Source organism: Pseudomonas sp. G5001 (genome assembly GCF_013385475.1).
Taxonomy (GTDB): Bacteria; Pseudomonadota; Gammaproteobacteria; order Pseudomonadales; family Pseudomonadaceae; genus Aquipseudomonas.
The window spans coordinates 115,141-156,159 of record NZ_JACAPZ010000022.1 but is presented as its reverse complement, the minus strand read 5'-3'; the positions used below and the strand labels follow the sequence as shown (position 1 = coordinate 156,159).

Sequence of the window (41,019 nt, the reverse complement as noted above, 5' to 3'; positions counted from 1 at the left end):
CTTGAGGACCGTGTCAGCGCTTGAGTTTGCGCTTGTTGCGATATTGGTCGATCACCACCGCCACCACGATGATCAGGCCCTTGATGATGTCTTGGATGTACGCATCCACGCCGACGAAGGTAAACCCGCTGGCCATCACGCCGAGAATCAACGCGCCGATCACGGTGCCGGTGATGCGCCCTACCCCGCCCGCCAGGCTGGTACCGCCGATCACCGCAGCGGCAATCGCGTCCAGCTCATAGGACATGCCCATGCCCGCCTGCCCGGTGGCCGCCCGTGCCGACGCCACTACACCGGCCAGGCCTGCCAGCAGGCCGGCGATGCTGTAGACGATGATCAGGTGGCGCTTGACGTTGATGCCCGAGGTGCGCGCCGCCTGCATGTTGCCGCCGATGGCGTAGGTGTACTTGCCGTACTTGGTGTAGCGCAGGGCGATATGGAAGATCACCGCCACCACCAGGAAGATCACCACCGGCATCGCGCCGTGGCCGATGGCCGTGTAGGAGTCCGAGAGCATGCTCACCGGCTGGCCTTCGGTGTAGTAACGCGCCAGGCCACGGGCCGAGACCATCATGCCGAGGGTCGCAATAAACGGTGGAATCCCGGTGACCGCAATGATACTGCCGTTGATCGCCCCCGCCAGCAGCCCCACGCCCAGGCCCATCGCCACCGGTATCCACACCGGCAGGTCAGTCAATGACGGAAACACCGCACGGGAAAAGTCGGAAGTCTGCGCCAGGCTGGCGGCGATCATCGCCGACAACGCCAGCACCGAGCCCGAGGACAAATCGATACCGGTAGTGATGATCACCTGGGTCACGCCAATCGCCAGCAGGCCGATGATCGACACCTGCAGGATCATCAATACAAGGCGCTGGGAGTTCATCAGGAAGCTCTGGTCGCGCACGATCCAGCCGAACAACTCAAACACCAGGCCGATGCCAATCAGCACCAGCAGGATGCTCAGCTCGGTGGGCATGCGTCGACGGTGCTTGACCGGCGCCGCAGCGGGCTTCTTTTCCTCGGGTTTGCTTTCCAGTATCGCGTTCATAACCACTCACCTTTTTTATCGCGTTGCGCCGGCCACAACGGGCCGGCGCCGTCTGTTCGTTAGTGGACCGCCGTCATACCGGAAGCCAGTTGCATGACTTTTTCCTGGGTCGCATCCGCGCGGTCCAGGGTGCCCATCAGGTCGCCTTCGTGCATCACCATCACCCGGTCGCTCATGCCCAGCACCTCGGGCAGCTCCGAGGAAATCATGATCACCGCCATGCCTTCGCTGGCCAGGTAGGAAATCAGCCGGTAGATCTCGGCCTTGGCGCCCACGTCGATACCGCGAGTGGGTTCGTCGAGGATCAGCAGCCGTGGGTTGGTCATCAGCCAGCGGGCCAACAGGGCTTTTTGCTGGTTGCCACCGGACAAGGTGTCGATGCATTGCTCCAGCGACGGGGTTTTCACCCGCAGCTTGGTGCACATGTCTTCACACAAGGCACGCAGGGCTTTTTGCTGGATAAAGCCATTGCCGGAGTAATGCGGCAGCACAGCCATCTCCATGTTCTCGAGCACCGACAGGCAGGGGAACAGGCCGCTGAGCTTGCGGTCTTCGGTCAGCAGCGCGAAGCCCTTCTCGATGGCCATGTGCGGGTCGGTGATGCGCACGGTCTTGCCGTCCAGCTGGATCTCGCCGCCGGAGCTTGGGGTGATGCCGAAAATGGTTTCGGCCACATTGGTCCGCCCGGAGCCCATCAGCCCGGCGATACCGAGAATCTCCCCGGCGTGCAGGTCGAACGACACGCCCTGGAATACCCCATCCAGGCGCAGGTCGCGCACCGACAGCAGCAGATCGCCGATGGGCTTGTCGCGCACTGGGAACAGCTGGCTCAGCTCACGCCCCACCATCATCGAGATCAGGCTGTCGCTGTCCATGCTGTCGGCCCGCTGCAGGCCGATATAGGCGCCATCGCGGAACACCGCCACTTCATCGGCGATGGCGAATACTTCGTTCATTTTATGGGTGATGTAGATGATGCCTTTGCCCTGGGACTTGAGGTCGGCAATGATCGAAAACAGGTGGGCCACTTCCTTGTCGGTAATGGCGGAGGTCGGTTCATCCATGATCAGGATGTCGGAGTCATAGGACACCGCCTTGGCAATCTCGACCATCTGCCGCTCGGCAATGCTCAGGTTGCCGACGTGTTCCTCCGGGTCGAGGTTGATCCGCAGCCGCTCCAGCAGTTCGGCGGTGCAGCGGTGCATTTCCCGGTGGTTGACCATGTGCAGGCCGTTGAGCTGTTCGCGGCCGATCCAGATGTTCTCGGCGATGCTCATGTGCGGCATCAGGTTGAGTTCCTGGTGGATCATCGCGATCCCGGCTTTCTGCGCCGCCAACGGCGTTTCGAATTTGATCGGCTTGCCACGCAAGCGGATTTCACCGGCGTCGGGCTGATAGATGCCGGCGATGATCTTCATCAGCGTCGACTTGCCCGCACCGTTCTCGCCCATCAGCGCCAGCACCGAGCCGGGGCGCACCCGCAGCTGCACATCGGCCAGGGCCACGACGCCGGGAAAGCCTTTGCTGATGTTGGAGATCTCCAGCAGATAGGGTTCTTCCAGTACCAAGGGCTGGATACCGGGAGGCTGGGAAGCAGTCGCTTGAGCAAACATATCGGGTACTCCGTCAGCAGGGCCGCCGTGGCTGCCCTGCCGGTTTATTGTTGTTATTAAGGGCTACTTGAAGTCTTTGACGTTGTCCGGGGTGATCAGCTTGAACGGGATCACCACGTTCTGCTCGACCGGCTCGTGCCTGGCCATCTTGCGCGCCGCTTCCACCGAACCCACGGCCTGGCCATTGGCGTCCTGGAACGCCGACGCGGCCATGTCGCCCTTGGTAATCGCGTTCAAACCGTCCGGTGTGCCATCCACCCCGGCGATCAACACGGTGCCCGGCTTGGTGCCCGCCGACTTCAACGCCATGGACGCACCGATGGCCATCTCGTCGTTGTTGGCCAGCACCGCGTTGAATTCACGGCCTTGGGTCAGCCAGTCGTTGACCAGGGTCATGCCCTTGTCACGCAGCCAGATGCCGGTCTGTTCCTGCTCGATGGTGATGCCTGGGTATTTGGCCAGGACTTCCTTCACCCCCTTGGTGCGGTTGGTGGTGGAGTTGTTCGCCAGGTCACCCAGCAGGATCACGATCTTGCCCTTGCCGCCGAGCTTTTCGGCGATGTACTGCATTTGCAGACGGCCCGCCTCGACGTCATTGGAGGTCACGGCCACGATGCCTTTGGGCAGATCCGTCTGGTCGGGACGACGGTTGACGTACACCAGCGGAATGCCCGCTGCGAGGGCCGCTTTACTGATATTGGCGGTAGACGCCGTGTCGACCGGGTTGACGATGATGGCGTCGACTTTCTGGCTGATAAAGTTCTCGACCTGGCTCAGTTGCTTGACCACATCGGCGCGGGCGTCTTCGAACTGCAGCTGCACGCCGTCACCCTTGGGGTAGGACTTGGCTTGCTTGTCCATGTCCTCGCGCAGGTAAGTCAGGAAGGTGTCATCGAACGCCGACATGCTCACGCCCACCTTGATATCGGCCGCCGTGGCGAAACCACTGGCGAGCATCATGGACAGGGCCAGCGCGGTAAAACGGATCGGGGTCTTCATGAACGGTCTGTCTCCAATTTCTTGTTGGTTTTGTGGACGTTGCGTTTTTCAGAGCGAAGCGGTCGGCAGTCGAACGATCGGCGCCCCCGGAATGCAGCACACCAGGGAACCCTTGCTTTCGACGCACAGCACATTCAGGAGGGAGAAGTAAAACGGCCGGGCGCGGGGCAGACCGCGAGGCTTGAGGGCAGGACGTAAAACTCGCAGTACAGCGTTGAAGATTTTCATCTGACGGTACCTGGTTGTTTTGATCTTGTTTTTGTCGAGTCGCCCGAATCGAGTCCGAACGTACTTTATGCAACCTGGAATGACTTTATTGGAAAATAATTTCCATATCAACCTGTTTTAGAATTTTATTCTATTTTTCATCCATGAGGCTCCATAGCCGCCATTTCCACTACCTGCTGGCGCTCTGAACTCAGGCGCGCGGCGTCCAGTACGCGGGTGGTTGCCAGCGCATCCAGGACGTTCACCGGCAACTCGCCGTGGCCTTCCACCGCGCTTTGCAGCTGACTGTAGAACTGATTCCAACGGCCCTTTTCCGACGGCACCCGCTCACGATCCGGCCCCTGCTCGAACCAGCCCCAGCGTCGATGTTCTTCAGCGCCCCAGTGCTCGCCTTCGGTTTTCGGGGTCTTGCCGGCCAGCAGCGCCTCTTCCTGGCCGTCCAGCCCTTCGATGGTGTAGCAACCGGCCGTGCCATTCACCCGAAACCGCGGGGCCTGGCTGTTTTGCAGGGCGCTGCCCCACAGGTGTGAAATCACCCCGTTGGCGTGGGTCAGCGATACAAAGAAGCCGTGGTCCACGCTCCGCTCATCGGCGGTGTAGTGCAACTGCGCGAACACCCGGTCCACCGGGCCGAACAGTTGCATGGCCTGGTCCACCAGATGGCTGCCCAGGTCCCGCAGGAAGCCGCCGCCGCTGGCATTGCCCACCGAGCCCGGGTTGTAGCGCTCCACTCGGGATTCAAAGCGGGTGACGGAGCCCAGGGCTCCGGCGTCGATCAGCTTGCGCAGGGTCAGGAAGTCCGAATCCCAGCGCCGGTTCTGGTAGACGCTGAGCAGCACGCCCTGGCGCTCGGCGGCGGTGATCAAGGCCTGGGCCTGTTCGGCATTGCTGGCAAAGGGTTTGTCGCTGACCACCGCCACACCGTGTTCGATGGCCTCCAGCACCAGGGCCGGACGGCCCTTGAGGGTGGTGGAGATCACCAGCACGTCGACACCGGCCTCGGTGATCTGCCCGATACTGTCGAAGGCCTTCACTCCGGGGTGATCCGTCGCCAGTTGCTGGCGACGTTCGGGTGACCGCGTCACCACGCCGACGAAGGTCGCCCCCGGCAGGCTGGCTATCAGGGGTGCATGAAATACACGGCCGCCTTTGCCGTATCCAACCAGTCCGATTCGCATACAAATACTCCTTGGTTAATTGTGGCGAGGGAGCTTGCTCCCGCTCGACTGCGTAGCAGTCGCAAGCTTTTGGGGGCGCTTCGCACCCCAGCGGGAGCAAGCTCCCTCGCCACAGGGCAAGCCACAACGGTCTAACAGCGCAACTCGCGGGTCACCCGCTCCAGCATCATCCGGTTGGACTCATCCGGCCGGTCTTCCCAGGCAAACACCGACACCGTGGCAATGCCGTCGAACTTGATTTCCCGCAGGGTGCCGAAAAACGCCTCCCAGTTGACCTCGCCCTGACCGATGTCCAGGTGCTGGTGCACGGTGGCGGTGACGCCCGGCGGGTTGACGATGTAGCGCAGGTTGGACGAAGCGCGGTGGTTGTAGGTGTCGGCGATGATCAAGTGGCTGAGTTTGGAGCCTGCGTACTTGAGCATCGAGGCGATATCGCCCTTGCCGTCGTCATAGAAGAACGTGTGCGGCGCGGCGTAGAGGTAGTTGATCCAGTCGCGGTCGAGGCCGCGAATGATGTCCACCGACTCGTTGTTACGCTCGCAGAAGTCGTACGGGTGCGCCTGGATATCCAGCTTGACGCCTTCGCGTTCGAACTCCGGCATCAGCTCGTCCATGGAGCGCATGAACTGGTTTTCGCACACCAACGGGTTGTCGGACTGGCCGGTGAATTCGGTGTTGACCAGCTCGCAGCCCATTTCCACGGCGATCTGGATCGCGCGCTTCCAGTTGCGCACGGCGGCAACCCGCAGGCCTTCGTCGGCGGCGGCCCAGTGGTACATGGGCAGCAGGGATGAGAGTTGCACGCCGGCGTCGCTCAGGGCCTTGCGAAATTCCTTGATGCGCGCGCGGTCGACCCGGGGGGCCTTGTAGAACGGCAGGAAGTCTTCCCGGGGCGAGAGTTCGATGTGCTGGTAGCCGAGTTCGGCGGCCTTGTCGACCATTTGGCCGAGGGGCAGGTGGCGGTACATGTAGGGGTCTAATGCGATGCGCATGCTTGAGATCTCCCGAATCTGAGGTAGGAACTCGGTCAAATGTGGGAGCGGGCTTGCTCGCGAATGCGGTGGGTCAGTCGATGCAAATGTTGACTGAAAGGCCGCATTCGCGAGCAAGCCCGCTCCCACACTGACTGCGTTACATCAGTGAGGGTTGTGATTAGCCGTAGAAATGCGGACGGGGTGGCAGGCCCACTTTCACAATCTGCCCACTGTTCTGCGCCTCAATGCACGCATCCGCCGCCACCGCCGCGGCAAAACCATCCCACGCCGACGGCCCCCCCACTTGCCCTGCCCTCACACCGTCGATAAACGCCTGCAGCTCAACGTCATACGCCGCGATGAACCGGTCTTTCCAATCCATAAGGATCGCGTTCGACAGCTTGGCCCCGCTGCGCATCTGCACCTGGGACGGCTCCGGCAATTTCGCAATGCCAGTCTCCCCCACCACTTCGCACTGGATGTCGTAGCCGTACTGGCAGTTCACAAACACTTCCACATCGATGCGCGTGCCCTTGGCGGTTTCCAGCAGCACGATCTGCGGGTCACGCAGATGGGCCAGCGCCTTGCTCGATTTACGCGGGAACACCACCTGCACCGACACGTAGTCATCGGCCAGCAACCAGCGCAACACATCCAGCTCGTGGATCAGGGTGTCGGTGATCGCCATGTCGGTCTTGTAGTTCTCACCCACCCTCGGGTTGCGGTGGGCACAGTGCAGCATCAGCGGCTCGCCGATCTGGCCGCTGTCGATCACGGCTTTCAAGGCGCGATAGCCTTGGTCATACGGACGCATGAAACCCACCTGCACCAGGCGCTTGCCGTGGGCCACTTCGGCCTCGACGATCTTGCGGCAGCCTTCGGCAGTCACCGCCAGCGGCTTCTCGCAGAACACGGGTTTGCCGGCCGCAATCGCCGCCAACACAAATTCTTCGTGGCTCGGGCCCCATGAGGTCACCAGGATCGCCTCGACCTGCGGCGAATTGATCAGCGCGTGGCCGTCCGGGTACACCTCGGCGGTGAGTTTCAGGTCAGCGACGACCTTGGCCGCCTGCTCAACGTTGATGTCGGTCACGGCCACCACCTGGCTGTTGAGCAAGGTCTGGCTGCAGCGACGAATGTGATCCTGGCCGATGGCGCCAGTACCGATAACACCCAACTTCAAAGACATGAAAACACTCCTCTTGTTATTAGTACTGCCGGGCCTTGGCCAGGCGTTCATTGAGTTGTTTGGCCACCGCATCGGTGCGCGCGCTGGTGGACACCTGCGCCACACCGACGCGCCACCACGACAGGTATTTGTGGATCATGGTTTTCGGCAGGACCTTGACATCAATCAGCGTCGACACGGTTTGCGTGCGCGCATCGGCCAGCGCCGCCTGCAACTGCTCCACGTTGTTGACCTTGTAGGTCTTGCAACCATAGGCCGCCGCACTCATAGCGAAGTCCACCGGCACAAAACCGCCGTCGAGCTTGCCGGTCTCGGGATTGCGGAAGCGGAACTCGGTGCCGAAGCTGTCCATGCCGTGTTCCATCTGCAAATTGTTGATGCAGCCGAAGGTCATGTTGTCCAGCAGCACCACGTTGATCTTGCGCCGCTCCTGGATCGAGGTGGCCAGCTCCGAGTGCAGCATCATGTACGAGCCGTCGCCCACCAGTGCGTACACCTCGCGCTCGGGCTCGGCCAGCTTCACGCCCAATGCGGCGTTGACCTCGTAGCCCATGCACGAATAACCGTATTCGACGTGGTAGGTGTTGACGCCCTTGCTGCGCCAGCTGCGCTGCAAGTCACCCGGCAGGCTGCCGGCAGCGGCGACGATGATTGCGTCGTCGGCCAGGGCTTCGTTGAGCACACCGAGTACGCGGCTTTGGGTCAGGCAGGAACCGGTCAGCTCGATAAACTCACGCAGCACCGCCGGGTCCATGTGGTCGTTGATTTCAGGGACGAAGTTTTCAGTCTGGTATTCCGCCTGGTAGATCCGGTCGACTTCGACGTCCAATTGCGCCTTGGCATCCCGTGGCTGATCCCCCCAGCTGGAACGGTAGTCGCCCAAGGCTTCAGCCAGTGCTTCCAGGCCAACCTTGGCATCCGCCAGCAACTGCACGCCATCGAGTTTCAGTGCGTCGCACGGGCTGATATTCAGGTTGAGAAACTGCACCTCAGGATGCTTGAACAGTGACTTCGACGACGTGGTGAAATCGGTATAGCGCGTACCGATACCAATGATCAGATCCGCCTCGGGTGCCAGCAGGTTCGCCGCCAGGCAGCCGGTTTCACCAAGACCGCCGAGGTTCAGTGGATGGCTTGAAACCACCGCGCTCTTGCCCGCCTGGGTTTCCGCGAACGGAATGTCGAAGCGTTCGGTAAAGGCTTGCAGCGCGGCATTCGCCCCGGAGTATTTGACCCCGCCGCCACACACGATCAGCGGTTTGCGCTTGCCCTTGAACGCCGCCACGGCATCCCCCAGCATCGCTTCGGTCGCCGGGCGACGGTCGATACGGTGCACGCGTTTTTGCAGGAAGTAATCCGGGTAATCCCAGGCTTCGCCCTGTACATCCTGCGGCAGGGCCAGGGTCACGGCGCCGGTTTCCGCCGGGTCGGTGAGCACGCGCATAGCGTGAATCGCCGCCGTCATCAGCTGTTCCGGGCGGTTGATGCGGTCCCAGTATTTGCTGACCGCACGAAACGCGTCGTTGGTGCTGATGCTCAAGTCGTGGAACTGTTCGATTTGTTGCAGTACCGGATCGGGCTGGCGACTGGCGTAGACATCACCGGGCAACAGCAGCAACGGAATCCGGTTGGCGGTCGCGGTCGCCGCGGCGGTCAACATATTCGCCGCACCCGGCCCCACCGAGGAGGAGCACGCGTAGATCTTGCGGCGCAAATGCTGCTTGGCAAAACCAATCGCCGCGTGGGCCATGCCCTGTTCGTTGCGGCCCTGATGCACCACCAGGTCGCCGCTGTCCTGCTCCAGGGCCTGGCCCAGGCCCAGCACATTGCCGTGGCCGAAAATCGTGAAGATGCCGGCGACAAACTTGCTCTGCACACCATCGACTTCGATGTACTGGTTATCCAGAAACTTCACCAGGGCCTGGGCCATGGTCAATCGGGTTGTGGTCATGAGGTGCCCCTTATCGTTTCTGCAGGTGGGCGATACTCGCCCCCAACGCCTGCTTGATATCTGCCAGGCCGTGCACGCTTTCGGCGAACGGTTCGAATGACAGGTGGCCGCTGTAGCCGGTGCTGAGCAGCGTGTCGATCTGCGCGGCATTGCCGAGGATGTCAGCCTCGCCCACCAGCACGCGGTGGCCGTCGCGGATCGAGCTCAGCGGTGCGTCGGCATCTTCCACGCCGGAGATATGCACCAGCCCGGTCAGCTCGGGGAAGAACTCATGTTCACTGGCCAAATGGTGGTGGAAGGTGTCATGCACCACGCGGAACACATCCAGGCCGCCGACAGACTTGATCGCATCCACGGCCACGCGTTTGCGGCGCAGCGAGCATTCTTCAAACCCCAGGGGTTCGACAAAACCGAGAATCCCGTATTCCCGCAGGATCGGCGCCAGTTCACTCAAGGCGGTGCGCAAACCGGCCGAGCGATGGGCTTCGTTGCGCGAGTCGGCGCGGTCGTTCAACGGGCACATCACCAACGCCTGCGCGCCGCATTCGCGGGCATAGGCCGCCAGCTTGATGGCCTGGGCGCGGCGTTCGTCATTCCACACATCGAAGGGGTACAGCGCGTTGATCGACAGCACCGTGATGCCGTGCACCGCGCACAGTTCGCGCACGCGGCTGGCGGGAGTGCCGTCTTCAATCTCGATGCCCTTGAGGTCGTTACGGATCTCGATGGCGTCGCATTTCAGGGTCACCGCCAGCTGGATAAAATCGGGCAGGGAAAGGCTGGGGGCGACCATGCGGTTCAGGGCAAAACGTAGAGGCGACTTCATTATTGTTGTGCTCCACACTCGAAAACGTTACTTGGCAGTTGGCATGCTGAATTCAGGGCCCTTGGCGATGCTGTCGGGCCAGCGTTGCATGACGCTCTTGTAGCGGCTGTAGAAACGAATGCCTTCTTCGCCATAGGCGTGGTGGTCGCCGAACAGCGAGCGCTTCCAGCCACCGAACGAATGCCAGGCCATCGGCACCGGAATCGGCACGTTGATGCCGACCATCCCGACCTTGATGGTGCGGGCAAAGGCACGGGCAATGCCGCCGTCGCTGGTAAAGCACGACACGCCGTTGCCGAACTCATGGGCGTTGATCAAAGCCACGGCGCTGGCAAAATCCGCCACCCGCACGATGCCCAGCACCGGCCCGAAAATCTCTTGCTGGTAGATGCTCATTTCGGTGGTGACGTTATCGAACAAGGTCGCACCGACGAAGAAACCACCCTCCGCGCCCGGCACCTTGAAGCCACGACCGTCGACGATCAGCTTCGCGCCCTGGGCCACGCCCTGGTCGATAAACCCTTCGACCTTGGCCTTGTGTTCGGCGGTAACCAGCGGGCCCATCTCGCTGTCTTTTTGCATACCGTTGCCGACCTTCAACTGGTCGATACGCGGCAGCAGTTTTTCGATCAGCCTGTCGCCGACATCGCCCACCACCACGGCAATCGAGATCGCCATGCAGCGCTCGCCGGCCGAGCCGTACGCTGCGCCGATCAAGGCGTCAGCCGCCTGATCCAGGTCGGCGTCGGGCATCACGATCATATGGTTCTTCGCCCCGCCCAATGCCTGCACACGCTTGCCGCGCTGGGTGGCCTGCTGGTGGATGTACTCGGCAATCGGGGTGGAACCGACGAACGAAATCGCCTCGATATCCGGGTGCTGCAACAGGCCATCTACCGCGCTCTTGTCACCCTGCACCACGTTGAACACACCGTCGGGCAGCCCGGCTTCGGTCAGCAGGCGGGCCATCAGCAAACTGGCGGACGGGTCGCGCTCCGACGGCTTGAGGATGAAGCAGTTACCGGTGGCCAGCGCCAGCGGGATCATCCACAGCGGCACCATCACCGGGAAGTTGAACGGGGTGATGCCGGCGCACACGCCCAGTGGCTGACGCAGGTTCCAGTTGTCGATGCCGCCGCCGATGTTGTCGCTGAAATCGGTTTTCAACAGGTTTGGCGCACCGCAGGCGAACTCGACGATCTCGATGCCGCGGGTGACTTCGCCCTTGGCGTCGGAGAACACCTTGCCGTGTTCGCGGCTGATGATTTCAGCCAGCTCATCGTGGTGCTGGTCGAGCAATTCCTTGAATTTGAACAGCACCCGCGAACGGCGCAGGGACGATTGCTCGGACCACGCCGGGAAGGCTTTCAGCGCCGACGCCACGGCCTCATCGACGGTCTTCTGGCTGGCCAGCCCGACGCGGGCCTGGACTTCGCCGGTGGCCGGGTTGAACACATTGCTGAAACGCTCACTGGCGCTGTCGTGCACCTGGCCGTTGATGTAATGGCCGATTACCGGGGCGTTGCTCATTATTGTTCTCCGTCGAAAGTGCTTAGAGATCCAGCAGCCAGCTGTGCTGCGGGTCGTTATGGAAATGCCAGGCGCGCTTGGGGCCGGCCATCACGTTCAGGTAGTAGGACTCGTAGCCATACGGCACGCTGACCGGGTGATACCCCTTGGGCACCACCACCAGGTCGCTGTTTTCCACGGCCATGGCCTGGTCGATGCTGCGGTCGTCGGTGTAGACCCGCTGGAACACAAAGCCCTGGGGCGGGTTGATCTGGTGGTAGTAGGTTTCTTCGAGAAAGCTCTGGTGCGGCAGATCGTCGGTGTCGTGCTTGTGGGGCGGGTAGCTCGACGAGTGACCGGACGGCGTGCGCACTTCCACCACCAGCAGCGAATGGGCAGGCTCGCTGTCGGGCAGGATGTCGCACACGTAGCGGGTGTTGGCGCCCTTGCCGCGTACGCTGCGCTTGCATTGCTCGGGGCGAATCAGACGGGGTGCCAGACCTGCGTCGGTTGAGCCGGGAGCGGCGCAGACGGCGATTTGCACGTCGCTCAACGCGGTGACCTGAGCGTCGGTGCCCGGTGGCAGGTAGGCGGCGAAGGGAGATTTATCTTCGAAAACCGAGTGGCGATCACCGAGGTTTTCCCAGTTGAAGCCTTCGCCCTGGATAGTCACCCGGCCGCTGAGCAGCACCAGGCACAGTTCCTTGTCGCCGGCGGTGACTGGCAAGGTTTCACCCAGGCTCAGGCGGTAGGCGGCGAAGCCCACGTATTCCAGGCGCCCTTCTTCCAGCGCCACCATGGTTTGCCCGCGTTTGCTGCTTTTGACCAACAGGCTCATTGTCCAGTCCTCTCGCTCAACAGTGCGCGCAGGGTGTCGTAACCCTTCTTCGCATAGATGTAGCTCGGCGCCACGGCAGGATCCTGCTCGGCCTCCACTACCAGCCAACCCTGGTAATTGGCAGCCAGCAGCACGTCCAGCAGCGCGGCGAAGTCGATATCGCCGTCGCCGGGCACGGTGAAGGTGCCGTTGACGATGCAGTCCGGAAAGCTCCACATCTGGTTGCGCGCCAGTTGCACCACCGGCTTGCGCACATCCTTGAAGTGCACGTGGCAGATGCGGGCGATGTGTTTGCGCAGCACCTCGATAGGCTCGCCGCCACCCATGTAGCAGTGGCCCGAATCAAACAGCAGGCCGACTTCCGGGCCGGTGCGGCGCATCAGTTGGTCGATGTCTTCCGGGGATTCGACGTAGGCGCCCATATGGTGGTGGTACGCCAGGCGCACGCCCTGGGACAGGGTGAAACGCGCCAGTTCGGTGAGTTTGTCGGCGTATTCCTGCCAGGCCTGTTCGGTGTGGAAGCGCGGGCGTTCGATCAGGCGCACCGGCGAACCCTGGATCGAATCGGCGACTTCGCCGTACACCAACACGTTGGCGCCGTTTTCACGCAGCAGTTCGACGTGGCTGGCGATGGCTTCGATTTCTTCCGCCACCGAGCGCCGGGCCAGGCGGCTGGAGTACCAGCCGGAGACCAGTGCCAGGTCGTAGGGGCGCAATACATCGCCGACGCCTTTAGCGTCCTTGGGGAATTTGCCGTTGAGTTCAAAGCCTTCGTAGCCGATGTCCTTGCCTTCGCTGAGGGCCGTGCTCAACGGCGTTTCACCGCCCAGGGCCGGCAGGTCGTCGTTGCTCCAGGAGATCGGGTTGATGCCAATTCGGATAGCGGGCATGGCTGCACCTATTATTGTTTTTTCAGAGTTGCCTGAGATCTGTTTTATGTGGGAGCTGGCTTGCCTGGGATGCGCGCGACTCGGTCCAACAGGTGTACCGAGGTGATGCCATCGCAGGCAAGCCAGCTCCCACATTTGATTGCGTGTTTAGCTTCGAGAACTGCGCCAAGCCTTAATCAATTGCTCAAAGATGCACTGCACCTGCTCAATCAAGGCTTGATCGTCAATCTCCCCCGCCAGCCAGGCTCGGCTCGGTTCCTGGAAGATCGTGCGACCCACGGCGAACCCGCGGCAGGTCTGGCTCTGGCTGGCTTGCTGGAAGCCATCGGCCAGACATTCGGCGGAAGCGTTCAGGCCCAGCAACACCACGCCCCGGCAGTAGGGATCGCGCTCCTGGATCAGCTCGTCGAGCTTTTTCCAGTCTGCGGCCGACTGCGCCTCGATCTTCCACCACGCCGGGTAGATGCCCAGGTTGTACAGGCGCTTGAGGCTGCGATAGAGCACGTCGGGATAGGTGGACGGGTGATCCTTGGGGGGCACGACTTCCAGCAGCAGCTCATGGCCGCTGACCAGGGACGCCTGGTACAGGGCCTTGAGTTGCGCTTCCTGTTCCAGGCGCAGCAATGGCTCGTCATCGGGGTGAAATTGCACCAGGCACTTGATGATCTGCTCCCGGGGCCAGGCAATCAGGTTGCTGCCCACCGAGCGCCCGTGTTCAAAGGCCAGCGGCCGTGAATTCTGGACTTCCACCGGGCGGGCGATCCACCAGCCGCGACCGCTGGCGGCGTTCAGCGCGTCCTGGCCGAAGCGTTGGTCGGCCAGAATCCCGACGTCAGCCTCGACGCCCTGCTCCGCCAGTTTGCTTTCAACCCGTTCCACGGCCTGGATAAACAGTTGCTTGAGGGCGCTGATGCGCGCCGGGTCCTGGCCGCCTTTTTGGGCCAGTTCCACCAACTGCCAGCGGTGGTCGAAGGCAAATACAAACAGCTGCTTCCAGACCTTGCGCGGCACGCTGACCTGGTGCAGGCGTTGCAGCACTGCGTCCTGGTCCGGGCGGGTAATCGGCACCGGGCTGTTGAACAGGTAATCGAGTTCGGCGCGGGTCGGCATGGCCGGCGCGCAGGCATGGCGCGACACCACCAGGCCGCCGCAGGCATTCGCCAACTGGCTGCAGCGCTCGTCGCTGGCGTCTTCAAGCCAGCCGCTGAGGAAGCCGGACATGAAGGCATCGCCGGCGCCCAGCACGTTGAGTACTTCCACCCGTACCCCGGGGTAGATCGCGCCGTCTTCAAGGCGGGCCGGGATATCGCCGTGGATCACCGTGCAGCCCTGGGGGCCAAGCTTGACCACCAGGGTGGCCGAGGTCAGGCCACGCACCGTGCGCAATGCCGTGAGCAAATCTTCACTGCCACCGGCAATCAGGAATTCTTCTTCGGTGCCGACGATCAGGTCAAAACGCGGGAGGATTTTCTGCACGTGCTGGCTGACATTCTGGTCGGCCACAAACCGGGTTTCGCCATCGGCCTTGCCGGCCAGGCCCCAGAGCACCGGGCGGTAGTCGATGTCGAGCACGCGTTTGACGTTGTGCTTCTCGGCGTAGTCCAGGGCCTGGATGCTGGCCTTGTACACGCCGTCGGTGGAGAAGTGGGTACCGGTGATCAGCAACGCCTTGCTGGAAGCAATGAACGCTTCACTGATGTCTTCGGCGCGCAGGGCCATGTCGGCGCAGTTCTCGCGGTAGAACACCAGCGGGAAGGTTTCGCGGTCCTTGAGGCCCAGCAGCACCAGGGCGGTGAGGCGTTCCGGGTCGACCTTGATGCCGCTGACGTCACAGCTTTCGCGGGCCAGGGACTCCAGCAGGAAACGCCCCATGTGGTCGTCCCCTACCCGGCTCAACATCGCCGACTTGAGCCCCAGCCGCGCGGTGCCGAACGCGATGTTGGCGGAGGAACCGCCGAGGTACTTGGCGAAGCTCGAGACATCCTCCAGCCGTGCACCCACTTGTTGTGCGTAAAGGTCGACGCCCAGGCGTCCCAGGCAAATCAGATCCAATTGACGCCCACTGGCAAAACGAGTCTGGCCCATGCTGGCTCCTGTTATTTTTATCAGCCTGCGTATGCCGTCGCGGTGGCGGCATACGCTCTTGGTGCAAGCAGACTAGAACGTCTGGTGACGCCAATCAATATTTATTCTATAAATATTTTTTGTGGAATATATTTTCCAATACGCCATCATCGGTATGTCCCAGCCGCAGTGCATCGTTTCAGCTGCACCGTGGGGCGGGATGCCGAGGTATTTTTTTGCGCCTACCCTGTAGACTTGCGCACATCGACTTATTGTCAGGGGCGCCTCGACGCGCCCTATAAGAACAAGCCAGAAGGATTCCCTATGTCCCAGAGCGCCCCGGAAGATGCACTCGCCAGCCCGCCGCTGAACGCCGAGCGGTTGTTGCAGCTGATCACCGATGAATACGAGAGCCTGCCGCGCCAGCTCAAGCGCATCGCCAGCTACATGAGCCAGCAGAGCGACCGGATCATGGTCGACCGCATCAGCGACATCGCCCGTGAATGCGAAGTGCACCCGTCGGCCATCGTGCGGTTTTCACAGCGTTTCGGGTTCAGTGGTTTCAGTGAAATGCAGGCGCTGTTCCGCGAGGCCTACACCCACAAGACCACGCCGGTGCAGAACTACCAGCAACGCATCCGCAGCATGATCGCCAACAAGTCGCAGAAAGCCAGCGGCGGCGACCTGGCGCGTGAGTGCGTGAATGCCACCCTTTCCGGGATCGAGCGCCTGGGGCTGGAACTGGATGACGCAGCCTTCGACAAGGCCGTGGACCTGGTGGTGAATGCCGACAATATCTACGTGGTGGGCGTGCGCCGCTCGTTCGCCGTGGCGGACTACCTGGTGTACAACCTGCAGCACACCAACAAGCGCATCCATCTGGTCTCGGGGTTGGGCGGCAGCTATCGCGAGCAGATGCGCAGTGTGCGGGCCAACGACCTGGTGATTGCCATCAGCTTTACGCCGTACGGCAAGGAAACCCAGCACTGCCTGCGGATTGCCCAGCACCATCAGGCCAAGACCCTGATCATTACCGACAGCAACCTGTCGCCCCTGGCCAAGCGGGCGAGCACGGTGCTGCTGGTGAATGAAGGCTCGTCGTTTGCGTTCAGGTCACTGAGTGCGACGCTGTGCCTGTGCCAGGCGTTGTTCATTGCCGTGGCGTATCGGCTGGAATTGAAGGTCGATGAGATTCATGAGCAGGTGGGATTCGACGACTGACGATCGTTCCCACGCTCCGCGTGGGAATGCAGCCCCGGACGCTCCGCGTCCAAAGCGTGACGCAGAGCGTCACAAGAGGCGTTCCCACGCAGAGCGTGGGAACGATCGTAAGGCTTAGCGCAGTGCCCGGCGCAACACCTTGCCCACCGTCGTCTTGGGCAACTCTTCAGTACGAAACTCGACAAACCGCGGCACCTTGTACCCCGTCAAATATTCCCGGCAATGCGCCAGAATCTGCTCCTGGGTCAAGCTTGGGTCCTTGCGCACCACGATGATTTTGACCCGCTCGCCGGTCACCCCATCCTCAACCCCGATCGCCGCCACTTCCGCCACGCCCGGATGCAACGCCACCACGTCTTCGATCTCGTTGGGGTACACGTTGAACCCGGACACCAGGATCATGTCTTTCTTGCGGTCCACCAGGCGGATGAAGCCCTGCTCATTCATCACCCCGATGTCCCCGGTAGACAGCCACCCTTCGGCATCCAGCACCTCGGCGGTTTCCGCCGGGCGTTTCCAGTAACCCTGCATCACCTGCGGGCCGCGTACTTGCAGTTCGCCCTGCTCGCCCAGTTCCGCCAACTCACCGTCCTCACGAATGAACCGCACCCAGGTCGACGGCAACGGCACGCCGATACTGCCGGTGAATTCCATCTCGCGCATGCGTGAGATGTCGATGGGGCTGATGCTCACCACCGGCGAACATTCAGTGAGGCCGTAGCCTTCGATGATCGGCAAGCCGGTGACTTCCTTCCAGCGCTTGGCCACAGCGGTATGGGTGGCCATGCCGCCGGCGATCACCATGCGCAAATCGGAAAAATCCCGGGCGCAGAATTCCTTGTTTTCCAGCAGGCCGTTGAACAGCGTATTCACCCCGGCAATCCCGTTGAAACGCTCCTTGCGCAGGATCATCTGCACCCGCTTCACATCCCGTGGGTTGGCGATCAGGATGTTGCGCCCGCCCAGGCACATGAACATCAGGCAGTTCACCGTCAGGGAAAAGATGTGGTACAGCGGTAGCAGGGTGACGTTGGTTTCCTGCTGGTTCTGATCGAGCTGATCACCGACCCACGCCTTGGCCTGCAACAGGTTGGCGATGATGTTGCGGTGGCTGAGCATGACGCCCTTGGCATCGCCGGTAGTGCCGCCGGTGTATTGCAGGAAGGCCAGGTCTTCGCGGTTCATCGGCACGGCGAGATGGGTTTGTCCGCGTCCCTGTTTCAACACCTGGTTGAAACGCACGGCCCCCGGCAGGTTGAAACGCGGCACCTGCTTCTGCACGCTGCGCAGGATAAAGTTCATCGCCGCGCCCTTGAAGGTGCCGAGCAGGTCACCGATGGCCGCGATCACCACACGTTTGACGGTACTGGCGGCCACCACCTTCTCCAGGGTGTGGGCGAAGTTTTCGAAGATCACCAGGGTCTCTGCGCCACTGTCCTTGAGCAAATGCTGCAGCTCCCGGGCGGTGTACAGCGGGTTGACGTTGACCACCACCGCACCCGCGAGAATCGTGCCCAGCAGGCAGATCGGGTACTGCAAGCAGTTGGGCATCATCAGCGCCACCCGGTCGCCCTTCTTCACACCCTGGGCTTGCAGCCACGCAGCAAAGGCGATGCCCTGCACCTCCCAGTCGGCGTAGGTCATTTCGGTGCCGATGCTGACGTAGGCCACGCGGTCGCGGAATTTGTGCAGGTGCTCCAGGAACACCTCGCGCAACGACGGGTAATCCTCGATGCCCGCATCGATGTCTGCCGGTACGCCGGGCAGGTAAGCGTTCAACCAGAGGCGTTCGGTCTGTTCCAGGCTTACAGCGTTCATGGCAGTCTCCTTGTTGTTTTTATGGTGGGAACTACTTTTCGACGATAGCGGTAATGCCCAACCCACCCGCCGCGCAGATCGAAATCAGGCCGCGGCCGCCGCCACGCTGGTGGATCGCCTTGGCCAGTGCCGCGAGTTGCCGGCCACCGGTGGCGGCGAAGGGGTGGCCGCAGCCGAGGGAGCCGCCGTTGACGTTCATCTTGCTGCGGTCGATGCTGCCCAGCGGCGCGTCGAGGCCCAGGCGGTCGCGGCAGTAATCCGGGTCTTCCCAGGCCTTGAGGGTGCACAGCACCTGAGCGGCGAAGGCTTCGTGAATCTCGAACAGATCGAAGTCGGCGAACGTCAAGCCTTCGCGCTTGAGCATGCGTGGCACGGCGTAGGCCGGGGCCATCAGCAGGCCTTCGGTGCCGTCGACGAAATTCACCGCAGCGGTTTCACCGGTTCGCAGGTACGCCAATACGGGCAAGCCGCGCTCGGCGGCCCATTCCTCGCTGGCCAGCAGCACCACCGACGCGCCGTCAGTCAGGGGCGTGGAGTTGCCGGCGGTGAGCGTGCCGTTCTGGCGGTCGTAGGCCGGTGACAGGCCGGCAAGTTTCTCCAGGCTGGCGTCGGCCCGCAGGTTGTTGTCCCGGGACAGGCCGCGATACGGGCTGATCAAATCATCGAAGAAACCCTGCTTGTACGCCGCATCCAGCCGCTGGTGGCTGGTGAGGGTCAACTCGTCCTGGGCCAGGCGCTTGATCTGCCAGCGCTTGGCCATTTCCTCGCAGTGTTCACCCATGGACAAGCCGGTGCGCGGCTCGCCATTGCGCGGCAGCAGCGGCTTGAAGAACATCGACGGGCGCACACCCATCAAGGCCTTCAACCTGGCGCCGGTGCCCTTGGCGCGGTTGGCTGAAAGCAAGGTGCGGCGCAGGGACTCGTTGATGCCGATGGGCGCGTCGGAGGTGGTGTCGGAACCACCGGCAACGCCCACTTCGATCTGCCCAAGGGCGATCTTGTTCGCCACCAGCAACGCCGCTTCCAGGCCGGTGCCGCAGGCTTGTTGCAGGTCGTAGGCAGGGGTTTCGGGAGACAGTGTGGTAGACAGCAGGCTTTCCCGGGCCAGGTTGAAATCCCGGGAGTGCTTGATCACCGCACCCGCGGCAAACTCGCCCAGGCGCAGGCCGTGAAGGTTGTAGCGGTCCACCAGGCCTTGCAGGGCGGCGACCAGCAGATCCTGGTTGCTGTCATGGGCGTACACAGTGTTGGAGCGGGCGAACGGGATACGGTTGCCGCCGATAATCGCCACGCGGCGCGTCGGGGCCGGGTTGAAACTGTAGTCACTCATCGATCGGTCTCATTCCAGATAAACAGCCCACGCATATGGGGTTTGTCACCGGCGAAATTACGCACTTCAAACTCACGGCGCAGGCCGGTTGGCGGAACGTTCCACAGCGCCACCTGGCCGGGCAGGAAGATCGGCAGCTTGAAGTCGCAATGGGCCTCGGCCTGGTCCAGTCCGCCGGGGGGTTGCTGGGCGGCCAGGGCGCGGCCAAGGGTCCACATGCCGTGGGCGATGGCCCGGCGAAAACCGAACAATCGGGCGCCGATCACCGAGGTATGAATGGGGTTGAAATCCCCCGAGACCCTGGCGAAACGCCGCCCCAGATCCGCCGGCAGCACCCAGCGTTGAGTGCGCAGCAAACCTTCTTCCTGCAAGGGCAACGCGTCGTCCCACGGCTCGCCAACCGGCGCGTTTACGTCACGGCGCAGGTACAGGCTGTCGCTCTCCCATATCAGGGCGCCCGCGCTGTAGCCACGGGTGGCGATGCTCAGCGCCTGGCCTTTCGGATGGGCGACCCAGCGTTCGCAATACACCTCCAGGCGCAAGGCCTGGCCCACCTCCAGCCGTCGATGCTGGCGGATGCGATTGGCCAAATGCACCATGCCGCTGGCCGGGTACGGGAAACTCGGCCGGGTCAGCAGCATCAGGTGCAAGGGGAACGCCAGCACATGGGGATAGGACAGCGGCACGCCTTGCTCATGGCGGAAACCACAGGCCCGACCGTAAGCCGCGATCCCTTGGGCAGACAGCTCGACGGCCGAACGCACCAGGCGTTCTTTCGGCAACGTCGGCTCGCCTTCCAGCTTCGGTTTGCGCAGCCCCAATACCCCGTCCAGCAACAGCCGCGAGCGCGAGGGCGGCGGGTCAATAATCTGCGTCACATAGTCCATGCTCAGGCTCCCAACAGGCTTTGGCCGCAGACCCGCACCACCTGGCCATTGACCCCGCCGGATGCCGGATGCGCCAGCCAGGCGATGGTTTCTGCCACGTCGATGGGTTGCCCGCCCTGGGACATCGAGTTCATCCGCCGCCCCGCTTCGCGAATCATCAGCGGGATCTTCGCGGTCATCTGGGTTTCGATAAAGCCCGGTGCCACGGCATTCACCGTCACTTGCTGCGCCGCCGCCTGCGGGGCCAGGCCTTGTACCAGGCCGATCACCCCGGCCTTGGAGGTGGCATAGTTGCTTTGCCCGAGGTTGCCGGCGATACCGGAAATCGATGAGACACACACGATCCGCCCGCCCGGATTCAGGCCCTGGCTTTCCAGCAGCGCCGTGCTCAGATGCAACGGTGCTTCCAGGTTGACCGCCAGTACGCTGCGCCACGCGGTCTCAGTCATCTTGGCGATGGTCTTGTCGCGGGTAATCCCGGCGTTGTGCACCACCACGTCGAATGCACCGTGTTGGCTGACATGGGCGTGCAACTGCTGCGCGGCATCGGTGGCGGTGATGTCCAGCGCCAGTGCGGTGCCTGCGACACTGCCGGCCGCCTGTCGCAGCGAATCCTGGGCCTGGGGCACATCCACGCAGACCACATGGGCTCCATCGCGGGCCAGCACCTGGGCGATTGCCAGGCCGATGCCACGGGAGGCGCCGGTGACCAGGGCACGGCGGCCGCCGAGGGGTTTGTCCCAGTTGATTTCGGTTGGGCTATCGACGGTTTTTTCGAGGCGCACCACCTGCCCCGAGACATAGGCCGAGCGCCGCGACAGGAAGAACCGCAGGCTGCTTTCCAGCCCGTCCTCGGCACCCGGTGCGACGTAGATCAACTGCACGGTGATCGCCCGGCGCAACTCCTTGGCCAACGAACGCACCAGGCCCTCAAGGGCACGCTGGGCAATGGCCTGGGGCAGGTCCTTGCACAACTCCGGCGCGGTGCCGAGCACCACCACCCGGGCGTGCTGCCCAAGGCGCCTGGCGTTGGCGTGGAAGAATTCGTAGAGCTCGTCCAACTGCTTGAGGTCGGCAATGTCGCTGGCGTCGAACACGGCGCCCTGGACTTTGACCGTGGAGGGCGCCTTGAGGGTCGCAGCGGTGGCGGTCACTGTATCGGTGGCGGTGAAGATGCGCTGGATTTCCGCCCCCAGGCGCCCTACCCCCGCGACGATTACCGGGTTGGCCAGGCCTTGCTGGCCGCTGCGATGGCGTTGCAGTGCCAGGGGTTGGGGCAGCCCGGCAGTGCGGGCCAGCCAGGCTCCCCAGGGGGAATTGACGAAAGAAAGGTAGCTGTCACTCATGGATAAACTCACTCACAACACGGTGTTGCCATGGAAACCCGATCCTTGTAGGAGCTGGCTTGCCTGCGATTGCGGTGTGTCAGCCAACACATCTGGCACTGAACCAACACTATCGCAGGCAAGCCAGCTCCTACAGGGGTCGTGTTCCTCCAGTTCCAGTCAGTTGACCGGCGCGTTTTCGCCTTGGTTGGCGCGGCGTTTTGCGCTCGGTTTGGCGGCCAGTTCCAGCGCCTGCTGGCGCTGTTGCAAGGCTTCCAGCAAACCGAAGTCCTGCGGGAAGTCGTCCACCTGGATCGCGTGATCGCCATATTCCACATAGCGCGCGAGCAAGCTGTCGTCTTCCTCGCTGATCAGGTCCAGCGCCCGCGCCTTGACTCGCCACGGAGTAAACGCCGCACTGGAAATCGGCATTGGCTCGATCAGGCCTTGCTTGATCGCCCCCTTGAGCCGCGCCTCGATCAGCTCCACTTGCGGCAACAGGCGCAAGGCCAGCTCGCCGTAAGCCAGCTTGTCGATTTCCGGCCGAGGAATGTAGGAATTGCCCAGCAAGCGGTCGCGGGTTTCCCCCGGCACCTGCACCAGTTCCGCCACTTGGGCCAACAGGCGATCCGACGGTTTGCGCTGTGGAATACCGAACGGGAACGTCAAGCCACGCACCACCGCCGCCGCCGCTTTCGACGGGTAGTTGTCGAGCACTTCGGCCAGGGCCTCATGGGCGCGCAGCAACGCGTCCTGGGCCGCCCAATGCACCAGCGGCAAATCGGCCTGTGGCCGGCCATCATCCTCAAAACGCTTGAGCACGCAGGACAGGATGTACAGCTGAGACAGAATGTCCCCCAGCCGCCCGGTGATACTTTCCTTGCGCTTGAGGGCACCGCCCAGCACGCCCATGGAAATGTCCGAGATCAACGCCAACACCACCGACAGCCGATTGGCCTGGCGGTAGTAGGACGCCAGCGCCGGGTCGGTCTTGCCCGGCACGGAAATCAGCCGTCCGCCCGTCAGCGAATGCACTGCGGCACGTACGGTATTGGCCAGCACAAAGCTCAAGTGACCGAACATCGCGCTGTCGAAGTCCACCAGGGCCTTGCGCCGGTCGGTATTGCGCGCCGCTTCCATCTCGCGGAACACATACGGATGGCAGCGGATCAGGCCCTGGCCGTAGATGATCAGGCAGCGCGTCATGATATTCGCGCCTTCCACCGTGATGGCGATGGGGCTTTGCTGGTAGGCCCGGGCGAGGAAGTTGTTGGGGCCCATGCAGATGCCCTTGCCGGCCACGATGTCCATGCCGTCGTTGACGATGATCCGCGCCCGCTCGGTAACGTGATACTTGGCGATGGCCGAGATCACCGAGGGTTTTTCACCGGCATCCAGTGACGCCACCGAGACCTTGCGCACCGCGTCGCAGGCATACAGATGCCCGGCCATGCGCGCCAGGGGCGCCTGCACGCCTTCGAACTTGCCGATGGGCAGGCCGAATTGCTTGCGCATCGCCGCATAAGCGGTGGTGCCGCGCACGGCCACCTTGCCCAGGCCGACGTTGGCCGACGGCAGGGAAATCGCCCGCCCGGCGGCCAGGCATTCCATCAACATGCGCCAGCCGTTGCCGACTTGTTCGCGGCCGCCGATCACCCATTCCAGCGGGATAAACACATCCTTGCCGGTGGTCGGGCCGTTCTGGAATACCGCGTTGAGTGGCCAGTGACGCCGGCCGCTGTTCACCCCCGGATGGGTGGTGGGGATCAACGCGCAGGTGATGCCCAGGGAACCCGGCTGGCCGAGCAGACCGTCCGGGTCTTCGGCGCGGAAGGCCAGGCCGAGCACGGTGGCGATTGGGCCGAGGGTGATGTAGCGCTTGTCCCAGGTCACACGGAAACCCAGCACTTCCTCGCCTTCGTGCATGCCCTTGCAGACGATGCCCAGGTCTGGAATCGCCCCGGCGTCGGAGCCGGCATACGGGCTGGTCAGGGCGAAGCACGGGATGTCTTCGCCGCGGGCCAGGCGTGGCAGGTAGTAGTTGCGCTGGGCGTCGGTGCCGTAGTGCAGCAGCAGTTCGGCCGGGCCCAGGGAGTTGGGCACCATCACCGAAATCGCCGCCGCCGAGCAGCGGGTCGAGAGCTTCATCACCACTTGCGAATGCGCATAGTGGGAGAAGCCTTTGCCGCCGTATTGCTTGGGAATGATCATGCCGAGGAAGCCGGCATCCTTGGTGTATTGCCAGCCTTCGGGGGACATGTCCTGCCAGACCTGGGTGGTTTCCCAGTCGTTGGACATGTCGCACAGGGTCTCGACTTCGTTGTCGAGGAAGGCCTGTTCTTCAGCGCTGAGGCTGGCCGGTGCGGCTTGCAGCAGGCGTTCCCAGCGGGGTTTGCCGCTGAACAGCTCGGCGTCCCACCACACGGTGCCGGACTCGATGGCAGCACGCTCGGTGTCGGACATCGCCGGCATGATGCCGCGAAAAAGGCCCAGGGCCTTGCTGGTCAACAGCGCGCGGCGTAGGGGCTTGATTGTCAGCAGCAGCGCGGGCAACACCACCAGCACCGCCACCACGCCGGCGCCGAAACCGGCGACTGCGTTGAACAGGTAACCGACCGCCAGCCAGACCAGGCCGGCACCCAGCCAGAGGGTGGCAGCGGCTTGTCGATACGCCAGGGCGATCGCTGCTGCGAGTCCCGCCAATAACCAGATAACCATGGGGATACCTCTACTCAATTCAGGGTACGGCAAACGCCCGGGCAGATCGGAATGACCTGTGACGTAAAGCCACACTACAAACTTGAAAAGATAAATTCAAATTTTGTTTTGAAATTTTTATTTAATGCTTGGGCAAAAAAAATAGCGGCTGAACGGGGTCAGCCTTGCAGGTTAAGCGCAAGGATTCGACATCGGGCGCCAGGGCTACCCATCAATAGACGACAGCGTGGAGCCGGGCAGCAAGATGCGCTGGCTGCCCTTCTCCACGACTGCCCTCGACAACCTTAGAACTTATAGGTTGCCGACAAGCTGACCACATCCCCCGAGGATTCAGCCTCGCCGTCCAACTGCGCCGCACCGAGACGATCAACGTTCTTGGTCTTCAGGTTGACCTTCTGCACGAACTGGTGCGAGTACGCGGCATCCACCGACAGGCCAGGAACAGCCTTGATGTCATAACCGGCACCAAATGCCAGGAAGTAACGGTCACCGTCCGGGATTCGCGGGTCCCGGGTAGAGTTGCGGGTAGGTGTCTGGTCGTAAGCCACACCGGCGCGCAGGGTGAGTTCGTCGGTGGCTTTGTAGTCGCCGCCAATCGAGGTCATCCAGGCGTTTTTGTAGTTGTAGGGAATGGCAACAATGGTGGTGCCCTGGGATTTGAGCGTCAGGTCCTGGAAGGAAGACCATTCAGTCCAGGTAGCACTCACCCCCAACGTCCAGCGGTCGTTGAACTGGTGAACCCAGTCAACCGAAGCGGTAGCCGGGATATCCAGTTGGGTACTGGCGTGGGCACCGTCCGGGAACAGCTTGAGACCTGGGTAGGCGATTTCAACCAGAGTTTCGCCGTTCGGACCGATCGGATTGGTCATCGCGTTACGGCCGACGGCATCTGTATAGATGTTGTATTTGCCGGTCATCTTGTTTTTGATCTTGGCGTGATAGTTCAAGCCAAGTGTGTCTTGCAGCGTCGGCTTCCAAACCACGCCACCAAACCAGCCCACAGAGATGTTATCGACTTTCACGCGCATCAAGGAATGCCCCAGCCCCGTGGGGAGACCCGCGCCGCCAAGTCCTGGAGACACATCCGCAGCGGCCAGCAAATCAACGTTCTGGCTGACGAACCCTTGACTGCGCTGGACGATGGCACCACCACCGACCGAGAACTGATCATTGACCTTGAACGACAGGGAACCGGTCAGACCGATGGTCTCGATTTTGGTATCAACCGCGAAATCCCGCAGTTTGGAGTCTTCGTTCCAAGTGGTTTTCATACCCTGTGGCACGACCTGGCTCAGACCAAAGGCGAAACGGTCGCCCATGGGAATCACCAGAAAGCCCGTCGGCAGCCAAGCGGTGAAACCGCCTTGCCCACCATTGTTAGTGTTGAGGACCGGGTCGCCCGTATTGCCCAGGTCATCCAGTACGGGCGTATTGGTCACCGGGTTGCCCGCGTAGTCATAGGCCTGGCCGGTGTATTTGATCTTGATCCGAGCATAGTCAACGGTCTGCTGCGCGATGGTTGAATCGATAAAGGCCATGGCTGCCGGGTTGTTGTACGCGGCACTGGGGTCATTTTTGAACAGTGAACCACCACCAAACGCACGACCCCATCCTGGCGCGCCGAAGGTCGGTGTGGAGAACCCACCCGCCTGCACTTGCCCCGTGGTCATCAGCCCCCCCAGCAGGGCCAGTCCCAGTAACGTGTGAGCGTGTTGTTTCTTATTGTTCATGCGGTACTCCTTATTATTATTTACACCCGGCCCCTGCCGGTGGGTCGTGTAACCACAGAACGTCTTTCAAAGAACGCCTGTCCTGGAACGGTGTAACGGTGTATCGGTATTCAGGAATGGGTGGTGAGCGAGCCGGTCAGCGTGGCGTTCAACGACACCAAAGTGCAGTAGCCACTCATGGCTTGATTGGTTGCGCTCAACACGTGGGTAGAAACGTCGACGGCAGCTTCAACACAACACTGCCTTTGGTTACGCTGAACGGACCCGGCGGGCTGAAACCCGCCGCAACCGCAATGAATGAGGCAACGCCCAGAGCCGCTGACATCGAACCCAGGCGTGCTGTTTTCACAAGGCTTTGCATTGTCATGTTCCCCAGACAATAAATACCGTATCCAACCGGTGCCTCACACGAGGCACCGGTCTTTCAACGGGGTGATCAGCCCTTTACGGAGTCGCGCTTACGGGTTAACGGTCAGCGTTGGGGCAACAACACTCAGCGAAACCACGGTGCAGTTGCCGGTCAGCGCCTGATTGGCTGCCGAAAGCGTTTTGGTGCCTGGAGTCCAGGTAACAGCGATGGTGGTTGGCCCGCAGTTGGTGGCCGGGATCGAGGTGATCTTGTAGCCGACGTTGGTTACGTTACCGGTGGTACCCGTTGCAGCCGTCAGTACCCAAGGCAGGTTGGTCAGCGTTGGCAGGCCACACAGACCGCCACCGGTCAGGGATGCGCCATTGATCGAGGCCACGCCACCGCTAACGTTGCCGGTAAAGGTGATGCCGCAGGTCACGGCTGCACCGAAGGACGAAGGCGACTTCACGACGATGGTGCCAGCGTTGGTCGAGAACGGACCATCCGGGGAGATGGAAGCCGCGCTGGCCATGGAAGCTGCGCCGAAGCACACTGCGAAAGAAGTTGCACAAACGAGGGTTTTCAAGCTTTTCATTGTTTTTCCTCACATGTTATGGCGAGTCATTTCGCCAGGGGTAATGGCCATGATCGAGAGGTCACGGTGAATCTGCAGAACTTCCCTTTCCAGCCAAATTTCAATTCAATTACCGCTACAAATTCGGGGGTGTTATTCAACAACTTTGAAAGTAGGGGGCATCTTGATCGACACCGTTTTAATCGTGCAGTCCTCGCCAATAGGCACATTGGCAGCTTCTAACTTGCCCGTGGCGTTATCCCAAGTGCCATCGGCGGTAGAGGGTCCGCATTTACCGCCCAGGCCAAAGGCATGCACATCCACGGCGATCTTCGACATGGAGCCGCTCCTGGTATCTTTAGCCACCAATACCCAAGGCAAGTTGATGGCTTCGACCCGGCTGCACTTGAGGCCGCCGTCGAACTCAACTTTGTCGACATTCACCGACAACCCATCCGCCGCCACTTTGCCGGCGACCTTGATGGTGCAATCCGCGCTGATCAGCGCGCCTTTGGAAAAGCTGATGGGGCCCTGGGCGGTAAATGCACTGCCGGCAGGTTCGATACGGGCGGCCTGGGCCTGGTGGTAAACAATCAGGCCCAGGGCGGCCAATACAATGTGCGTGGTGAACTTGGCAGGGGTTTGCATGGTGTACGTCCTTCCCTTCGTTTTATTTTTGTTCGGGTCAAACAACGTTCTTGCAACTAAGCCGTACTCGAAATCGGTAAAGCCCGGGCGATGAAAACCTGCGCGATACACAGATCCCGAGTACGCCCTACAACTGACTGCTTTCGTTAGAAGGGTCTGGTGGTGTTGCTGTACTTCTCCAGGTACTTCAAACGCTGTGAAGGTTGAAGATTGGTCAGGGTTATATCCCCGGCGTAATGATTAAGTACCCGGTGATCCATGCGTCGTCGCCACAAGTACGGTACATACGCCCAGACAATCATGCTGGCATAACCGTAGGGCAGCTGCGGCGATTCATCAAAATGACGCAGTGACTGATAACTTCTGGTTGGGTTGGCGTGATGGTCGGAGTGCCGCTGCAGTTGGAACAGAAAGATATTGGTGACAATCCGATTACTGTTCCAGGAATGGCGTGGCGAGCAACGCTCATAACGACCGTTGGGCAACTTCTGGCGTTTCAGGCCGTAGTGCTCGACATAGTTCACCACTTCCAGCAGCGAGAAACCGTAGATGCCCTGGATGATCAGGAATGGAATCACTGCCGCGCCCAGCCAGGCAATCATCGCGCCCCACAACACCACGCTGTACATCCAGGCGCTGAGTACGGCGTTTTTCCAGTGCCAGGCCGGCAGGCCGAGTTTGCGCAGGCGTTCACGTTCCAGGTTCCACGCCGAGCGTGCGCTGAACCATACCGAGCGCGGCAGGAAGGCCCAGAAGCTCTCCCCCAACCGCGAACTGGCCGGGTCTTCCGGGGTGGCGACGCGCACGTGGTGGCCACGGTTGTGTTCGGTGTAGAAGTGCCCGTAGAAGGTCGGCGCCAGGGTGATCTTGGCCAGCACGACTTCCAGCAGGCGCGGCTTGTGCCCCAGCTCATGGGCGGTGTTGATGGCGATGCCGGTGGCAGCGCCAGTGGACATTGCCATGCCCAGGTAGGTGAACCAGCTCACCTCGCCATGCAGCTCGGTGCGCGCGGTGATGAACGCGGCGGTTTTCGCCAGCCAGCTCGACGGGTCCAGGGTGGCGGTGGCATGCAACAGGCCGCCATTGATAATCCAGTCGATGCCGCCTGCGGCCAGCCACCCGGTGACCACCAGGGATGAGATGACAAACAGCACGCCGGTGTAGACGATCCAGCGGTAGTAGCTTTGGGATTCGAGGTTGCTGACGGCGGACTCGGGCGGGTTGCTGACGTCTTCACCCAGCAGGCCGTCGATCAGCGGGATCAGGCCGAAGATCACCAGCACACCGACCCACCACAGTTGTTGCACGCCGGTAGTGATGGCCAGGGCGCCAGAGAGAATTGGGGTTGCCAGGGGCATGATGCCGAGCCACCACAGGTGGCGCTTGCCGTCGGTCCAGACGTTCGGGGCAGCCAGGGTCTGATTCATGGCAGCCTCCGCACGACGCAGGTAGGCAGGGAGCAAAAATCAACACTGGACAGGTACACGGAGCGGTGACTGCCCCGAGAATTCAACCATGCGATAAAAGGCGTTTTTTTCATTATTTTATTCGCTCTTAGGCATTTCAAAAATTGTTTCAAATTAGACATTGAAATAATTTTTTTAAATAAATAGCGCGGAATCGTTAGGTCGTCAACTAGTTTCTTGAACCCTTTTGAACGTGACCGGGCAGTCTCTTTTTCAGCCGTTTGGTCAGGTGTCTAGGGCAAGCATTGACGAGTTCGAACCGCGAGTTCAGTCGCACAATTATTTACTCGCCAACGCAAACGGCGGGTGCAACACCGTGGCGCTTTCCGGCGGCCGGACGCGCTTGGCTATCTGCTCGACCATCGCCGCGACACGCTCGGTGGCCGTGATCGGCAACATATGCCCGCGCCCTTCCACCAGCTGCAGCTTCAGGCCCGGCACCAGGCTGGCCAGGGCCTGCCCGTGTTTGCGGAAATCCAGCACCTTGTCCTGCGCGCCATAGATCAGCCCGATCGGCAACGTCAGCTGCGGGTAGCGCTTGACCATGTCCGGCAGGAAATCGTTGACCAGGTTGATCTCGGTGGAGGCGGCATAGAAGTTCTCGGGCCGCATGCCCAACAAGCCGCCACCACGGGTGGCGAAGTCTTCCGGGGCCGGGTCGGGGGCAAACACGCCCTTGACCACCGAGCCTTTGGTCAGCAATCCGATCGGCATGGTCAGGGTGTGCGACATAAAGCGTCGCAGCCATCCCGGGCGTATCGCCAACGACATAAACACCAGCGGCAGCAGGCGCTGGGGATGGGTCAGGGGCGCCACCAGGATCAATCCGGACACCGCGTGGGGATGGTCCAGGGCCAGTGCCAGGGCAATCGCCCCGCCGAGGGAATGCCCCAGCACCAGCGGCTTATCCAGGTCCAGCGTCTGGATAAAGCTGGCGACTTGCCGGGCCTGGCCAGGCAGGTCCGCGGCCGTGCCGGAATGCCGGGTGGAATAACCCGACCCCGGACGATCCACGGTGATCACTCGAAAGTGCTCACGCAATTGGGCAGACAAGGCGTACGTCAAGTTGCGACTGCTGCCCATCAGCCCGTGGATCATCACCAGCGGTGGGCCCTTGCCCTCGTCTACATAATGAAAGCGCTCGCCGTTGATCTCCAGAAAGCGCCCGTTGATCGGAACAGCAGCCTCTATACGCCGTGTCATCCGGGCACTGAAGGCCCACAACACTACGCTTAACCCTACACACACACCCGCAGCGACAACCCACTCGACAGCCATAGCTCGGTCCTCTGCATCCCTGCGTTGCTGGCGGCCCGACCGGTATTGGTCAAGGCCTCAGCCATCGTCCACCCTGGACCTTAACTGTGTGCGTACAAGCTCTCGTCCGTCGGATAAGTCGCACATGAGGAACTGGGTCGTAGCCTAGACGATATTTTCAGGTAGATTATTTAAAATCTTTTTTAAAATAAATAATTCAATTTTCCTTTGCAATGGTGTTCTATCTAAAAAGCCAAAACAAAAACAAGGAGCACATCCGATGTCGACACCCGTAAGGCGCCACCGGCCCACGAGGGACAGCCTATGAATGCCCATGACACCATCGACATCGCCATCATCGGTTCCGGATTTGCCGGGCTGTGCATGGCGATCAAACTCAAGGAAGCCGGGTTTCACGACTTCTTTATTGCCGAACAGGCCGATGCTCTCGGCGGCACCTGGCGGGACAACCACTACCCCGGTTGCGCCTGCGACGTGCAATCCCATGTCTATTCGTTTTCCTTTGCGCCCAACCCGGACTGGACCCGGCAATTTGCGCCACAGGCGGAGATTCGCGCCTACCTGGAGCAGTGCGCCCGGCGCTTCGAACTGGCGCCGTTCCTGCGCTTTGGCATGGGCCTGGAGAAGGCGGTATTTGATGAGGCGCAACAGCGCTGGAGCCTGAGCTTCAGCAATGGCCGCCAGGTCAGTGCGCGGGTGCTGGTGTCGGGAATGGGCGGCCTGTCGCGCCCGGCACTGCCGGATATTCCGGGCCTGGACAGCTTCAAGGGCAAGCGCTTCCACTCCCAGCAGTGGGACCACGAGTATTCATTGAAGGGCAAGCGCGTGGCGGTGATCGGCACCGGCGCCAGTGCCATTCAGTTCGTGCCGCAGATTGCGCCGCAGGTGGCCCACCTGGACCTGTTCCAGCGCACCCCGCCGTGGATCATGCCCAAGCCCGACCGGCCGATTTCACGCTTCGAGCGCTGGGCATTCAAGCACCTGCCGTTCACCCAGCGCCTGGTACGCGGCGCGTTCTATTGGGCACTGGAAGGTCGCGTGGTGGGCTTTGCCCTGCACCCGCGCCTGATGAAAGTGGTGCAGAAAATCGCCGTGCGCCACCTGCACAAACAAGTGGCCCGCCCTTCCCTGCGCAAGACCCTGACGCCGGACTACACCATCGGCTGCAAGCGCGTGCTGATTTCCAACGACTACTACCCGGCCCTGTCCCGCAGCAATGTGCAGGTGGTAACCGACAACGTGCTGCGCATCGAGGCCGACGGGGTGATCACCGCCGACGGCATCAAGCACCCGGCTGACTGCCTCATCTTCGGCACCGGCTTCCAGGCCACCGATCCGCTGCCCCGCAACTGCATCATCGGGCGCCACGGCATCGACCTGATGGACACCTGGCAAGACGGCGCCCACGCCTACCTGGGCACCACGGTGCCGGGTTATCCGAACCTGTTCCTGATCGTCGGCCCCAACACCGGGCTGGGGCATAACTCGATGATTCTGATGATCGAGGCCCAGGTCACCTACATCCTCGATGCCCTGCAGCAAATGCAGCGTCATCGCATCGCCACGGTGGACGTCAAGCCGGCGGTGGAACTGGCCTACAACGCCAGGCTGCAGGAAAAACTCAACGGCACCATCTGGTCCACCGGCGGCTGCAAGAGCTGGTACCTCGACCCACGCACCGGCAAGAACACCACGCTGTGGCCCGGCTCCACCTGGCGTTTCAAGCAGGTCACCCGGCATTTCGCCCTCAAGGACTACGTCGCCAGCCTGGTGCCGATACCGTCCACCGCGCGCCCGGCCGCAACGCCCCACACCACCGCAGAAGGGAGCCTGTCATGAAGTCATTCAACGGCCGCGTGGCGGCCATTACCGGCGCCGCTTCCGGCATGGGCCGCGCCTTGGCCCTGGCGTTGGCGCGTGAAGGCTGCCACCTGGCGCTGGCGGATAAAAACAGCCAGGGCCTGGAGCAGACCGTCGCACTGATCAAGGCCCAGGTGCTTGCACCGGTGCTGGTCACCTCGCAGGTGCTGGACGTTTCCGAGCGCCAGGCCGTGGAAGACTGGGCCGCCCGATGCGCCGCCGAACATGGCCAGATCAACCTGATCTTCAACAACGCCGGCGTCGCGCTGTCGAGCACCGTCGAAGGCGTGGACTACACCGACCTGGAATGGATCGTCGGGATCAACTTCTGGGGCGTGGTGTACGGCACCAAGGCCTTTTTGCCGTACCTCAAGGCCAGCGGCGACGGGCATGTGGTCAACACTTCCAGCGTGTTCGGCCTGTTCGCCCAGCCGGGCATGAGCGGCTACAACGCTACCAAGTTCGCCGTGCGTGGTTTTACCGAGTCCTTGCGCCAGGAACTCGACCTGCAAAAAAGCGGGGTCTCGGCCACCTGCGTGCACCCTGGCGGGATCCGCACCGACATCTGCCGCAGCAGCCGGATCGACGCCAACATGACCGGCTTCCTGATTCACAGCGAACAGCAGGCCCGGGCCGACTTCGAAAAGCTGTTCATCACCGACGCCGACCAGGCCGCCAAAGTGATCCTGCAAGGCGTACGCAAAAACAAACGCCGCGTGCTGATTGGCCGCGACGCCTATTTTCTGGACCTGCTCGCCCGCTGCCTGCCTGCCGCCTATCAAGCGCTGGTGGTGTTGGCCAGCAAACGCATGGCGCCCAAGCAACGCAATGCGCCCTCGCCCGTCCTTGAAACCAACGAAGAGCACCGTCTCTGAACTGGAGTACCGACCATGCTGCCGATTCGCCGCGACCTCCGTTTTGCCCTGCCGGCCGAACGCATCAAGGACTGGCATGAACAAGGCCCGTTCATTACCCACTTTTTCAACGCACTGTCGTTGCTGTTTCCCCAGGGCGAACTGTTCTTCATGGACAGCGTGCGTCACTACCGCCAGCGCATCGAAGACCCGGAGCTGAAGAAAGAAATCCAGGGTTTCATCGGCCAGGAAGCCATGCACAGCCGCGAGCACGTGGCCTACAACGACCTGCTGCAAGCCGCAGGGCTGCCGGCGAATACCCTCGACCGTCGGCTGAAGATAATCCTCGACGCGCAAAAGAAATACCTGCCCGCCTCCTTCAACCTGGCGGTGACCATTGCCCTGGAGCACTACACCGCGATGCTCGCGGAAATCCTCCTCAGCGACCCGTCGCGGTTCGGGGATTCGGTCAAGGGTTACCAACAGATGTGGTACTGGCATGCCCTGGAAGAAACCGAGCACAAGGCGGTGGCGTTTGATGTGTGGAACAGCGTGATCAAGCCCGGGCCCAAGCGTTATCTGCTGCGCACTTCCACCATGCTCATCACCACGGGGCTGTTCTGGCTGACGATCCTGGACTTTCACTTGCGCCTGTTGTTTGCCGACCGGCGTTCGGGCGGGCATTTGAAGGGCTTCTGGCGGATGCTCAAGTTTCTGTACGGGCCCAAGGGCGTGTTCCCGCGCATGGCGCTACCCTGGTTGCATTACTTCAAGCCCGGGTTCCATCCCTGGGACCACGACAACCGGGCACGCCTGGCGGGCATTGACCGCCTGGTGGAGGAGATCGAGCAGGCCCATAAAGGTTATGGGCCCGCCTGAGTCCGCTTAACGCTGGGTCGGGATCCGAATATCGCCATCCCGGCACTGGCTCTTGACGCTGCGCGGGCAGCCGGCAAACGCCAGGTCCTTGGTCAGGCACACCCGCACCTCGGTCAGCACGGCACCCTTGCAGATCACCGCAAGGCCATGGTTGCCCATGGCCGGGTTGCTCTCGCGAAACAGCGCTTCGATGTCCCGCGCGCCCAGGCCGCTTCGGACATTGAAGGGCTCAAGCGGCTGCGGGATCTTGACCACGCTCAGCGCTGCATCGGTCTTGTCCAGGTAAGCCGAAGCCTCAAGGCCGCTGCAGGTGCCGTGCTTGGCCCATTCATGCCTGAGCAGTTTGGGCGACGGGAACAGCGTCCTGCCCCGGGCGAAGTCTGCATCCGACAAGCGCGACTGCGGCTCACACGAAGCCGGCCAGCCGCCCTTCGCGTACTGCGGCCACAGCCCATGCAGGACAAACCCGTAGCCCTTGCCCGAACACTGCTGGTCGTCCGGGTGCGTCAGGCAGAAGGTCGGCGACCAGGACAGCGACAACACATAAAAGTCAAACTCCCCGGCCTGCCCCTGGGCCCGCGGCGCTGCCGTCGCGGCCCCGGCCAACGCCAGGCAAAGCACAATCCAGGCTGCTTTCATTTTCATCCGTTCATTCCTTAAAAAGACAAAATTAAAGCACCGCTAGACCGCCAGGTTGGGGTTACGTTGTAGCACCCGGTCCATGACCCGGTCGGTCTTCAACGCCTCGATCGCCAGTGCCGGGTGTTTGCTCTCGCCGCGAATATGCGCATTCATCCCCAGCACGTGATGCCACTGGATATGTGCATGGTTGGGCACCTCCAGCACCTCGCTGGTCTCGCCCTCAAGCCGCAACGGCGCCTCATCGAACACCGAAAACGTGATGCGGCCCTTGCTGCCGATCATCTCCACCCGGTCTTCGCGCCGGTCGGCGACAAAGTTCCAGCAGCCCATGCCCAGCGCGCCCGAGGCGAAGGTCCAGCAGGCGGTGACGGCATCTTCGGCGGCATAGCGCCCCGCCTGGCGCGCGGTAAACCCGGCCACCTCGACGATATCCCCGACCAGGTACTGGAACAGGTCAAAACCGTGGCTGGCCAGGTCGGCAAAATACCCGCCGCCGGCAATCGCCGGGTCGGTGCGCCAGTTGGCACTGCTGGCATCGTCTTCCGAAGGCGGCTTGCACAGGGTCCAGGTCAGATGACGCAATTCGCCGATGCGCCCGTCCTGCAGCCAGTCCCGCACCTGCTGGAAGCGTGGCAGGGAACGCCGGTAATAGGAGACAAACAGGTGCAGCCCGGCCTGTTCGAAGGTGCGCTGCATCAGCGCGCTTTGCTCGGCATTCAGGGACATGGGCTTCTCGACGCAGCAATGCTTGCCGGCAGCGGCCACCATCAGGCTGTATTCGAGGTGGCTGTCGGGCGGTGTGGCGATGTAGACCGCGTCTACTTCCGGGTCGTCGATCAGCGCCTGGGCGTCAGTGTAGAAACGGGCAATGCCGTGGCGTGCCGCATAATCGCGCACGGCCTCCTCGCGCCGCCCCATCACGGCCACCAGCGCAGAACCTGGCGCTTTGTAGAAGGCGGGTCCACTCTTGAGTTCAGTGACATCGCCACAGCCGATCATGCCCCAGCGTACGGTGTTCATCTGCATCTCCTTCAGGTGAGTTTTTTTCGATGGGGCAGTATCGGTGTTTTCCGGCCCCCTCTCCACCCTGCCGGATAAAGACTGAGCATGACAATTGCATTACACTTTTATGACAATCATCCACCTGCGGGGGCACAGACGATGAAAATAAGGGCCACGGTGATTTGCGAGCACGACGGGCACATCCTGTTCGTGCGTAAAGCCCGCTCGAAATGGGCATTGCCCGGCGGCAAGGTCGAGCGCCATGAGCGCCCGGCAGGTGCTGCCGCACGAGAACTGGAAGAGGAAACCGGGCTGAACGTGGACGGTTTGCTGTTATTGCAGGAGCTGAAGGCCAGCGACACCCTGCACCATGTGTTCGAGGCGTCGGTGGTGAATATCGACGAAGCCCGGCCCCTGAGCGAAATCAAGGAATGCCAGTGGCATCCCTACACACGCCTGGAAGACCTGGATACCACCCAGGCCACCCAGCAAATCGTCAAATCCTTCCTGCGCCGTCTCTAAGGCGCCGCCAGTTCCGGGCTTTGCCCGCTGCGCAACAACGCCTGTCTTACCAGACCATTGGCTTTCTGCCGTTCGACAAAGGATTTGACGAACGCGGCAGCGGCTGCGTGCGCTACCGGTACCGCGACCGCCTGGCTGATGCTCATGAAGTCATCCTCCAGCAGGCGCCAGCGCTCATCCAGCCGGGTTCGCAGGTAATCCCGAACCCCGGCCGCGGCGTTCAGGCCTTGCTCGATAAACAGGTCTACGGCACCCGCCGAGGTCGGCGCGCGTACCAGTTCGGCATGCTGCACCGTGCGGCTCAGGTACAGGTCATACGCGGCACCCTGGCCGACGGCGATGCGTTGGCCCGGAGCATCGAGTTGGGTCACGCTGCCCAGGGGTGAATCCACCGCCACCAGGTACGTACCCTTGATGATCACGTAGGGCGCGCTGAAGGCGATTTCCTGCTCGCGCACCGGTTCGATGGCCAGGAATGCCACGCGCCAGCGGTCATCGCCCAGCGCGGCGAAGACCTTGCCCGCCGCATCAAAAGTGATCAACTCAAGGTCGACCGCCAACTCATCGGCCAGGGCCCTGGCCAGCGCCACCGACACGCCCTGGGGCTGGCCGTCCTCGCCACGCTGGGCCAGCACCGGGTTGCCAAAGTTGATGGCAGCCCTGAGCACACCCTCGGGGGCCAGTTGTTGCAGTACCTGCGGGTCAATCATTACGCGCTCCTAGAACAGTTCTTTGCACGGTCTTGCGAATGACGAAGGGCAAGACGCCGCCGTGTTCAAGGTAACCAACCTCCTGCAACGAGTCGAGGCGCAAGGTCAGGGGGGTACGCGTGGTCTCACCGGTGGCGCGGTCAATCTGCAAGGTGATCGGGTTGTCGCCGACCTGCAACGCGTCCAGGCCGAGGAAGCTCAGGGACTCACTGCCGTCGAGGTTCAAGTCCTGCACCGATGCGCCTTCATCGAACACCAGCGGCAACACGCCCATGCCGATCAGGTTACTGCGATGGATTCGCTCGATACTGCGGGCCACCACCACCTTGATCCCCAGCAGGGTCAGGACTTTAGCTGCCCAGTCGCGGCTGGAGCCGGCACCGTAGTTGATCCCGGCGAACAACACGGTGGGTGTACCGGCGTAGCTCTGCGCGGCGAGGTACAGCGGCAGGTAGTCGCTGCGGTCGGCATTCCAGGCCCAGACACCCTGGCGCGGGGGCTGGTCGCAGGACAGCAGATTGTTCAGGCGCGGGTTGGTAAACGCGCCGCGCACCATCACTTCGTGGTTGCTGCGCCGGGTCGAATACTGGTTGAGGTCCGCCAGCGCTTCACCGCGCTCCCGCAGCCAGTGCCCGGCCAGGCTGTCGGCCGGAATCGTGCCAGCCGGGGAGATATGGTCGGTGGTGACGTTATCCCCCAGCACCACCAAAGCCCGGGCGTTGCTGATGGCCAAGGACGCGGCCGGCACCGGCGTTACCCCGGCAAGGTACTGCGGGCGGCGCAGGTAAGTGGAGGCCGGGTGCCAGGCAAACTGCACGCTGGCGTCGGCTTCCAGCGCCTGCCAATGGTGAGTGCCTTGCCACAGCAGTGCCTGGCGCTGGTGAAACAGCGCCGGGCGCACCACCGCCGCCACTTGCGCGGCCACCTCGGCTTCGCTGGGCATCAACTCATGCAGGAACACCGGCTGGCCGTGGGCATCCATCGCCAGTGGCTGGGCCGACAGGTCGGTGTCGATGCTGCCGGCAATCGCATAGGCCACGCACAACGCGGGCGAAGCAAGGTAGCCGGCAGGGACTTTCGGGTTGACCCGGCCTTCGAAATTGCGGTTGCCCGAGAGCACCACCACGCCTTTCAAGCCCTGCTCGGCGAAGGTCTCGACATGGCGTTCGAGGCTGCCGGAATTACCGATGCAGGTCATGCAGCCAAAGCCCGCCAAGTCGAAACCCAGCGCGGCGAAATCCTCCAGCAAGCCGGCGGCTTCCAGGTAATCGGCCACCACCCGTGAGCCTGGCGACAGCGACGTCTTGACCCACGGTTTGCGCGTCAGCCCACGGGCGCGGGCGTTGCGGGCGAAGAGCCCGGCCTGGATCATCTGCGCCGGGTTGGCGGTGTTGGTGCAACTGGTGATGGCCGACATCACCACCGCGCCATGGGTGATCGGCACCTGGAATGACGGCTCGAAGAAATCCTGCTTTTGCGCGCATACATGCTGATGAAACGACGCCCCGGCCTGGGCCAGGGACTGGCGCTGATGGGGCTGATGCGGGCCGGCGACACTCGGTTCAACCTGCGCCAGATCCAGCTCGATCAACTCATCGAACACCGGCTCGGGATCGTCGTCCCGGCGCCACAGAGATTGCGCCGACATGTAGGCCGAGACCTTGTTGATCAAGGCCTGCGGGCGCGCACTCAGGGTCAGGTACGCCAGCGTCTCGTCATCAAACGGGAAAAACACCACGGTCGCACCGTATTCCGGCGCCATATTCGCCACGGTGCCCCGCGCCGCCCAACTCAGGGACGCCAGGCCCGGTCCGGTGAACTCGACAAACTTGCCGACCATGCTGCGCCGGCGCAGCAGTTCAGTCACCGTCAGTGCCAGGTCAGTGGCCGTCACGCCGTCGCGCAACGCATTGGTGACGCGAATGCCCACCACCTGCGGATAAGGAATCGGCACCGGTTCGCCGAGCATCGCCGCCTGCCCTTCCAGCCCGCCAACGCCCCAGCCCAGCACGCCGATGGCATTGATCATCGGCGTGTGGCTGTCGGTGGCGACCATGCAGTCGGGGTGCAACAGCACGTGGCCGTTGCGCGGCGCGCTTTCCCACACCACCTGGGCGATGGACTCCATGTTCATCTGGTGGATGATCCCGGTGCCCGGCGGGATCACCTTGAAGTTATCCAGGCTGGCCTGGGCCCACTTGATAAAACGGTAGCGCTCGCTGTTGCGGCGAAAATCGATGTCCAGGTTGGCATCCACCGCGCCCGCCTCGGCGTAGTGCTCGACGATCACCGAATGGTCGATGGTCAGCACCGCCGGGATCGAGGGGTTCACCGCCCGGGGATCACCGCCCAGTTCGGCCACCACATCGCGCATGCCGGCGAAATCCGCCAGGGCCGGCAGGCACGTGGTGTCGTGGAACATCAGCCGGTTGGGCTGGAACGGCACCTCGCAATCCGGCCCTTCGCCGATGGCCCGCGCCACTACCTGTGGCAACGAAGCCGGGGCGCAGCGGGCAATGTTTTCCAGGAGGATGCGCACGGAATACGGCAGGCGCTGCAGTTGCGCCGGGGTCAGCAACTGGTGCAGGTCGATCCAGGCAAAGCGCTGGCCGTCGATGTCGAGGTGACTGAGATACTCACTCATAGCTGTTTGAATACCCGCTCGATACGCTCAAGGCCCCAGTCCAGTTCTTCGCGGGTAATGGACAACGGCGGTGCGATGCGCAGTACGTTTTCGTGGGTTTCCTTGGTCAGCAGCCCTTCGGCCAGCAGCGCTTCGCAGATGGGCCGCGCATCGCGGTCCAGTTCCACGCCGACCCACAAGCCACGCCCGCGAATCTCGCGGATGGCCGGCGAGTGCATGGCCTTCAGGCGCTCCACCAGGTAGTGGCCCAGTTGCGCGCTGTTATCGATCAAGCCCTCCTCTTCCAGCACCTTCAACGCTTCCAGGCCAATGGCCGCCGCCAACGGGTTGCCGCCGAAGGTCGAGCCGTGGCTGCCGGCGTCGAACAGGTCCATGATCGAATGATCAGCGACGAACGCCGACACCGGCATGATCCCGCCGCCCAGGGCTTTGCCGAGGATCAATGCATCGGGGCGAATGCCTTCGTGCTGGAAGGCAAACCACTTGCCGGTACGGCCCAGGCCGGACTGGATCTCATCGAGGATCAGCAAGGTGTTGGTCTGGTCGCACAGCTGGCGCAGTTCCCGCAGGAAACCTGCAGGCGGCACGCGAATGCCGGCCTCGCCCTGGATCGGCTCGATCAGCACCGCGCAGGTGTCGGCGGTAATGGCCTGGCGGAAACTCTCGATGTCACCGAAGCGCGCCTCGGTGAAACCGTTGCAGAATGGGCCGAAGTCGGCCTTGTAGTCCGCCTCCGACGAGAAGCCGACGATGGTCGAGGTGCGGCCGTGGAAATTGTTGTCGGCCACCACGATGTTGGCCTGATTGGCCGGGATGCCCTTGATCCGGTAGCCCCAGCGTCGCGCCGCCTTGATCGCGGTTTCCACAGCTTCGGCGCCACTGTTCATCGGCAGGGCCGAGTCGAAGCCCGTGATGCGGCACAAGGTCTTGAGGAAGTTGCCCAAGGGTTCGCTGTAGAACGCCCGGGACACCACGCTGATCTTGTCGATCTGCGCCACGGCGGCGGCGCGGATGCGCGGGTGGACATGGCCGTGGCTGACGGCGGAATAGGCCGACATCATGTCCAGGTAGCGCTTGTCATCATCGCCAATGGCCCAGACGCCCTCGCCCTTGACGATCACCACCGGCAAGGGGGAATAGTTGTGGGCGCAGAATTGGTTTTCGAGGGTGATTGCCGGGTTGGGGTGCATGGTGGGGATGTCCTGCCGAATAAATAATGAATGAACAACAAAGACCCAATGTGGGAGCGGGC

32 protein-coding genes are annotated in these 41,019 nt (G+C 62.1%); 5 read left to right on the top strand and 27 right to left on the bottom strand.

Annotation, left to right across the window (positions count from 1 at the left end):
* Positions 1-13: 13 nt before the first annotated feature.
* The 12 genes from HX805_RS19470 to iolC all read right to left on the bottom strand — a co-directional run bounded on the left by HX805_RS19470 (position 14) and on the right by iolC (position 15,331).
* The gene (locus HX805_RS19470; RefSeq protein ID WP_003214704.1) at positions 14-1,051 is read right to left on the bottom strand and encodes an ABC transporter permease; all 1,038 of its coding nucleotides are present in this window, start codon (positions 1,049-1,051) and stop codon (positions 14-16) included.
* Positions 1,052-1,110: 59 nt separating this feature from the next.
* Positions 1,111-2,664 carry a sugar ABC transporter ATP-binding protein gene (locus tag HX805_RS19465; RefSeq protein ID WP_177080199.1) on the bottom strand — a complete coding sequence of 518 codons (1,554 nt, stop codon included), beginning with the start codon at positions 2,662-2,664 and terminating at the stop codon, positions 1,111-1,113.
* A gap of 63 nt (positions 2,665-2,727) precedes the next feature.
* Entirely contained in the window at positions 2,728-3,663 is a 936-nt protein-coding gene (locus tag HX805_RS19460; RefSeq protein WP_003214701.1) for a sugar ABC transporter substrate-binding protein, read from the bottom strand.
* 365 nt (positions 3,664-4,028) lie between these two features.
* Positions 4,029-5,069: a Gfo/Idh/MocA family oxidoreductase gene (locus HX805_RS19455; RefSeq protein ID WP_102369291.1), complete on the bottom strand. Its 1,041-nt coding sequence runs from the start codon at positions 5,067-5,069 to the stop codon at positions 4,029-4,031.
* A gap of 131 nt (positions 5,070-5,200) precedes the next feature.
* Complete coding sequence (locus HX805_RS19450; RefSeq protein WP_177117214.1) at positions 5,201-6,061, bottom strand: sugar phosphate isomerase/epimerase family protein; 861 nt, start codon at positions 6,059-6,061, stop codon at positions 5,201-5,203.
* Between the two features lie 160 nt (positions 6,062-6,221).
* Complete coding sequence (locus HX805_RS19445) at positions 6,222-7,232, bottom strand: Gfo/Idh/MocA family protein (protein ID WP_177117213.1); 1,011 nt, start codon at positions 7,230-7,232, stop codon at positions 6,222-6,224.
* A 19-nt stretch (positions 7,233-7,251) separates the two neighbouring features.
* Positions 7,252-9,183 (bottom strand): 3D-(3,5/4)-trihydroxycyclohexane-1,2-dione acylhydrolase (decyclizing), encoded by a 1,932-nt coding sequence (iolD, locus tag HX805_RS19440; RefSeq protein WP_177117212.1) that lies wholly within the window; start codon positions 9,181-9,183, stop codon positions 7,252-7,254.
* Between the two features lie 10 nt (positions 9,184-9,193).
* A complete protein-coding gene (locus HX805_RS19435) occupies positions 9,194-10,009 on the bottom strand; it encodes a TIM barrel protein (protein ID WP_177035980.1) in 816 nt (271 codons plus the stop codon).
* Positions 10,010-10,036: 27 nt separating this feature from the next.
* Positions 10,037-11,539 carry a CoA-acylating methylmalonate-semialdehyde dehydrogenase gene (locus tag HX805_RS19430; protein ID WP_102605498.1) on the bottom strand — a complete coding sequence of 501 codons (1,503 nt, stop codon included), beginning with the start codon at positions 11,537-11,539 and terminating at the stop codon, positions 10,037-10,039.
* A 22-nt stretch (positions 11,540-11,561) separates the two neighbouring features.
* Positions 11,562-12,356 (bottom strand): 5-deoxy-glucuronate isomerase, encoded by a 795-nt coding sequence (gene iolB / locus HX805_RS19425; protein ID WP_003214687.1) that lies wholly within the window; start codon positions 12,354-12,356, stop codon positions 11,562-11,564.
* Positions 12,353-13,246, bottom strand: coding sequence for a myo-inosose-2 dehydratase (gene iolE / locus HX805_RS19420; RefSeq protein ID WP_177117211.1), 894 nt, complete (start codon positions 13,244-13,246; stop codon positions 12,353-12,355). The genes iolB and iolE overlap by 4 nt, the downstream gene beginning before the upstream one ends.
* 147 nt (positions 13,247-13,393) lie before the next feature.
* Positions 13,394-15,331, bottom strand: a complete 1,938-nt coding sequence (gene iolC / locus HX805_RS19415; protein ID WP_177117210.1) for a 5-dehydro-2-deoxygluconokinase — start codon at positions 15,329-15,331, stop codon at positions 13,394-13,396.
* Positions 15,332-15,634: 303 nt separating this feature from the next.
* On the opposite strand from iolC, the gene HX805_RS19410 reads away from it, so the two are divergent.
* Positions 15,635-16,531 carry a MurR/RpiR family transcriptional regulator gene (locus HX805_RS19410; RefSeq protein ID WP_003214679.1) on the top strand — a complete coding sequence of 299 codons (897 nt, stop codon included), beginning with the start codon at positions 15,635-15,637 and terminating at the stop codon, positions 16,529-16,531.
* Positions 16,532-16,645: 114 nt separating this feature from the next.
* On the opposite strand, the gene HX805_RS19405 is transcribed toward HX805_RS19410, so the two are convergent.
* The 10 genes from HX805_RS19405 to HX805_RS19360 all read right to left on the bottom strand — a co-directional run bounded on the left by HX805_RS19405 (position 16,646) and on the right by HX805_RS19360 (position 30,654).
* Positions 16,646-18,349 carry an AMP-binding protein gene (locus tag HX805_RS19405; RefSeq protein WP_003214676.1) on the bottom strand — a complete coding sequence of 568 codons (1,704 nt, stop codon included), beginning with the start codon at positions 18,347-18,349 and terminating at the stop codon, positions 16,646-16,648.
* Between the two features lie 31 nt (positions 18,350-18,380).
* The gene (locus tag HX805_RS19400; RefSeq protein ID WP_177080205.1) at positions 18,381-19,679 is read right to left on the bottom strand and encodes an acetyl-CoA C-acetyltransferase; all 1,299 of its coding nucleotides are present in this window, start codon (positions 19,677-19,679) and stop codon (positions 18,381-18,383) included.
* Entirely contained in the window at positions 19,676-20,566 is an 891-nt protein-coding gene (locus HX805_RS19395; RefSeq protein ID WP_177080206.1) for a MaoC/PaaZ C-terminal domain-containing protein, read from the bottom strand. Before HX805_RS19395 ends, HX805_RS19400 begins: the two co-directional genes overlap by 4 nt.
* A gap of 2 nt (positions 20,567-20,568) precedes the next feature.
* On the bottom strand, positions 20,569-21,912 hold the full coding sequence (locus tag HX805_RS19390; protein WP_177117209.1) for a 3-oxoacyl-ACP reductase: 1,344 nt from the start codon (positions 21,910-21,912) through the stop codon (positions 20,569-20,571).
* Between the two features lie 159 nt (positions 21,913-22,071).
* The gene (locus HX805_RS19385) at positions 22,072-24,609 is read right to left on the bottom strand and encodes an acyl-CoA dehydrogenase (RefSeq protein WP_177117208.1); all 2,538 of its coding nucleotides are present in this window, start codon (positions 24,607-24,609) and stop codon (positions 22,072-22,074) included.
* A gap of 284 nt (positions 24,610-24,893) precedes the next feature.
* Positions 24,894-26,339 carry an outer membrane protein transport protein gene (locus tag HX805_RS19380; protein ID WP_177117207.1) on the bottom strand — a complete coding sequence of 482 codons (1,446 nt, stop codon included), beginning with the start codon at positions 26,337-26,339 and terminating at the stop codon, positions 24,894-24,896.
* Positions 26,340-26,797: 458 nt separating this feature from the next.
* Positions 26,798-27,283, bottom strand: coding sequence for an alkane oxidation protein activator PraB (gene praB, locus HX805_RS19375; RefSeq protein WP_177041715.1), 486 nt, complete (start codon positions 27,281-27,283; stop codon positions 26,798-26,800).
* 132 nt (positions 27,284-27,415) lie between these two features.
* Positions 27,416-27,910: an alkane oxidation protein activator PraA gene (praA, locus tag HX805_RS19370; RefSeq protein ID WP_177117206.1), complete on the bottom strand. Its 495-nt coding sequence runs from the start codon at positions 27,908-27,910 to the stop codon at positions 27,416-27,418.
* A 146-nt stretch (positions 27,911-28,056) separates the two neighbouring features.
* Complete coding sequence (locus HX805_RS19365; protein WP_087694132.1) at positions 28,057-29,337, bottom strand: alkane 1-monooxygenase; 1,281 nt, start codon at positions 29,335-29,337, stop codon at positions 28,057-28,059.
* Positions 29,338-29,655: 318 nt separating this feature from the next.
* A complete protein-coding gene (locus HX805_RS19360; RefSeq protein WP_177117205.1) occupies positions 29,656-30,654 on the bottom strand; it encodes an alpha/beta fold hydrolase in 999 nt (332 codons plus the stop codon).
* A gap of 303 nt (positions 30,655-30,957) precedes the next feature.
* On the opposite strand from HX805_RS19360, the gene HX805_RS19355 reads away from it, so the two are divergent.
* From HX805_RS19355 to HX805_RS19345, 3 genes are read left to right on the top strand one after another with little or no spacing between them, the layout of a single operon-like run.
* Entirely contained in the window at positions 30,958-32,493 is a 1,536-nt protein-coding gene (locus HX805_RS19355; RefSeq protein ID WP_177117204.1) for an NAD(P)/FAD-dependent oxidoreductase, read from the top strand.
* Positions 32,490-33,389, top strand: coding sequence for an SDR family oxidoreductase (locus HX805_RS19350; protein ID WP_003214652.1), 900 nt, complete (start codon positions 32,490-32,492; stop codon positions 33,387-33,389). Before HX805_RS19355 ends, HX805_RS19350 begins: the two co-directional genes overlap by 4 nt.
* A 15-nt stretch (positions 33,390-33,404) precedes the next feature.
* Complete coding sequence (locus HX805_RS19345; protein ID WP_177117203.1) at positions 33,405-34,247, top strand: metal-dependent hydrolase; 843 nt, start codon at positions 33,405-33,407, stop codon at positions 34,245-34,247.
* Between the two features lie 6 nt (positions 34,248-34,253).
* On the opposite strand, the gene HX805_RS19340 is transcribed toward HX805_RS19345, so the two are convergent.
* The gene (locus tag HX805_RS19340; protein WP_371317080.1) at positions 34,254-34,892 is read right to left on the bottom strand and encodes a ribonuclease T2; all 639 of its coding nucleotides are present in this window, start codon (positions 34,890-34,892) and stop codon (positions 34,254-34,256) included.
* Between the two features lie 36 nt (positions 34,893-34,928).
* Positions 34,929-35,909 carry a Gfo/Idh/MocA family protein gene (locus tag HX805_RS19335; RefSeq protein ID WP_087694134.1) on the bottom strand — a complete coding sequence of 327 codons (981 nt, stop codon included), beginning with the start codon at positions 35,907-35,909 and terminating at the stop codon, positions 34,929-34,931.
* A gap of 141 nt (positions 35,910-36,050) precedes the next feature.
* Between HX805_RS19335 and HX805_RS19330 the strand changes: the two genes are divergently transcribed.
* Entirely contained in the window at positions 36,051-36,413 is a 363-nt protein-coding gene (locus HX805_RS19330; protein WP_032899596.1) for an NUDIX hydrolase, read from the top strand.
* Here the strand turns inward: HX805_RS19330 and HX805_RS19325 are convergent.
* The 3 genes from HX805_RS19325 to rocD are packed head-to-tail and all read right to left on the bottom strand — an operon-like array spanning position 36,410 to position 40,957.
* Positions 36,410-37,123: a transporter substrate-binding domain-containing protein gene (locus tag HX805_RS19325; RefSeq protein WP_008437122.1), complete on the bottom strand. Its 714-nt coding sequence runs from the start codon at positions 37,121-37,123 to the stop codon at positions 36,410-36,412. The genes HX805_RS19330 and HX805_RS19325 overlap by 4 nt on opposite strands.
* On the bottom strand, positions 37,116-39,767 hold the full coding sequence (gene acnA, locus HX805_RS19320) for an aconitate hydratase AcnA (protein ID WP_177022779.1): 2,652 nt from the start codon (positions 39,765-39,767) through the stop codon (positions 37,116-37,118). The genes HX805_RS19325 and acnA overlap by 8 nt, the downstream gene beginning before the upstream one ends.
* On the bottom strand, positions 39,764-40,957 hold the full coding sequence (rocD, locus tag HX805_RS19315; RefSeq protein ID WP_087694138.1) for an ornithine--oxo-acid transaminase: 1,194 nt from the start codon (positions 40,955-40,957) through the stop codon (positions 39,764-39,766). The genes acnA and rocD overlap by 4 nt, the downstream gene beginning before the upstream one ends.
* Positions 40,958-41,019: the final 62 nt, after the last annotated feature.

What these genes read in the sequence shown, in the direction of transcription:
- HX805_RS19395 (WP_177080206.1), bottom strand. Translation starts at nt 20,566, where the DNA reads ATGGACTATGTGACGCAGATTATTGACCCGCCGCCCTCGCGCTCGCGG.
- praA (WP_177117206.1), bottom strand. Translation starts at nt 27,910, where the DNA reads ATGCAAACCCCTGCCAAGTTCACCACGCACATTGTATTGGCCGCCCTG.
- HX805_RS19365 (WP_087694132.1), bottom strand. Translation starts at nt 29,337, where the DNA reads ATGAATCAGACCCTGGCTGCCCCGAACGTCTGGACCGACGGCAAGCGC.
- HX805_RS19360 (WP_177117205.1), bottom strand. Translation starts at nt 30,654, where the DNA reads ATGGCTGTCGAGTGGGTTGTCGCTGCGGGTGTGTGTGTAGGGTTAAGC.
- HX805_RS19470 (WP_003214704.1), bottom strand. Translation starts at nt 1,051, where the DNA reads ATGAACGCGATACTGGAAAGCAAACCCGAGGAAAAGAAGCCCGCTGCG.
- HX805_RS19330 (WP_032899596.1), top strand. Translation starts at nt 36,051, where the DNA reads ATGAAAATAAGGGCCACGGTGATTTGCGAGCACGACGGGCACATCCTG.
- HX805_RS19380 (WP_177117207.1), bottom strand. Translation starts at nt 26,339, where the DNA reads ATGAACAATAAGAAACAACACGCTCACACGTTACTGGGACTGGCCCTG.
- HX805_RS19340 (WP_371317080.1), bottom strand. Translation starts at nt 34,892, where the DNA reads ATGAAAATGAAAGCAGCCTGGATTGTGCTTTGCCTGGCGTTGGCCGGG.
- iolC (WP_177117210.1), bottom strand. Translation starts at nt 15,331, where the DNA reads ATGGGCCAGACTCGTTTTGCCAGTGGGCGTCAATTGGATCTGATTTGC.
- praB (WP_177041715.1), bottom strand. Translation starts at nt 27,283, where the DNA reads ATGAAAAGCTTGAAAACCCTCGTTTGTGCAACTTCTTTCGCAGTGTGC.
- HX805_RS19445 (WP_177117213.1), bottom strand. Translation starts at nt 7,232, where the DNA reads ATGTCTTTGAAGTTGGGTGTTATCGGTACTGGCGCCATCGGCCAGGAT.
- HX805_RS19335 (WP_087694134.1), bottom strand. Translation starts at nt 35,909, where the DNA reads ATGAACACCGTACGCTGGGGCATGATCGGCTGTGGCGATGTCACTGAA.
- HX805_RS19345 (WP_177117203.1), top strand. Translation starts at nt 33,405, where the DNA reads ATGCTGCCGATTCGCCGCGACCTCCGTTTTGCCCTGCCGGCCGAACGC.
- HX805_RS19455 (WP_102369291.1), bottom strand. Translation starts at nt 5,069, where the DNA reads ATGCGAATCGGACTGGTTGGATACGGCAAAGGCGGCCGTGTATTTCAT.
- HX805_RS19465 (WP_177080199.1), bottom strand. Translation starts at nt 2,664, where the DNA reads ATGTTTGCTCAAGCGACTGCTTCCCAGCCTCCCGGTATCCAGCCCTTG.
- HX805_RS19460 (WP_003214701.1), bottom strand. Translation starts at nt 3,663, where the DNA reads ATGAAGACCCCGATCCGTTTTACCGCGCTGGCCCTGTCCATGATGCTC.
- HX805_RS19350 (WP_003214652.1), top strand. Translation starts at nt 32,490, where the DNA reads ATGAAGTCATTCAACGGCCGCGTGGCGGCCATTACCGGCGCCGCTTCC.
- HX805_RS19390 (WP_177117209.1), bottom strand. Translation starts at nt 21,912, where the DNA reads ATGAGTGACAGCTACCTTTCTTTCGTCAATTCCCCCTGGGGAGCCTGG.
- HX805_RS19355 (WP_177117204.1), top strand. Translation starts at nt 30,958, where the DNA reads ATGAATGCCCATGACACCATCGACATCGCCATCATCGGTTCCGGATTT.
- HX805_RS19410 (WP_003214679.1), top strand. Translation starts at nt 15,635, where the DNA reads ATGTCCCAGAGCGCCCCGGAAGATGCACTCGCCAGCCCGCCGCTGAAC.
- HX805_RS19325 (WP_008437122.1), bottom strand. Translation starts at nt 37,123, where the DNA reads ATGATTGACCCGCAGGTACTGCAACAACTGGCCCCCGAGGGTGTGCTC.
- iolD (WP_177117212.1), bottom strand. Translation starts at nt 9,183, where the DNA reads ATGACCACAACCCGATTGACCATGGCCCAGGCCCTGGTGAAGTTTCTG.
- HX805_RS19405 (WP_003214676.1), bottom strand. Translation starts at nt 18,349, where the DNA reads ATGAACGCTGTAAGCCTGGAACAGACCGAACGCCTCTGGTTGAACGCT.
- HX805_RS19450 (WP_177117214.1), bottom strand. Translation starts at nt 6,061, where the DNA reads ATGCGCATCGCATTAGACCCCTACATGTACCGCCACCTGCCCCTCGGC.
- HX805_RS19400 (WP_177080205.1), bottom strand. Translation starts at nt 19,679, where the DNA reads ATGAGTGACTACAGTTTCAACCCGGCCCCGACGCGCCGCGTGGCGATT.
- iolB (WP_003214687.1), bottom strand. Translation starts at nt 12,356, where the DNA reads ATGAGCCTGTTGGTCAAAAGCAGCAAACGCGGGCAAACCATGGTGGCG.
- HX805_RS19435 (WP_177035980.1), bottom strand. Translation starts at nt 10,009, where the DNA reads ATGAAGTCGCCTCTACGTTTTGCCCTGAACCGCATGGTCGCCCCCAGC.
- rocD (WP_087694138.1), bottom strand. Translation starts at nt 40,957, where the DNA reads ATGCACCCCAACCCGGCAATCACCCTCGAAAACCAATTCTGCGCCCAC.
- HX805_RS19430 (WP_102605498.1), bottom strand. Translation starts at nt 11,539, where the DNA reads ATGAGCAACGCCCCGGTAATCGGCCATTACATCAACGGCCAGGTGCAC.
- iolE (WP_177117211.1), bottom strand. Translation starts at nt 13,246, where the DNA reads ATGCCCGCTATCCGAATTGGCATCAACCCGATCTCCTGGAGCAACGAC.
- HX805_RS19385 (WP_177117208.1), bottom strand. Translation starts at nt 24,609, where the DNA reads ATGGTTATCTGGTTATTGGCGGGACTCGCAGCAGCGATCGCCCTGGCG.
- acnA (WP_177022779.1), bottom strand. Translation starts at nt 39,767, where the DNA reads ATGAGTGAGTATCTCAGTCACCTCGACATCGACGGCCAGCGCTTTGCC.